The 57,671-nt window shown below is 66.8% G+C and carries 45 protein-coding genes, 1 tRNA gene and 6 pseudogenes (1 of these 52 running past the window's edge); 30 read left to right on the forward strand and 22 right to left on the reverse strand.

Annotated features, from left to right (window positions below; all coding sequences use genetic code 11):
* Positions 1–315, forward strand: a pseudogene (locus HW445_RS00005) (replicative DNA helicase); the annotation flags it as partial.
* 129 nt (positions 316–444) lie between these two features.
* Positions 445–1,776, forward strand: coding sequence for a DUF317 domain-containing protein (locus HW445_RS00010; protein ID WP_308797942.1), 1,332 nt, complete (start codon positions 445–447; stop codon positions 1,774–1,776).
* Between the two features lie 73 nt (positions 1,777–1,849).
* Here the strand turns inward: HW445_RS00010 and HW445_RS00015 are convergent, their stop codons facing one another.
* On the reverse strand, positions 1,850–2,746 hold the full coding sequence (locus tag HW445_RS00015) for a DUF5655 domain-containing protein (protein WP_180218936.1): 897 nt from the start codon (positions 2,744–2,746) through the stop codon (positions 1,850–1,852).
* A gap of 198 nt (positions 2,747–2,944) precedes the next feature.
* On the opposite strand from HW445_RS00015, the gene HW445_RS00020 reads away from it, so the two are divergent.
* A tRNA-Arg gene (locus HW445_RS00020) sits at positions 2,945–3,026 on the forward strand.
* Between the two features lie 189 nt (positions 3,027–3,215).
* Here HW445_RS00020 and HW445_RS33000 read toward each other — a convergent pair.
* The 4 genes from HW445_RS33000 to HW445_RS00035 all read right to left on the reverse strand — a co-directional run bounded on the left by HW445_RS33000 (position 3,216) and on the right by HW445_RS00035 (position 6,941).
* The gene (locus HW445_RS33000) at positions 3,216–3,392 is read right to left on the reverse strand and encodes a DUF317 domain-containing protein (protein WP_257230713.1); all 177 of its coding nucleotides are present in this window, start codon (positions 3,390–3,392) and stop codon (positions 3,216–3,218) included.
* Positions 3,393–3,428: 36 nt separating this feature from the next.
* Positions 3,429–3,830: a DUF317 domain-containing protein gene (locus HW445_RS33005; protein WP_308797945.1), complete on the reverse strand. Its 402-nt coding sequence runs from the start codon at positions 3,828–3,830 to the stop codon at positions 3,429–3,431.
* A 528-nt stretch (positions 3,831–4,358) separates the two neighbouring features.
* Positions 4,359–6,287: an ATP-dependent endonuclease gene (locus HW445_RS00030; RefSeq protein WP_180218937.1), complete on the reverse strand. Its 1,929-nt coding sequence runs from the start codon at positions 6,285–6,287 to the stop codon at positions 4,359–4,361.
* A gap of 420 nt (positions 6,288–6,707) precedes the next feature.
* On the reverse strand, positions 6,708–6,941 hold the full coding sequence (locus HW445_RS00035; RefSeq protein ID WP_257230707.1) for a hypothetical protein: 234 nt from the start codon (positions 6,939–6,941) through the stop codon (positions 6,708–6,710).
* A 103-nt stretch (positions 6,942–7,044) separates the two neighbouring features.
* Here HW445_RS00035 and HW445_RS00040 point away from each other — a divergent pair.
* Positions 7,045–7,874, forward strand: a protein-coding gene (locus tag HW445_RS00040; RefSeq protein ID WP_257230708.1) for an IS5 family transposase whose coding sequence is annotated in 2 segments (ribosomal slippage) — positions 7,045–7,366 and positions 7,366–7,874 — 831 coding nt in all. Because the reading frame shifts where the segments join, the coding sequence is not laid out codon by codon here.
* A gap of 33 nt (positions 7,875–7,907) precedes the next feature.
* On the forward strand, positions 7,908–8,165 hold the full coding sequence (locus HW445_RS00045) for a DUF6221 family protein (RefSeq protein WP_180218934.1): 258 nt from the start codon (positions 7,908–7,910) through the stop codon (positions 8,163–8,165).
* A 19-nt stretch (positions 8,166–8,184) separates the two neighbouring features.
* Here the strand turns inward: HW445_RS00045 and HW445_RS00050 are convergent.
* Together HW445_RS00050 and HW445_RS00055 are read right to left on the reverse strand one after the other, a co-directional pair.
* Positions 8,185–9,186: pseudogene (locus HW445_RS00050) on the reverse strand (IS481 family transposase).
* 5 nt (positions 9,187–9,191) lie between these two features.
* Positions 9,192–10,007: an NAD(P)H-binding protein gene (locus HW445_RS00055; RefSeq protein WP_180218938.1), complete on the reverse strand. Its 816-nt coding sequence runs from the start codon at positions 10,005–10,007 to the stop codon at positions 9,192–9,194.
* An 87-nt stretch (positions 10,008–10,094) separates the two neighbouring features.
* Here HW445_RS00055 and HW445_RS00060 point away from each other — a divergent pair, with 87 nt between their 5' ends.
* The gene (locus tag HW445_RS00060) at positions 10,095–10,517 is read left to right on the forward strand and encodes a helix-turn-helix domain-containing protein (RefSeq protein WP_180218939.1); all 423 of its coding nucleotides are present in this window, start codon (positions 10,095–10,097) and stop codon (positions 10,515–10,517) included.
* Positions 10,518–11,030: 513 nt separating this feature from the next.
* Complete coding sequence (locus tag HW445_RS34025; RefSeq protein ID WP_308797951.1) at positions 11,031–11,168, forward strand: DUF6233 domain-containing protein; 138 nt, start codon at positions 11,031–11,033, stop codon at positions 11,166–11,168.
* A 233-nt stretch (positions 11,169–11,401) separates the two neighbouring features.
* Here the strand turns inward: HW445_RS34025 and HW445_RS00065 are convergent, their stop codons facing one another.
* The 4 genes from HW445_RS00065 to HW445_RS00080 all read right to left on the reverse strand — a co-directional run bounded on the left by HW445_RS00065 (position 11,402) and on the right by HW445_RS00080 (position 14,187).
* On the reverse strand, positions 11,402–11,542 hold the full coding sequence (locus HW445_RS00065) for a hypothetical protein (protein WP_180218940.1): 141 nt from the start codon (positions 11,540–11,542) through the stop codon (positions 11,402–11,404).
* Positions 11,543–11,830: 288 nt separating this feature from the next.
* A complete protein-coding gene (locus tag HW445_RS00070; protein WP_180218941.1) occupies positions 11,831–12,454 on the reverse strand; it encodes a DUF6518 family protein in 624 nt (207 codons plus the stop codon).
* A 314-nt stretch (positions 12,455–12,768) separates the two neighbouring features.
* Complete coding sequence (locus HW445_RS00075) at positions 12,769–13,242, reverse strand: lactococcin 972 family bacteriocin (protein ID WP_180218942.1); 474 nt, start codon at positions 13,240–13,242, stop codon at positions 12,769–12,771.
* 195 nt (positions 13,243–13,437) lie between these two features.
* Positions 13,438–14,187 (reverse strand): transposase family protein, encoded by a 750-nt coding sequence (locus tag HW445_RS00080; protein ID WP_180218943.1) that lies wholly within the window; start codon positions 14,185–14,187, stop codon positions 13,438–13,440.
* Between the two features lie 117 nt (positions 14,188–14,304).
* On the opposite strand from HW445_RS00080, the pseudogene HW445_RS00085 reads away from it, so the two are divergent.
* From HW445_RS00085 to HW445_RS00110, 6 genes and pseudogenes are all read left to right on the forward strand, one after another.
* A pseudogene (locus tag HW445_RS00085) lies at positions 14,305–15,597 on the forward strand (IS30 family transposase); the annotation flags it as partial.
* An 11-nt stretch (positions 15,598–15,608) separates the two neighbouring features.
* A pseudogene (locus HW445_RS00090) lies at positions 15,609–15,914 on the forward strand (integrase core domain-containing protein); the annotation flags it as partial.
* A gap of 27 nt (positions 15,915–15,941) precedes the next feature.
* Positions 15,942–16,719: pseudogene (locus HW445_RS00095) on the forward strand (IS5 family transposase).
* 478 nt (positions 16,720–17,197) lie between these two features.
* Complete coding sequence (locus tag HW445_RS00100) at positions 17,198–19,669, forward strand: FAD-dependent oxidoreductase (RefSeq protein WP_180218945.1); 2,472 nt, start codon at positions 17,198–17,200, stop codon at positions 19,667–19,669.
* Between the two features lie 218 nt (positions 19,670–19,887).
* Positions 19,888–20,478, forward strand: a complete 591-nt coding sequence (locus HW445_RS00105) for a TetR/AcrR family transcriptional regulator (protein WP_180218946.1) — start codon at positions 19,888–19,890, stop codon at positions 20,476–20,478.
* Positions 20,479–20,663: 185 nt separating this feature from the next.
* The gene (locus HW445_RS00110) at positions 20,664–21,017 is read left to right on the forward strand and encodes a cupin domain-containing protein (protein WP_180218947.1); all 354 of its coding nucleotides are present in this window, start codon (positions 20,664–20,666) and stop codon (positions 21,015–21,017) included.
* A gap of 197 nt (positions 21,018–21,214) precedes the next feature.
* Here HW445_RS00110 and HW445_RS34215 read toward each other — a convergent pair whose 3' ends face one another.
* Positions 21,215–22,228: an Lrp/AsnC family transcriptional regulator gene (locus HW445_RS34215; protein ID WP_308797957.1), complete on the reverse strand. Its 1,014-nt coding sequence runs from the start codon at positions 22,226–22,228 to the stop codon at positions 21,215–21,217.
* A gap of 166 nt (positions 22,229–22,394) precedes the next feature.
* Here HW445_RS34215 and HW445_RS00120 point away from each other — a divergent pair, with 166 nt between their 5' ends.
* The 3 genes from HW445_RS00120 to HW445_RS00130 all read left to right on the forward strand — a co-directional run bounded on the left by HW445_RS00120 (position 22,395) and on the right by HW445_RS00130 (position 25,046).
* Positions 22,395–23,480, forward strand: coding sequence for an S-(hydroxymethyl)mycothiol dehydrogenase (locus HW445_RS00120; protein WP_180218948.1), 1,086 nt, complete (start codon positions 22,395–22,397; stop codon positions 23,478–23,480).
* Positions 23,480–24,112 (forward strand): MBL fold metallo-hydrolase, encoded by a 633-nt coding sequence (locus tag HW445_RS00125; protein ID WP_180218949.1) that lies wholly within the window; start codon positions 23,480–23,482, stop codon positions 24,110–24,112. Before HW445_RS00120 ends, HW445_RS00125 begins: the two co-directional genes overlap by 1 nt.
* A 463-nt stretch (positions 24,113–24,575) precedes the next feature.
* Positions 24,576–25,046, forward strand: coding sequence for a MaoC/PaaZ C-terminal domain-containing protein (locus HW445_RS00130; RefSeq protein ID WP_180218950.1), 471 nt, complete (start codon positions 24,576–24,578; stop codon positions 25,044–25,046).
* 143 nt (positions 25,047–25,189) lie between these two features.
* On the opposite strand, the pseudogene HW445_RS34325 reads toward HW445_RS00130, so the two are convergent.
* Positions 25,190–25,986: pseudogene (locus HW445_RS34325) on the reverse strand (IS5/IS1182 family transposase); the annotation flags it as partial.
* Between the two features lie 20 nt (positions 25,987–26,006).
* Here HW445_RS34325 and HW445_RS00135 point away from each other — a divergent pair.
* Positions 26,007–27,422 carry an FAD-binding oxidoreductase gene (locus tag HW445_RS00135; RefSeq protein WP_180218951.1) on the forward strand — a complete coding sequence of 472 codons (1,416 nt, stop codon included), beginning with the start codon at positions 26,007–26,009 and terminating at the stop codon, positions 27,420–27,422.
* 70 nt (positions 27,423–27,492) lie between these two features.
* On the opposite strand, the gene HW445_RS00140 is transcribed toward HW445_RS00135, so the two are convergent.
* On the reverse strand, positions 27,493–29,172 hold the full coding sequence (locus tag HW445_RS00140; protein WP_180218952.1) for a class I adenylate-forming enzyme family protein: 1,680 nt from the start codon (positions 29,170–29,172) through the stop codon (positions 27,493–27,495).
* Positions 29,173–29,285: 113 nt separating this feature from the next.
* On the opposite strand from HW445_RS00140, the gene HW445_RS00145 reads away from it, so the two are divergent.
* The 9 genes from HW445_RS00145 (at position 29,286) to HW445_RS34220 (ending at position 39,235) form a co-directional block, all read left to right on the forward strand.
* Complete coding sequence (locus HW445_RS00145) at positions 29,286–30,701, forward strand: amidase (protein ID WP_308797961.1); 1,416 nt, start codon at positions 29,286–29,288, stop codon at positions 30,699–30,701.
* 312 nt (positions 30,702–31,013) lie between these two features.
* Positions 31,014–32,537 carry an ABC transporter substrate-binding protein gene (locus tag HW445_RS00150; protein ID WP_257230709.1) on the forward strand — a complete coding sequence of 508 codons (1,524 nt, stop codon included), beginning with the start codon at positions 31,014–31,016 and terminating at the stop codon, positions 32,535–32,537.
* A complete protein-coding gene (locus HW445_RS00155; RefSeq protein WP_308797963.1) occupies positions 32,524–33,474 on the forward strand; it encodes an ABC transporter permease in 951 nt (316 codons plus the stop codon). Before HW445_RS00150 ends, HW445_RS00155 begins: the two co-directional genes overlap by 14 nt.
* Complete coding sequence (locus HW445_RS00160) at positions 33,471–34,328, forward strand: ABC transporter permease (protein WP_180218955.1); 858 nt, start codon at positions 33,471–33,473, stop codon at positions 34,326–34,328. The genes HW445_RS00155 and HW445_RS00160 overlap by 4 nt, the downstream gene beginning before the upstream one ends.
* Entirely contained in the window at positions 34,325–35,317 is a 993-nt protein-coding gene (locus HW445_RS00165; RefSeq protein ID WP_180218956.1) for an ABC transporter ATP-binding protein, read from the forward strand. The genes HW445_RS00160 and HW445_RS00165 overlap by 4 nt, the downstream gene beginning before the upstream one ends.
* A complete protein-coding gene (locus HW445_RS00170) occupies positions 35,314–36,105 on the forward strand; it encodes an ATP-binding cassette domain-containing protein (RefSeq protein WP_308797967.1) in 792 nt (263 codons plus the stop codon). The genes HW445_RS00165 and HW445_RS00170 overlap by 4 nt, the downstream gene beginning before the upstream one ends.
* An 82-nt stretch (positions 36,106–36,187) precedes the next feature.
* Complete coding sequence (locus HW445_RS00175) at positions 36,188–37,771, forward strand: class I adenylate-forming enzyme family protein (RefSeq protein ID WP_308797969.1); 1,584 nt, start codon at positions 36,188–36,190, stop codon at positions 37,769–37,771.
* Positions 37,772–37,936: 165 nt separating this feature from the next.
* Positions 37,937–38,524: a TetR/AcrR family transcriptional regulator gene (locus HW445_RS00180; protein ID WP_180218959.1), complete on the forward strand. Its 588-nt coding sequence runs from the start codon at positions 37,937–37,939 to the stop codon at positions 38,522–38,524.
* A gap of 90 nt (positions 38,525–38,614) precedes the next feature.
* The gene (locus HW445_RS34220) at positions 38,615–39,235 is read left to right on the forward strand and encodes an N-acetyltransferase (protein WP_218956412.1); all 621 of its coding nucleotides are present in this window, start codon (positions 38,615–38,617) and stop codon (positions 39,233–39,235) included.
* A gap of 254 nt (positions 39,236–39,489) precedes the next feature.
* On the opposite strand, the gene HW445_RS00190 is transcribed toward HW445_RS34220, so the two are convergent.
* The 3 genes from HW445_RS00190 to HW445_RS00200 are packed head-to-tail and all read right to left on the reverse strand — an operon-like array spanning position 39,490 to position 43,911.
* Complete coding sequence (locus HW445_RS00190) at positions 39,490–40,983, reverse strand: gamma-aminobutyraldehyde dehydrogenase (RefSeq protein ID WP_180218975.1); 1,494 nt, start codon at positions 40,981–40,983, stop codon at positions 39,490–39,492.
* Complete coding sequence (locus HW445_RS00195; protein WP_180218960.1) at positions 40,983–42,392, reverse strand: aspartate aminotransferase family protein; 1,410 nt, start codon at positions 42,390–42,392, stop codon at positions 40,983–40,985. Before HW445_RS00195 ends, HW445_RS00190 begins: the two co-directional genes overlap by 1 nt.
* A gap of 13 nt (positions 42,393–42,405) precedes the next feature.
* Positions 42,406–43,911 (reverse strand): CoA-acylating methylmalonate-semialdehyde dehydrogenase, encoded by a 1,506-nt coding sequence (locus HW445_RS00200; protein WP_180218961.1) that lies wholly within the window; start codon positions 43,909–43,911, stop codon positions 42,406–42,408.
* Between the two features lie 134 nt (positions 43,912–44,045).
* Here HW445_RS00200 and HW445_RS00205 point away from each other — a divergent pair, with 134 nt between their 5' ends.
* Positions 44,046–45,671 carry a PucR family transcriptional regulator ligand-binding domain-containing protein gene (locus HW445_RS00205; protein WP_180218962.1) on the forward strand — a complete coding sequence of 542 codons (1,626 nt, stop codon included), beginning with the start codon at positions 44,046–44,048 and terminating at the stop codon, positions 45,669–45,671.
* Positions 45,672–45,844: 173 nt separating this feature from the next.
* Here the strand turns inward: HW445_RS00205 and HW445_RS00210 are convergent, their stop codons facing one another.
* From HW445_RS00210 to HW445_RS00220, 3 genes are all read right to left on the reverse strand, one after another.
* A complete protein-coding gene (locus tag HW445_RS00210) occupies positions 45,845–47,260 on the reverse strand; it encodes an amidase (protein ID WP_180218963.1) in 1,416 nt (471 codons plus the stop codon).
* Positions 47,261–47,360: 100 nt separating this feature from the next.
* Positions 47,361–48,146 (reverse strand): MOSC domain-containing protein, encoded by a 786-nt coding sequence (locus HW445_RS00215; protein WP_180218964.1) that lies wholly within the window; start codon positions 48,144–48,146, stop codon positions 47,361–47,363.
* Between the two features lie 11 nt (positions 48,147–48,157).
* A complete protein-coding gene (locus tag HW445_RS00220; protein ID WP_180218965.1) occupies positions 48,158–49,432 on the reverse strand; it encodes an NAD(P)/FAD-dependent oxidoreductase in 1,275 nt (424 codons plus the stop codon).
* Positions 49,433–49,571: 139 nt separating this feature from the next.
* Here HW445_RS00220 and HW445_RS00225 point away from each other — a divergent pair, with 139 nt between their 5' ends.
* On the forward strand, positions 49,572–51,074 hold the full coding sequence (locus tag HW445_RS00225; RefSeq protein ID WP_180218966.1) for an FAD-dependent oxidoreductase: 1,503 nt from the start codon (positions 49,572–49,574) through the stop codon (positions 51,072–51,074).
* 357 nt (positions 51,075–51,431) lie between these two features.
* Here the strand turns inward: HW445_RS00225 and HW445_RS00230 are convergent, their stop codons facing one another.
* Positions 51,432–52,598 carry an NAD(P)/FAD-dependent oxidoreductase gene (locus tag HW445_RS00230; protein ID WP_308797984.1) on the reverse strand — a complete coding sequence of 389 codons (1,167 nt, stop codon included), beginning with the start codon at positions 52,596–52,598 and terminating at the stop codon, positions 51,432–51,434.
* Between the two features lie 190 nt (positions 52,599–52,788).
* Between HW445_RS00230 and HW445_RS00235 the strand changes: the two genes are divergently transcribed.
* Positions 52,789–53,364, forward strand: coding sequence for a TetR/AcrR family transcriptional regulator (locus tag HW445_RS00235; protein ID WP_180218968.1), 576 nt, complete (start codon positions 52,789–52,791; stop codon positions 53,362–53,364).
* Positions 53,361–54,911, forward strand: coding sequence for an MFS transporter (locus HW445_RS00240; RefSeq protein WP_180218969.1), 1,551 nt, complete (start codon positions 53,361–53,363; stop codon positions 54,909–54,911). Before HW445_RS00235 ends, HW445_RS00240 begins: the two co-directional genes overlap by 4 nt.
* A 900-nt stretch (positions 54,912–55,811) precedes the next feature.
* Here the strand turns inward: HW445_RS00240 and HW445_RS00245 are convergent.
* A protein-coding gene (locus tag HW445_RS00245; protein WP_257230711.1) for an ABC transporter substrate-binding protein crosses the window boundary here: on the reverse strand, positions 55,812–57,671 show its 3' portion. The gene runs 1,158 nt beyond the window's last position; 1,860 of the gene's 3,018 nt are visible here — the last part of the coding sequence; its start codon lies off the right edge, out of view; it ends in the stop codon at positions 55,812–55,814.

The raw sequence follows: 57,671 nt of genomic DNA on the forward strand, positions 1-57,671 counted from the left end.
GACGTGCTGCGCCTGCTCGCGGAACCAGCTGGCGCCATCGGCCACTGGAGCGAACGGGTCCTCGCCCGCTCCCTGCTCGCCGCCGCCGACCACGCGGGCCGCCGCGTCCAGGAGTACACCGACGACCCGACGAACACCCCCTCGCAACTCGCTGCCGGGGCACGCCGCGCACTGGCCGACCTCCGCGCCGTCCGTACGCGCTGGGAGCACGCCACCGAGCAGGCCCCGCCGCCTCAGCGGCCACGCCTCGCCCCCACCACCCGCGCCGGCCCGCCAACTACCGCGTCCCCGCGCCCCGCCCGGACCACCCGATAGCACCCCGCACACACCGGTGGCCGGACCTCACAGGTCCGGCCATCGGTGCAGGAGATGACAGCGCACATGACACCCCAGCCCATTGACGCCCGAGTCAGCCTCGACACACACCCCTCCCACCCCAGTGCCGTGACCGCCCTGCTCACCGGCTCACAGTCCGACGCGGCCCGGTCTGAACTGGAGAGCGCCGGCTGGGAGTACGTGACGGCGCGCACCTGGGTCCTGGCCCGCATCGATCACGAGGAGCCCTACTGGGCCGAGCAAACCGCTCAGAAGCTGACGGCCAGCGGGATCACCGTCGACATCACCCCCCGACTGCGGGAGGCCATCGACGAAGAATGGACCTGGGCCAACTACCCGATGCCCTGGTGCACCCGCACCGAGATCCGGGAAGTCTCCGACGAAGCCCAGAAGATCTACGACGACATCCGCCACGGCAGGCTCCTCATCCACGCCCACGCCCCCGACGGCCACACCACCGTCGCCGTCGGCACCTGCCCCGACACCGGCAAGAGCGTCTATCTGCACGGGGAGAACCACCTGCGGACGGTCGCCTCCAGCTACGAATCGCCCACCCAGGCCCTGGCCGACTTCCAGAAGTACCACGGCTCCGAGATGCGCCTGGGCCCCGCGCCCCAGACCAGCACCGAACGCGCCGCCGAAGAAGCCCGCACCCTGCTCTCCGTCACGAGAGTCGAGAGCGAACCGAACCACGGCGAGCCGGAGACCGTCCCGGCCTACGCAGCCGATGCCGGCGACGACGCCCTCCTCGACGCGTTCCTCGACACACACCGCGACTGGCAGAAGTGGAGGACCTGGTCGGACGACACGACCCACGCCATCCACGAGGACCAGACCCTCCGCATCGAACGCGTCCACGAAACCGCCGCCCACGAAACCGCGTGGACCGTGGCCGCCTACGCCACCCCCATCTCCGAGCGCGCCTGGGTACTCACCGCGACCGGCGGAACCCCCGCACCCGTGCTGCAGGAACTGCTGGACCACCTCGCCGACAACGCCAACCGGAACACCAACACCAGGATCGACGAGAAAACGGTTACCGCCGCCACCCAGCCCCTCATCGAAGCCGGGTGGAAGCACACCATGGACGGCCGAGGGATCTGCTGGACATCACCCCGCGGCGACGCTGCCGTCAAGTTCGACGCCTTCGCCGCCCAGCACCCCGACAAGGCCCTCACCACCTGGACCGCCTGGGCCAGCGCAGGCCCTACTCAGCTCCTCTGGACCCTCACCGCCTCCACGCACACGCCGACACCGCTCCTCGCCGCCCTCACCGAAACCCTCGCCACCGGCACCGGCACCCGCAGCCGCAGCACCCGTTACGCAAGCCTGAGCGCCTCCACTTCGGTCATCCCAGACGCGCACGCGGCTCCAGGCCCCAGCCTGAGCAAGGCAGCGCCCACTTGTCCGCCTACGGGGGCCGGGCGACGAGGTCGCTGATCCGTCAGCCTCAGCGGAAGGCCCCGCTCGCGCACCACCATGCACCTCGAGGCCGAGTGGCGGCGTCACACGATCAAGCTGCCGTGTAGCTCGCGCGGAAGAGGTCAAGGGCACGGTCCAGGTCCCGCTCGCTGCGCAACTGCACCTCCAGGTCTCCCCTGCCGTGGTGTCCGAGCCCTGTCACGTCCCGGGTGAACCCGGGTGAGAGGTCCACCGTCTTCGGGTCCGCCTTCAGGTAGACCAGCACCTTGGCCTGCTGGGGCGGCGGCAGGCAGGCGAAGTTCCGCAGCCGCTGGTAAGCCGTGTACGTCTTGCGCTGGACCCGGGTGACACCGTCCCCAAGGCCGCACAGGACCTCGTCGGCGGCCAGGGCCAGCTCAGCCATGGCACCGGTCTGCTTCCGCGCCGCCGGCAGCACGCCCGTACCCCGGCGAGCCCTCCTGCCCAAGTTCCGCTGCCCGGTGACCGAGGCCACGGTCTCAAGCCCGATGAGGTCATTGCCGAAGTACCGGTAGCGGACGAGGTCGATACTCCGCCGGTACTCGCGTATGGCGTGGGCGTCGTAGCGGCTGAAGTCCCCGGCAATGCAGATCAGCCGAGGCGCGCTCCACAGGATGTGAGCCGCGGCCTGTGCTCCGAGCCGATCGCGAACCAAGCTGTCGAAGACACGCCTGTGCGAGGTCAGCCACGCCATGTAGTACAGGCCCTGGTTGATCACTCCGGCATCCGTGCCGCGCTTGTACTCGACGATCACCGGCGCCCCGTTCTCGTCGATCCCCAACGAGTCGATCCGCCCTCCGTCGACGCAGTCGATGACGTACTCGCTCGCCAGGAACCTGACCCCCAGCAGCGCCTCCATGTGCGTCTCGACGAAGCGCTGCACATCTGCCTCGACCTCGGCAAGACGAGGCTGCACCTCAATCACGCGGCAATTCGTCATATCCGTGCGGAACAGCTTCAGGCCCGACACCTTCCCCTCCTCGGCTAAGGGATCACTCAACGCCCCACCGGCTCGGGATATTTCCGCGCACCGGGCTGGAGTGTAAGGATGGTGTGCGAAGGCGCTGCCGGGCCGCTGCACGGCGCCGGTGTCCCACGGCTCAACGAGATCGACAGATCCCACATACGTCCCACAGAACCAGTGACGGCTAGTCAGGACGCTACGTCTGCCCAGGTCAGCGACCCCTCATCGGAGATCGGCCAAGCGCCTTCTAAGCGCTTGGCCGCAGGTTCGAGTCCTGCCGGGGGCGCAACACCGGGACCCTCCTTCGGGAGGGTCCTTTTTGCTGGTCCGGGGCGGTTTTCGGTCCGGGGGGTGGGGGTGCTCGGGGGCAGCCCGTGGATGGCTTGATCTGTCCGGCTGAAACCGGCCAAGGGCGGCCTCCGGCGACCGTTCGACCCAAAAACGGCCCGAAGTTTTAGGCCGCCCACTGCCCGCTTCACTCCGCCCCACTCGCTCTTCCCTGTCGGTCAACCCCGGGCTGGACGACCGTCAGTCGTCCCTGGACTCCCGCGGGCAGGCAGGAACGCTGCACGGGGTACGGCGAGGCGAGCGAGGAGGCGAAGATCGCGACGAGGTCATGCGGCACGCTGCTGCTGAAGGTGGTGCACCACAGGTACGGATCCCCGACGACGGGCTCCGCCCACGCCTGTCAGCCGAACCTTCCGGGCCGCGGGTCGGCATCGCGGACGAGCAGGGGCACCTCCTCTAAGGAGATGCCGGCCGAGAGTCCGGGAGCGAGGGCAGCCGTGTGCGGACGGTCGATGTCGCGAGCCCACCCCTGGGCGCAGACCGCCGCTACGACGGTCTCGGGACTGTCGAAGGAGCCCGCCGATTCCGAGCGGGCGTCGAGGGCGAGAAGGAAGTCGGTCAGCGCCTCATGGGGGACGCCGGCGGTGAAGTACGCGTTCCATTCCGTCAGCGCGCTGGTCGGACGGGTCCGGGCCGAGACCTGCCAGGCAACCGGAAGGTCTCCCAGTTCGAAGGAGCAGGCGGCGCGCGTCCACTCGGCGCCGCACAGCCCGTCGGGGCTTGTTGTAGAGGAGGGTGTCACGGGCGGTCGGCCACATCCGCCAGCAAGCGGACGTGGGGACCACGCCCACCTGGTCGGCGAGAGCCTCATCGTCGCCTGCCAGGTGGCGAGGGGTGACCCAGTAGATCGGGTCGGGGAGGAAGGAGTCATCGTGGTGCTGCCGGTACAGGGCGCCTCCATGCCGCTGAGGTTCTGGGCGGTCGTCTACATTGACATGGCCGCAGGGACGTCTCCAATCCCTCGGGCTTCTTCCCTGTCTGCCTCCGGCGAACTGGCACGGCAGAAGGGCCCGGCCGTGGCCGAGCCCCTCTGATCCGGTATCGCGGCCCTCTCAGCGCCTGTCGGCTGTGGGCGTGATGATCCGCCGCATGACCACCTGGCTCGCCAGCACCGGCTTCGCCCGCTACGCGCTCATCCCAGAGGCGCTGCTTCCGACATGGGAAGGGACCGAGGCGGACGAGGTGATCGACGAGTACGTGGCGGCCCTGCGCCTGGCCGGTACGCAGCGACGCCCCGGCCAGGCCAGATCCTCTCCTACCCTCGGTTCATCTAGCGCTTGGGGAGCAGGGAGTTGAGTCGCGTGAACAGCTGGTCGGCGCGCGTGATCGTTGCCGCGTCGATGCGCGGGGCGAGCGCTGCCTGTTCGCGGAGGAGAACGGCAGCCGGCTTGTAGTGGTTGAACCGAGTGGCAATCTTGCGCTTCTTGAACACCGTCTCGATCTGCCGGACGACGCGGGGGTCCTTGGCGTTGAGTTCCGCGGTGTCGATCGGGGTGGTGAGCTGGTCCGCGTAGGCACGGTTGACGAGGTCGAGGTAGAAGTCGCGGTCGAACAGGTCCTCGACATCTGCATCACCCGTGCCGGTGAACTCGCTGATCTCGACGAGGCCGTTCTTGGCAAGCTGGTTGTTGTCCCGGAGGCGCTGGACGGCCCCGACGTCCTTGGTGCTGGAGTCGACAAGGACGGCGACGTTCAGCTTGTTCGCGCCCAGCAGGGTCACGAAGGTAGACAGCTTGCCGGAGCCACCGATGGGGGTCTTCACCCAGCGAGGATCGAGTCCGGTGGAGCCGTTTGCCTCGGCGACGTCGGTGAGGACATCGAGGTAGATCAGGTCGCTCGGGCCTTCGAGGAGCAGGGTGTGCTCGCCCACAAACAGCGTCTGGGTCATCTCGACACCCATCGCGGTCAGGAGCGGGAAGGCGGTGTCCTCGTCGGCCTTGAAGATCTCCGAGGAGACCTTCGCTCCGCCGCGCTCCAAGTCCATGACCGTCCTGACCCTCTGGAGGTTGTCGGGGTCAACCATGAACGGGGAGTGGGTGGTGTAGAGGACCTGGTGCTTGGGGGCAAGGCGCTCGTCGATGAGACGGAGCAGGTCCTCCTGGGCCCGGCCATGAAGGGACAAGCCGGGCTCGTCCAGGAGGAGAATCAGGTCAGTGCTGCCCGCCGCTTCCAGCTCGTTGAAGTAGGCGAGGAAGGAGAAGAACCACACGAAGCCGCGGGACCGCTCGTCGAACGGCACCGAGGCGCGGTGCCGGGTGTTGAAGACGCGGACCTGTAGGATCGGTCCCTCGTCGAAGGGCGGCAGGGCTCCGGTCTCAGGGGCCAGGACCTTCAGCTGCACTTCCAGCTCGGTGTTCTGCGACCAGTAGTCGAAGACCTCGTCCGAGATGACATTGCCGGAGTTCTCCAGTTCCCGGATGAGCCGTTCGTGCTGGTCGGAGTCCTGGAACTCCTCCGGCGAAACTCCCGCCATGTCCAGCAGGCTCAGCAGAGCCCGCTCACCGCGCGTAATATCTCCGGACGCTCGCCGCCGGATCAGATCGGGCAGGGCGACCTTGCCCGGCATCGTGTCGTAGTCCGCGAAGTAGACGAACTTCGGCATCGACGGGCTGGCGTACTGGTCGATGAGGTGACACCCGAGACTGCCGTTACGCCAGCCGCGGATGCGGTCGGCCAGCGCGGTGGCGTCGGACGGAAGCTCATCCAGTTCGTCGAAGGCATCGAGGAGGTCCGCGACGGTCTTCGCACTCCCGAGGGCCTTGGCGGCTGCAGCCGGAAGGTCCAGGGCGGAGCGCAGGTGGTTGACGACCTCGGACTCGTCGTGGGAGAAGGTGAAGGTCTTGGTGTTGTCGCGGTAGCCGATGACGACGTCGAACTCGGGGCTCTTCATGGCTTTGGGGCCGAGCTCCTCCGCGATGGCCTTCATCTCCGCGTCGTCGAAACGGAACGTGGCCCGGACCACGGGGATCTTCTGGCCGGCCGGGATCTGCTTCCGCTCGCGGGTCTTGCGGGCGGGGAAGTCGACCACCTCGTCGAAGGTGGCGGCCTCCACGGGGTTGAGCCGGAAGAGCGCCTGGAGGAGGGTCGTCTTGCCCGACTCGTTCTTCCCGACGAGGCAGGTGACGTCTTCCTCGATGTCGAATATGTCGGAGTCTTCGACGGACCGGTAGTTGGTGATGTGTGCCTTGATCAGGTGCATCTTGCCTGGTGGGTCCTTCCTCACGTGTGCGCGAGGCCCGGCGTGCCAGGTCGAGAGGCGGTGGTCACAACAGCGCGGCACTGGGTGCCTTCGGCGTTGCGTTCGAGGTATGTTCCAGATGCCAATCAGGAGAGACCCCGGTGCCCGTCGACCTCGACGCTGCCGGGGTCCTCTTTGAGCTAGATCTGAGGGTAGCGCCCGTCTCTGACAACTCCGCTCGACTTGTCTCCCTGTGGCCTCACCGTGCTGCAGGCCGCGGTTGGGTCGGGGAGGCCCCGGAGGTTGTCGGGCCTCTCGGCCAGCTGAAGGCGGAGCTGGCGGTTCTCCATCACGACCTAGTGCAGTGCGCCGACGAGTACCTCGTTGTCGGCCTTGAGCCGGTCGTTCTCCTTCAGTGCTTCGGCTCGGAGTTCCACGACCTCAGCCACCACGCCGCGCACTGGAGGCAGCCCTGGGAGCCGGGGAGCCGACGCCTGCGGGGAGTGTCTGGGGTCCTTCGATGCGTCGCTGGAGCTCGGCGATCTGGCCGGTGATGCAGCGGGCGTAGGTGGAGAGCAGGACAGGGACGCTGTTGCCCGCCCAGTCGGCGAGGGAGCGCTTGTCGACGGCGCCGGACGTCTTCGGGGCGGTGTTCTCGCCCTTCCCCTTGGGCATGGGGTTGGACTGGAGGACGTTCTGGCGGACGACTAGAGCGTGTCTCTTTGATCGGTTGGTCAGTTGATCGGATGTGTCCGTCCGATTAGTGATCACTGATGCGATGTGGGACCGGATCGAGCCGCTGATGCCGGCCGATCCGGTCCGTGGTCGGCGATGGGCCGACCACCGCCGGACCCTGGAGGCCATCGCGTGGAAGTACCGCACCGGCTCGCCCTGGCGGGACCTGCCGGACGAGTTCGGCTCGTTCCAGACTGCTCACAAACGGCTGATCAGGTGGGCCGTGGATGGAACCTGGGAACGCATCCTCGCCGCAGTTCTGGCAGCGGCCGACGCCGCTGACGACATCGGCTGGACCGTCTCGGTGGACTCCACCGTCTGCCGGGCCCACCAGCACGCCGCAGGAGCCAGGAAAAGGGGGCGCCGGGCCGGGTCGAACCTGACGACCACGCCCTCGGACGCTCCCGCGGCGGCCTGAGCACGAAAGTCCACCTTGCCAGCGACAGCCGTGCACGGCCCCTGGCCCTTCGCGTCACCGCAGGCCAGGCGGGCGACGCCCCTGCCTTCGAGACCGTCATGGCAGGCATCCGTGTTCCGCGAAACGGACTCGGAAGACCGAGGACTCGGCCGGAGGCCGTCCTGGCGGACCGCGCGTATTCGTCCCGCGCGATCCGGAAGCACCTCCGCCGACGCGGGATCCGCGCTGTCATCCCCCAGCCGTCCGACCAGGTCGGCCACCGCCTGCGGCGAGGCAGCGCTGGCGGTCGCCCACCAGCGTTCGACGCCGAGGCGTACAAGCAGCGCAATGCCGTCGAGCGGTGCATCAACCGACTCAAGCAGTGGCGCGGCCTGGCGATGCGAACGGACAAGCTCGCGATCGCCTACCAGGCCGCACTCCACCTCGCCGCCATCCTCATCTGGACAGCCGCTTGACCGCCGAAGCACCTTCCCCGCGAAGATGGCCACATGGACGATCTTGTCAAGTTCCTCGTCGCACGCATCATGGACGACAACCACGCCTACGCCTACGTGGCCGACACCCTGGGCGGCGAGGCTCTTCTCGACAGCCATCTCCCCATGCTCGACCTGACCGAGCAACTGGCGAACGACTACAAAGCCATGGGCCCCTCGGACTCCCGCTCGACCGGGCTGGCATACGCGCTGCGAGTCCTTGCCCAGTCATACGCCGAGCACCCCGCCTACCAGCAGGAATGGCGCCCATAACCTTTCAAGGAGACAGGCCCTAGTTGTATGAGGTCTGGACGTTCGTGACGCCGTCTCGCAGCCGAGTTACCGGCGGCCGTCCGGCTGCAGCGCCGTGTGGGCGGTGGTAGTTGTAGTGGATGTTCCAGACAGTGAGAGCGTCGCGGCGTTGTTCCTCGGACAACCAGGTGCGGGCGTAGAGGAACTCTTCGGAAAGGATCCGGTTGTACCTTTCCACCTTCCCGTTGTGGCGGGGCGTGTAGGGCGTGATCCGCTGGTGTCGCGACCCAAGCAGCGCCCGCGAGAACGCCTCGGCGCGGTAGCAGGCTCCGTTGTCGGTGACGATGCGCTCGATGCGGGTGATCCCGGGCGCGGTGAACCATGCGCGGGCCCGGTGCATGAACGCGATCGCGGTGGTGGCCTTCTCGTCGGCCAGTGCCTCGGTGTAGGCGAGGCGGGAGTAGCCGTCGACAGCGGAGTGGAGGTAAACGTAGCCCCCGCGTTTGGTCTTTCTCTTGCTGCGCTCGGCGCTCTTGGCCTGGTCGCTGCCACGACCGTGGACGCGCCATCCGCCGCCGTCGGGGATCCGTCCGACCTTCTTCACATCGAGGTGGATCATGTGGCCGGGCCTGCGGGCCGTGATCTTGCGAGGCTCACGGTTTGAGTTACCGTTCGGGTCGATGAACTTGCGGCGATTCAGCCCGAGTGCGAGCAGGTGGCGAGAGACCGTGCGACGGCTGATGTCGGTTCCCTCGGCTTGGAGTTCGAAGGCGATCCGCGAGGCGGACCACTTCATCGTGCGGCGTAGGTCCTCAATCCGTGCCACGACGTCAGGGACGGTGGCGGTCGGCTGGCGGCGAGGGGTTGAGGAACGATCCAGGAGGCCGAGATCTCCGTGCTGCCGGTGCCGGTTGACCCACTTCGATGCGCACGCGCGAGAGATGCTCATCTCGGCGGCAACGTGTGCGATAGGCCGGGTCTAGCAGCGTTCGACCAGACGCCGGCGACCTTCGAGTGACAGCGGTGCGTTGCGATGAACCATCCGGGTTAGCGTGCGGCGGGGCGCATCGCGGCTGCCGTGTCTGCTGCGACGGTGAGCGCGTCGGTGAGCGGTCGGTCGAGTAGTTGCACGAGGTCGGGGCTGGTGTTGCTGAGGAACCCGTGGCGGACGCTGCTCGCAATCGAGGCGAGCATCGGCGGCTGGAACGGCAACAGGCCGCTATCGGCGAGCAGTCGCTCGCGGTACTGGCCCAGCGCGATCGTTCGGTGAGCGACGTCGAGCCGTTGGACGATCCCGGCCACGGTGATCGGTTCGCCGACCAGGTCGTAGGTCTTCCCCGCGTGCACGGTCGGATTGCTGGCCACGATGGCTGCCGCGGCGGCCAGGTCGGCCCGCGCGACCGCAGAGAGCGCCCCCTCGCCGAACGCTGATTCGAGGCCCTCGGATGTCCAGGTCAGCAGCGCACCGAAGAGCTCGGCGTAGAGCCCGTTGCGCAGGATCGTCCACACGAGTCCGCTGGCCTTGACCAGCTGCTCAGTGGCCCGGTGGGCGAGCGCGAACCCAAGGTGGTCGCCGGCCCCGGTCAGGCTGGTGTAGACCACATAGGTGACACCGTCACGCACCGCAGCGTCGAGGACGGCCCGGTGACGAGCCACAACCTGGTCGTCCTCGGCGTACCCCGCCGACACCAGGACCAGCGTGGAAACGCCGGTGAGGTCGAGGGTTGCGGGGTCATCGAAGTCGAGGCGTCGTTGTCCGTAGCCGGGCGATCGACTCCCGCCTACTGCGGGGGCGTCGCGCTCGGCCAACTCCTGAAGTGTGAGGGAAGCGAGCTGTCCGTTAGCGCCGGTCACCAGGATCATTGTGGTTCTGTCTCCTACCGTGGTTCTCTTTAGTAACTACGGTGAGATCTTGAACCGGCCTCGGTCGGTTCACAAGGAGGCAGTTTCGTGTCAGTGACGCACACCGAGGTAACCGCTGGGCCCGCAGAGCTGGAGCCGTGCGGGCAGCCAGACCACCCCGATTGCGGGATCCGTGACGTCCTCGATCGGGTCGGGGACAAGTGGTCAGTCCTCGTGATCGTCGAACTCGCCAACGGGCCGCGCCGTTTCCGGCAACTCCAGCGGGCCATCGACGGGATCTCCCAGCGAATGCTGACCCTCACAGTGCGCCGCCTGGAGCGAGATGGTCTGGTGCTGCGGACCGTGTATCCGACCGTGCCAGCTCAGGTCGACTACCGACTCACGGAGACCGGAGCGAGCCTCACCCATCTCGTCAAGGCGCTGACCGACTGGTCGTTGGAGCACCGCGACGGCATCGCCCGTGCCCGCCAAGCCTACGACGACCAGCACCCCGAGAACGAGATCCGATGACTACGGGAGCGTCAACAACCTGCTGACCCGCAACAGTTAGTGGTGAGGATTCCGGCGTAGACGTGGCGCAGCTCGGTACCGACCGAGAGGGTGTCCCACCGCGGGTGCCGGTAGATGTTGACGAGGGCGAGGCTCGCGCGGTCCCGCAGTGCGACGGGGGCGGTGAAGTTCGGGCTGACGGTGGCGTGGCACAACAAGGGAGGTGCGTGGCTGTACGTGCTGCGTGCGGGCGACAAGCGGCACGAGGACTACGCGCCTCTGCCGAAGGTAGGCACGTGACCCGTGGCCTAAAATAGAACGTGCGAACGATGCCCCGTCTCGTCTGGAGCTGCTGCGGTTCACCCGCCGCGTCGTGGAGCAGCAGGCCGCGGTGGTCTGGCCCAGATCGACGGCTGGATCGCTGCGGAGGAGCGGCGCCAGGCGGCGAGGGAGCGGGCCGCGGCGGAGCGTGCACCGGCCGGTGACTGGCTGATCGAGCGGGAGCTGAACGGGCAGCACAACGGGGCTGTCTACGTGCACGTCGGTGGCTGCTGGGATGCAGGGAAGAGAGCCCGGTCGGCGAGTCGGGACGCGACGGTTCGCGCGCTGACCGAGGGCCTCGAGCCCTGCCCGCAGTGCCGGCCGGATACCGAGTTGGGCGTCCGGGACTGACGCGCGAGAGCCCCCCACCGTTTCAGGTCGGTAGAGGGCTCTCGCGTACGCTCTCCCCCCACTTGCCGTGCTGTCGGTGAGGGTTACCCATCCGGAGCCGCGACAGGGGGGTGCTGGCGCGGCGGGCGCAGTAGGCGACCCGGGAGACCTTCCGCAGTTCACAGGCTCGCTTGACGTTGCGATCTGCACGTTTCTCCGCCTGAATGAACGGGTGGACGTTCACCGGGTCTTCTTCACAAGGGAGCCGTGGCGCCTTTGAGGACCTCGACGTCCTTGCGCAGGCGCCAGTCCTCCCGCCTCAGTCGGGCCAGCTCGTCCCGCTCGGCGCTGGTCAGACCGTCCTTCTCGCCGCCGTCACCCTGGGCCTGGTTCACCCCATAGCCTCAACCTCGGTCACCGTCAGGTCGCGATCCCGTGCGACTTGACCAATCGTGCGGTCACCACGACGGCACAACTCGACGATCTCGCCCTTGAACTCCGGCGTGAACGATCGGCGGGGCGGGCGTGGCTTCTTTTCCCCACGCTCTCCATGGTGGACATCCTTCCGGGGGCTTAACCCCTAATCTCGGATGTCCGTCAAACCGAAGCAGGCCCAACATCAAACCACGCTCATCATCCCTCTCGCGAGATGATGGAGCATTAGGTCGCGGTGAGCTTCAGATTCACGATGAATGAATACGCCTTTTGGACAGCGTCCGCCAATATTCATAAATGGAATATCCTGCAATCGCGAACAAAATGATCATAGCCGCGATGCGCGTTGCGCACCAAGTTGTTCCAACAACCGGCTGCTGCAGCGAAGCTTCCGTACTAAGCCGCACCGAGGTCTCCGCGATTACAACCAAGGGAACAGCTGCTCGAAAAGCGTGACGCTTGTAGCCGTTTCGCGACAGGTTGCCGAGCAATCCCAAAATCGGCCCGAAGAGACAGGCGGTGAAACACCAGAGGGCGATAAAGGAAATGAACTGACCCCACGCGAAATATGTCGTCTGTCCGGTGTGGTCGCCTAGGTCCACTTTGAGGAAATCACCTTGCACTGCTTTGGTGACATAATAGGCAAGCGTTGCACAGACTAGAGACACCACCCCCATCACGCAAGATCGCCGTTTTCTCTTTTCCGCCATGCCGGCGAAATACGAAAGGGCCGCCCAACTCCACCCGCTACTCAGCGTGATGTGTGCGACATGTGCCGCCTGTCCGTCTACAGACAAGAGCAGGGGGCCGCAGACTCCTACGATCCCGCCGAGCACTGCGACAGATGCGGGTGAGGTGACTCGATATTGCATTCTATTACCTGGCTGACGGTGCGACGTGGGCAGGGAATTAAGATGGCTGGTGAGGTATGGGTGAAGCCCTGGCCTGTGTAAATACTTCAGCCAGGGCTTCCGTGGAGCTGGTGGTGCGCTGCGCTCTACCGAGCGACACGTGAGGGCACAATTCAACGTAGAGGCGGTGACGATGAAACGGCTGGCGCATTCGGAGACCAGTATGCAGGCGATCACTGTAAAGTGCAGATGCGTTTTCGTCAAGACGGCTTACAGCATCCGATCATATCGGCCATCCAGTCACCAACTGCAAGCATCACGCCTACACGAAGATTTTAATAGACGCCCCAGTAGGTGTAGCAAGTGTAGCCATATCCGGTGTTGACCCGAGCGTTAGCCCAAATGTCTGCCGCCTGGATATCCTTGTCAGTTTGGCTTGCCATGGAAACGGAGGCCGAATGCTTCTTGGTCCGGTGCATGTAATTCGAGTAGCATCCCTTGATCTGCGTGGAGGCCACCAGTTCGGTTCCGTAAGTCCAGGTGCCGCCGCCAGCACTCTCGTCTGCTCCAGTAGCAGAAAACGCCTTTGCTGCTGGGTCGACGGAGAACACGGCGACGCCCCATTCGACGGGCTTCTCTCCATGCGGCCCTCTAAGGCTTGCCGGCGGGGCAACGGGGCTCGACGCCGTATAGTGCGCGGTGTGCAGCTTCGGGGTAGCCGCGGTGGCGCTCCCCGACGTGGCTACAGATCCAGCAGCTGCCATGATGAGCACGGCGGCGAACGTCGCTATCTTCCCGGATATCTTCACGAGTCGGTTCCTCCGATTACGTTTGAGAAAATCCTGTGTACATATCCTCAGCTATCAAGAAGTACTTGTAAAGACGCGATGCCGATCTTGCTCATCTTGGCCGATTGCGAGGTGGCCAAGATGACCAAATAGGGCGTTCGTTGTTTTTCTTGGCGGAGGGGTGGCTGATTTTCGTCACCGGAGCAATGAGCTCTTTCAGCGTTGCCTCTCCAGGGTGAGGACGGCGGCGGCGATGGCGGTCATGCGGTTGGGACTGCAGCGGGCTCGGCGGAAGATACGCCAGGACTTGAGTCGGGCGACGCTTCTTTCGACGGGTGCTCGTGCCGCGGACAGGGCCTGGTTGATTGTCCGCTGGGTCGGGTTGAGGTCCTGGTGCGGGAGCCGTCTGATCGGCGTGGTCACCCAGGGGCCGGCGCCGATGTAGGCGCGGTCGGCGAGGACGGGCACTCCTTGGCGTTCGCAGATCCGGATGATGCGGTGGGTGCGGGCCGCGGTCAGGTCGTGGGTGCGGCCGGGCAGGGCTGGCGAGATCCACAGCAGGTTGCCCGCGGGGTCGGCGATGACCTCCAGGTTCACGCCGTGGCGGCGGTGCTTCTGGGAGAAGTCGGCCCGGCTGTCGCCGACCCGGTCGCACTCGGCGAGCGTGCCGTCGAGCAGGACGTGCTCGGGATCGGCTTCCCGCAGGACTCGCAGCAGGCCGGGTGCTCGGCGGGCGAGGTGACCGACGACGGCGGTGACGTAGGCGTGGGCGGTGCCGACGGATATGCCGAAGCCGGCGGCGATCTGGGGGAGCGGGTCGTGCCGGCGGAGGTAGGTCAGGGCGACGAGAGCACGCTGGTGCGGTGGGAGCTTGCAGCGGCGGTCACCCTCACGGGTGACGATGAGCATGGTTACCCACTCGACCAAGGCGTGCGGCAGGTCGAGTGAGGCAGGATGGGGAACCAACGAGGCTCCTGCGCTGATGAGTTGAGACGTCGAACACCTCTCTCAACGGCACAGGAGCCTCGTGCGTTGCGGGCCGCCTGCCGGTCACCCGATCAGTGGCCACTCTGAAAGAGCTCACTGATCGCCACAGGGATCACGACGGTGGAGGCGGCGTTGACGGTCGGCGTGTCGTGGCCGGTGGGGGCGAGGTGGTTTCGTCACGCTGGCGGCATGCCTCCGATCTCGTTGGCCGAGCCCACGGGCCGGTACCTCACGTTCGAGGAGCGTGAGGAAATCGCGATCCTCAGGGCGATGAGCAAGGGCGTGCGCGAGATCGCCCGCGCCCTGGGGCGTGATACCGGGACGATCTCTCGCGAACTGCGCCGCAACGCCGCCACGCGCAGCGGCAAGCAGGAATACCGCGCGACGGTCGCCCAGTGGAAAGCTCAGCAGGCCGCCAAGCGCCCGAAGAGCGCGAAGCTCCTGGAAGACGACCGGTTGCGCCAGTACGTGCAGGAGCGGCTCGCCGGGAACGTCCACCGACCTGACGGGACGGTCGTCGCGGGACCGCCGACGCCTGCGTGGAAGGGGCTGAACAAGCCACACAGGCAAGACAGACGGTGGGCGACAGCATGGAGCCCGGAACAGATCTCGCACCGGTTGAAGGTCGACTTCCCCGAGGATGAGTCCATGCGGATCAGCCATGAGGCGATCTACCAGTCGCTGTTCATCGAGGGCCGTGGAGCGCTCAAGCGGGAGCTGGTCACCTGCCTGCGCACCGGACGGGCACTGCGAGAGCCTCGGGCAAGGTCACGGAACAAACCGCAAGGGCACGTCACCGCGGACGTCGTCTTGAGCGAACGCCCTGCTGAGGCCGCAGACCGTGCGATGCCGGGACACTGGGAAGGCGATCTGATCATCGGGACCGGACGGTCCGCGATCGGCACACTCGTCGAGCGCAGCAGCCGGTCCACGATCCTCGTCCACCTGCCCCGGCTCGAGGGCTGGGGCCGGAAGCCCCCGGAGAGGAACAGCCCGTCCCTGGGCGGCTACGGGGCCACCGCGATGAACGCCGCGCTGACGGCCTCGGTGACGCGGCTGCCCGAGCAACTGCGCAGGACCCTGACCTGGGACCGCGGGAAAAAGCTCTCCGGCCATGCTCAGTTCACGCTCGACACCGGAACGAAGGTGTTCTTCGCCGACCCACACTCGCCCTGGCAGCGCCCAACCAACGAGAACACGAACGGGCTGCTGCGGCAGTACTTCCCCAAGGGGACCGACCTGGCCAGGTGGTCCGCCGAGGACCTCGAGGCCGTCGCCCTGGCGATCAACAACCGGCCCCGCAAGATCCTCGGCTGGAAGACTCCCGTCGAGGTATTCGGCGAGCAGCTACGCTCGCTACAACAACCCGGTGTTGCAACGACCGGTTGAACTCGCCCTAGTACACGTCGTTCGCCTTCACCGCCCACCTCCTCGAGGCCGGCATCGACGCCTCGATCGGCACCGTCGGCGACGCCCTGGACAACGCACTCATGGAGTCCCAGATCGGCCTCTGCAAGACCGAGCTGATCAAGCCCCGCAAGCCATGGCACGGCCTGCCCGGCGTTGAGCTAGCGACTGCCGAATGGGTCGACTGGTTCAACAACCAGCGTCTCCACACCGCGATCGGGAGCATCCCGCCCCGCGAACACGAGACCAACTACTACGCTCAACACCAGCCCCAACCGGCGGCTGGAGCCAACGCATAGAGCCTCCACCGATCCCGGAGCGGTTCACTGTCGTCGCTGATCGAGCCGTTGTTTCCCGAGCCGGGCCCGAAGCTGGTCGCCGGGCGGCCGGGGGTTCCTGACCGGCAGGCTCTGTGCGGGATCCTGTTCGTCCTGCACACCGGCATCCAGTGGGAGTACCTGCCCCAGAAGCTCGGCTTCGGCTCCGGCATGACGTGCTGGCGGCGGCTCGCCGCCTGGAACGAGGCCGGCGTGTGGGACCGCCTCCACGTCGTCCTGCTGCAGAAGCTGCGAGCGGCGAAGCAGCTCGACTGGTCCCGGGCGGTGATCGGCTCCAGCCATGTGCGGGCCGCTCGGCGAGGCCCAAAAGCGACCCCAACCCGGTCGACCGCGCATGGCCGGGCAGCAAGCACCACGTCCTCGGCGACGGACAGGGCGCGTCCCGCTCGCGGTGTCGCTGACCGGCGGAAACCGCAACGACGTCACGCAGCTGCTGCCTCTTCTCGCCAAGGTGCCGTCCGTCGCGGGCCTGGTCGGGCGACAACGGCGGCGGCCCGACGTGGTACTCGGCGCCCGCGGCTACGACCACGACAAGTACCGCCGGCTCGTATGGGCCCTGGGCGTCAAACCGGTGATCGCCCGCCGCGGTGTCCCGCACGGCTCCGGGCTCGGAGTGCACCGGTGGGTCGTCGAGCGCACCATCGCCTGGCTCCACGGCTTCCGGCGCCTGCGCGTCCGCTGGGAACGACGCGACGACATCCACGAAGCCTTCCTCGGCCTTGCGACGTGCTTGATCACCCACCGACACGTCCAACGCCTTTGTTAGGACCTCTAAGCCTGCAGTGGACAGGCAAGCAGAACCCCTTGGCAGTTGGCAATAAGTTCGTATTATTGCGACATGCTGGCAGACATGGCCTCTGGCCTCCCTGCGGACATCATCGTTGCCCTGAGCTGCCCTGACCGCAGCGGCACCATCCACGCGAACTTGGACTCCGTCCTCGATCACGACGTTTTGATTCCGGCCAGCCAGCACCACAGCGCCGCGACGAGTGGCCGCTCCTCTGTGCGGATCCGAGCAAGTCTCGGTGGACAGCACACCCCGGCCCCCTCCGCACCCGCCATACCCAGCCCACGACCACGGCGTGAAGCTCATCGGTGCCACGGCCCACTACGTAACCACCGACGTCGATGAGAACTGCCGCGTCCTGCTTAACGATCACCGCTCAGTGGTCCTCCATTGAGGTCGCACGAAGCAGCCATACCTGAGCATTCCCGTAACTAGTGCCACGATCTGAAAGGTCACCATGGAACGCCTCGTCGACAAAGCCCTCACCGCCCGGTCCTTCTCGGCCGAGGTTGCCAGCCCTCTGCCGCCGCGGTCCCGAACCGTGATCATCGGCGGCGGTATTGTGGGCTGCAGCACCGCCTACCATCTCGCGGCCAACGGTGACACCGATGTGCTCCTAGTCGAGCACAATGCCATCACGAGCGGAACCACATGGCACGCTGCGGGCCTGACGTCGAGCATCCGCAGCACGCCAGCACTGACCGAACTTGCCTACTACGGCATCGAAACGTACCAACGGCTCGAGGCTGCCTCCGGCGTCGACGTCTCCTTCAACCAGTGCGGCTCCATCAGCCTCGCCCGCACCCGAGGGCGTTCCGACGAGCTGCGTTACTCCGCGGCGTTGGCCCGCCAGATGGGGCGCACGGCAGAACTCATCTCTCCCGCGCAGGTCACCGAGCTCTTCCCCCTGGCCGCGGCGGACGGCATTCTCAGCGCTCTGCATCAGCCGGAGGACGCCCACGTCAATCCGGGGCACGCTGCCGCAGCCCTCGCTAAACTTGCACACGAGCGCGGCGTCCAGATCCGCGAAGGGGTCGAAGTGACCCGCATCACCCACGACCAAGGCGTGGTCACAGGCGTCGACACCTCTTTGGGTCATGTGGAATGCGAGCGCATCGTTCTCGCGGCCGGCCTGTGGAGCCGTGATCTCGCGGCACGCAGTGGCGTGGCGTTGCCTGTCTATGCCGCGGAACACATGCACGTGCGTACCTCTCCCCTCCCCGGTGCGCATCCTGGGCTGCCTGTCCTGCGCGATCTCGACGGGTACCTGTACGTCCGGCACGAGCAAGGGCGACTCCTTATCGGTGCCTTCGAGCCTGACGGTATTCCCCGCACCGTCAGCGGCATCGGCACTGCGGGCTTCATCGAGTTCCCGCCCAACTGGGAGCACTTCGCACCCGTGCGACGACTCGCGGAGGAACGCGTACCACTGCTGCGCACAGCAGCCTACGACCGGTTTCTGAACGCACCAGAGTCCTTCACACCGGACGGCAACTTCTGCCTCGGAGAGTCCGCCGAGCTACGCAATTTCTATGTGGCCGCAGGCTTCAACTCTCAAGGGATCATCTACGGCCCCGGCGCGGGACGCGCGCTGGCCGAGTGGATCGTGGGTGGCGGCCCTTCGTTCGACTCGTCAGCCGTCGACGTTCAGCGCTTCGCGCGGGTGCAGCACAACCGCCGCTACCTGCACGCCCGGACCAAGGAGGCACTGGGCCGGCTCTACGCCATGCATTGGCCGCACCTCCAGCCAGCCACCGCCCGGAACGTGCGCAGGTCACCGCTGCATGAGCGGCTGGTGGCTGCCGGCGCCTGCATGGGGGAACGTGCCGGCTGGGAACGTGCGGACTGGTACGCGCTGTCCGGGAGCCCCGCCCGGTACGAATACAGCTACGGCAAGCAAAACTGGTTCGAGAGCGTCCGTGAAGAACACCGCGCGGCCCGGGAGGGTGTCGCGTTGTTCGATCTGAGCTCCTTCACCAAGGCGGAGGTGGCGGGCTCGGATGCTCTCGACGTCCTGCAGCGTTTGTGCACCGCCAATGCTGACCTGCCCTTCGGTCGGCTGCGCTACACACTCATGCTCAACGATTCCGGCGGCATCGAGCTCGACGGCACCGTTGTCCGCCTGGACACTGACAGGTTCTGGGTCATCACCCCTGCGGCCTCGCAGACCAAAACAATGGCGCTGCTCCAGCGCCTCACCAGGGGACGTGCAGCTGCGGCATTCGACGCCACCTCCGCCTATGCCACCATCGCGGTCATGGGCCCGTATAGCCGCGAGTTGATGGGCCGCGTCTCACCCGCCGGCTGGACGGACGAGGACCACCCGTTCGCCCAGGCGCGCGAGGTGGAGGTGGCCGACGGACTCGCTCTCGCCCTGCGCGTCAGCTTCGTCGGTGAACTGGGTTTCGAGCTCTACGTGCCCAGCGACCAAGCGGTCAACGTCTACGACGCGCTCATCGATGCTGGACAAGACCTCGGTCTGCGGCATGCCGGCTATCTCGCGCTCGACTCCCTGCGCTCCGAGAAGGGCTATCGGCACCTCGGCCACGACATAGGCCCGCACGGCGACCCTTACGAGGCCGGCTTGGGATTCGCCGTCTCTATGCGCAAGGAGACGGAGTTCGTCGGTAAGGCCGCCTTGCAACGACGGGGCGATGCCAGGCGCCGGCAGGCGGTTCATCTCGCATTGCGGGACCCCGACACCGTCTTCGTCCACAACGAAACCATCTTCCGCAATGGCGTACAGGTCGGGCGTGTGACGAGCGGCAGTTACGGCTACACCCTTGGTCGCGCGTGCGGTATCGGCCTCATCGACGCCGACGTGCCCGTCGAGGGGGACTTCTCCGTCGATTGTGGCGGCGTCCGGGTGGCTGCGGACATCTCTCTGCGCCCGTTCTTCGACCCGGACAGCACCCGTATGAAAGGCTGACGGGCGCCAACCACGCCGTGCGGGTGCCGGCCGTTCAGACCGAAACCTTGCGGTCGGCACCGGCTCCCGCACGGTTGCCTCAGCACCCGCGCGACCTGGCACATCAGAGATGCCAGTCCGCTCGATAGCATGGCTTTCCGAAGTGACGAGGAACCGCAGAATCGGACTGTTGCCAGGAGTGGAGAGTGTCCCGAGCTACGGCGCGTACAGCGCGTGACGTGCTGGCCGGACAACGGCGTGCCGAAATCCTGAACGCTGCGGAAAAGCTCCTGGCCATCCATGGTTTTGATGCATTGCGACTGCGCGACGTGTCCGAGGCCGCCGGCGTGTCCATCGGACTGATCCAGCACCACTTCGCAACGCGCGACGATCTGCTGCTGGAAACCATGCGTGTGGCCAGTCGCTGCAGGGCACAGCAATGGAGCGACCTCGCCCGCTCTGCTCCCTCCCCCGGCGCCCGGGTACGCGCGCTGATCGAAGGCGCGATCGGGGACCATCACCGCTGCATCATCTGGATCGAGACGTGCGCTGCGGCAACACGGCACCCCGAACTGCTCGAGGATGTGCGCCAGACGCAACAGGCATGGCACAGCACGATCACCGCGGCGCTGACAGATGCGCTGCGGGATGACAGTGTGCCCGCGCACGGATCGCCAAGTGACACGGCCGAACTCCTGATCAGGCTCATCGACGGCTTCATACTCGACGCGGCAGTCGGAACACCCGACCCGGCCGACATCGAGCGCCGCCTTGCTCAACTCAAGGAAGCTGCCAACCGGATCCTGGGCGGACGCTGGCTCACTGCGTAGTGAGCCAGCGCTCTGTGCGTTGCCGACCTCCTGCGACTGACGAACAGTGTCGGAGGACGACGACATCGCTGGACACTCCCATCATGGCCGCCCGGCCGCTGACAGGCCCGGACACTCCGTCGTGCACCCTTCGAAGGGTGACTTGACAGCCGCAGGGACGGGCAGCGGTGTCGTAGCATCCGCTCATGACTGAAAGCAGCAGCTTCGCCGTGCACGTTCCCGAAGTGGCACTGCATCCCGAGCCACTTGATCCCGCAAGTGTCGTGCAAGGCACGCCCGAGGTGTCCTCCGCGGTGCTGTGGGAGTCAGCGGACGGTGATCAAATACGCGGCATCTGGCAGATGACGCCCGGAGTCGTCACGGACACCGAGGCGGACGAACTATTCATCGTGGTAAGTGGTGAAGCCACGATCGAGGTCGAGGGTGGACCCACCTTTTCCGTTCGGCCAGGGGACGCCTGCGTGCTGAGGGCTGGAGACCGGACAACGTGGACGGTACACAAGACACTGCGCAAGGTGTTCCACGTCTCGATGCCGTAGGGCTGGCCTCGATTCTGCCAGAGACCGACGTCGCCGGCGGAGTGTGGGCCCTGGTGTTCGCCGCGCTAAACAAAATTGCGGACAGCGCCTGGTGGCGGTCCCTCTTGCGGCATGCGAGGACAGGTGGAAGCGGCGACACGGTGCGCCAGTAACACGAGGGGGATCCATCTGACCAACAAACAGGATGCGGGTCGGCCTCAGGCAGGACCGCGCGGTATGAGGCGCTTGACCTCCCGGATGACCGGGGCGGTCTCCACCGACTGGATGTCCGGCAGAGCACCGACGTGGTGCGTGAGATAGAGGTAAAGCTCAGTGGCGTTGCGGCAGATGACCGTGGCGATCAAGTTCGAGGGGCCCGTGGTGGCGGCCACCAGGTCCGTCTGCGGATGGGCGCTGAGGGTTTCCCCAACTCTCTGCAGTGCGCCCGGAGCCACCCTCAACCACAGCATCGCGCGCTTCCTGTAGCCGAGGCGGTTCGGAGGAAAGTCGACGTTCACACGGACCGCACCGGTCTGCCGCAGACGTTCAAGGCGGCGTCGTACGCTCGAAGGGGACAGGTCGGTACCGGCAGCCAGCTCGGGTAGGCCAGCACGGCCGTCCCTGGCAAGTACGTCGACCAGCGCATGATCGGCCTCGTCAAGTTCGACGGTCTGCTGGACGGTGCCGAGTGCGGCCAGTGGCGGAACAGGAGGGGCCGGCGCAGGGGCATACGGCGGCTGGAGCGCGCTGTGCTGTTCCGCGCTGAGAGCGCCGAGCTTGGTGTACCAGTGGGGTGGGTTGCCGCAAAAGGTGCGCAGGAAACAGTGGGCGTCGAAGGAGATGATGCGCGGGGTGCGGGGCAACGCTCGCAGCAGGACCTCTTCGTCCTCCTCCGCGCTGCCCGTGTGGATGGTGCAGTGCAGTTCGGTCCCGCCGGAGGCGAGGCTTATATAGCCGGTGTCTGGGCGGCGGGCGAGAGCCTCGGCGATGGGCAGAACGGCGTCCGGGGCACAGCGCAGACGCAGCAGCCAACGGGTGCGGCCGAGGCGCTCCGCGTCGGGTTCTCCGATGATGTGCAGGCCCTTTTCTCGTAGCCGCCTGTAGCGGCGGGCCACCGTGTGTTCGGAGACGTCGAGGACCGTGGCCATGCGACGGAACTGCGCCCGCCCGTCCAGTTGGAGTGCGTGCAGCAGCTGGCGGTCGAGCCGGTCGGGGGTGCTGTTATCGGTCACGGAGCCCCTACCTTTTGATGGTGTCCGCCGCCTTCTTCGCGTCGGCTGTGAGCGGCTGGCGTGTCACGCGATCGTAAGTCCCGCAGACGGCGGGCGTCATACCGGTTCGCCGCTGGGAGCGCCCGTCTGTCGGTACTCCCCTTCGTTGCATATGTGAGGACGTGACATGTCACAGCATGTTCGTGGAGTCGTGGTAACCGCCAAGGACGCCCCGGCGGTGGTCACCACTATCGTCGTTCCGGACCCGGGCCCGGGCGAGGCCGTGGTGAAGATCGCGGCGTGCGGCGTATGCCACACGGATCTGCACTACAAGCAAGGCGGCATCGGCAACGAATTTCCCTACCTCCTGGGCCACGAAGCGGCGGGCGTCGTGGAGAGCGTCGGCGAGGGCGTCAGCGAGGTCGCCGTCGGTGACTTCGTCGTACTGAACTGGCGCGCCGTCTGCGGACAGTGCCGTGCCTGCCGCCGCGGTCGCCCGCAGTACTGTTTCGACACGCACAACGCGAAGCAGAAGATGACCCTGGAGGATGGCACCGAGCTCTCCCCCGCCCTGGGCATTGGGGCGTTCGCCGAGAAGACTCTTGTGGCCGCCGGGCAGTGCACCAAGGTGGATTCTTCCGTCTCGCCGGCCGTTGCCGGGCTGCTTGGCTGCGGCGTTATGGCGGGCATCGGCGCCGCGATCAACACCGGCCAGGTCGGCCGCGGCGACAGCGTCGCCGTGATCGGCTGCGGGGGCGTCGGTGGCGCGGCGATCATCGGTTCCCGGCTCGCGGGCGCCGCACGGATCATCGCGGTGGACATCGACGACAAGAAGCTGGAGACGGCCCACACGTTGGGCGCCACCCACACCGTCAACTCCCGTACTCAAGATGCTGTCGAGGTCATCCGAGAGTTGACCGGGGGCAACGGTGCCGATGTCGTTGTCGAGGCGGTCGGTCGCCCGGAGACGTACGAACAGGCGTTTTACGCGCGGGATCTGGCCGGCACCGTCGTACTCGTCGGCGTACCGACTCCGGACATGCGCATTGAACTGCCGCTGCTTGACGTGTTCGGTCGCGGCGGCGCGCTGAAGTCCAGCTGGTACGGCGACTGTCTGCCCTCACGGGACTTTCCGATGCTCGTCGACCTCCACCTGCAAGGACGTCTGGACCTGGAAGCCTTCGTGACGGAGACCGTCGGCCTGGGCGACGTCGAGAAGGCATTCGCGCGGATGCACGACGGTGACGTCCTGCGCTCGGTTGTGGTGCTGTGATGGGTGCCCGTATCGAGCGCCTCACCACCTCCGGCACGTTCAGCCTGGATGGCGGGACCTGGGAGGTCGACAACAACGTATGGGTCGTCGGCGATGACACCGAGGTCGTCGTCATCGACGCCCCGCACGACGCGGACGTCATCGCCACAGCCGTTGGCGATCGCATGCTCAAGGCCATCGTATGCACGCACGCACATGACGACCACGTGCGCGAGGCGCCGAAGCTGTCCGGCATGACCGGCGCCCCGATCCTGCTGCACCCCGACGACCTACCGGTATGGAAACTGACCCATCCGGAGCATGAGCCGGACGGTGAACTGGCCGACGGGCAGGTCGTGGAGGTCGCAGGCATCGAACTGCAGGTGCTGCACACACCGGGGCACGCACCGGGCGCGGTATGTCTGTACGCGCCTGCTCTCGCGGTGGTGTTCACCGGCGACACTCTTTTCTCGGGCGGCCCCGGCGCCACCGGCCGTTCTTTCTCGGACCACCCTACGATTGTGGACTCGATCCGCCGCCGGCTGCTCACTCTGCCGCTCGCGACAGTCGTGCACACCGGCCACGGTCCGAGCACCACCATCGCCGCCGAGGCGCCCGGTTTCGATCGAGAGTTCCCCCGCGACGAGAGCTGAGTGCGCATCCAGCTACCCGACTCCGGCTGGCTCTCACGGGCCGCTCGATCGCGACCGCGCTGCGGCCCACTGCAGGGCGTTCGCCCCCACCGATGTGCTCCGGCCCAGCAGTCGCTGGGCCGGAGCACATCGGTGACTTCGTCTCTTACTCTTTCCGCCGACCCTCTGACAGGTACCACAGGGTCGGCAAGGGCTGGCACATCAGCTGCCCGAACCGCAGGGGGCCGTTCGCGGACAGCTGGTGAACTCGTTAGTCACCTGGTCGATCTTTTCGGATCTTCTCCCAAAGTTCCCGCAATGCAGGAGCGGTGCCTTGCGGATACACAACGCACCCCGCCGTATCGCCAACTCCGTCGTCGACGAGCACCACACACCCTTGTGATGTGCGACGAGCGTTATATATGCTGCGTTACACGAAATCGCCACACGGCGTTCGCCGAGCATCGGACGGAAGGGCTGCCGCATGACCGACACACCGAGCAGTGAAGGAACGCCAGCTACGGTCGGCCAGGTGATCACCGGCGAACCCTTCGTGGTGACCCGCGAAGACTCGGACCAGTTCGAGAGCAGCACCTGGATCGATCGCGCCTACCCGGACGACGCGATCCCCGAGTTCCCCGAGGACATCGTTGAGGGGTTTCACCTCCTGGCGCTGGTCGACCCCGTACTGCAGTTCGCTCTCGGCAAGGACCGCGGCAGTATGTGGGGGCTGAACTACGGGCTTGACAAGGTCCGCTTCATCTCGCAGGTGCGCCTCGGTGACCGCGTGATTCCGACCTTCGAGACCCTCGCAGTCGAGCCCAAGGACGGAGGCTTCAAGGTGCTGCGGCGCTGCACCTTCACCGTTGAGGGCGCCGAGCGCCCGGCGATGGTCGCCGACTGGTGGGGGTACCAGCTGCCGCGCGGTGTCGTGGAAAAGGCGCGCCGGTCCTGAGCCGATCAGCAAGGGTGGCGAGCGACGCTCGAGACCGTCAGCGCTGCCCCTCTGCCTGAGCAGACGCTGCCGGTTTGCCTGAGGGCGCTGGACGGCGAGGGCATCCAGGGGCCAGAACTTCCACACCGTGATTGCTGAGTCCGGGGGAGCCCGAGTCGTAGGCGGGCGAGAGTGGCCATGGCCTTTTTGTGCTTGAGTTTGTTGAAGCAGTCTTGAGGACGTTGCAGCGTCGGTAGACGGCCCTGCAAGTCGGCAGCCTCTGACACCTGGGCGGATGCGGCCGCTACTCTCGTCGATCCGCTTTGGGCTAGCACCTTGATGCCCCGGCGGCGTTAGCGTTCCGGGCTCCTGGTGGACGGGGCGCCCATGCCCACGAAGGCACGCTTGGACCGTGTGCGGGGTCGGGCAGGCCACACCGGCTGCCGACGGGACGTCACTTGCTCGAACTGGGTGCCGTCTGCCATTCCCGGCGGTCCGTGTGAGGGCGAGTGGCCTGATCCCCGCGGACTCAGCGCCGCGGGGCCAATGTATTGCCACCCCGCGCCACCATTCCGGGGCCGACCGCGCGCTGGTGGGTCGGCACCGTCATGACGAAGACGCTTAAGGCCATCCAGTCGACCCTGCCGACCACGCCTCAGCGTAGTTGGCCAGGGGTGAGGAGCCGGCCGCTGCTCCCGTTGGTCGACCAGCGCCGGAAGCGCTCATCGACCGCAGCCCAGGTCTTTGTACCTCCCGAGCAGGTCTTTCGGCCGGCGCCCTCGGACAGGTGTCCGTTGACGGCCTGACGGCGGTCCCACACCGGCCTTTCCTTCCGCGGCGGAGCCAGCAACGGCCCGATCTCCGCCCACGACTCGTCAGCCAGCTCATGACGACGCGCCACGAACAGACACACGGAGCCCTGATTTTGCGCACCCGGCCTAGCCACTTCACAAACTGACATCTCGAGACTCAGGAACCCGCGTGAAACAGCACCAGACTGCATACGAACGCAACGCCCCGGATCAGCGCGTTGTCGAGCGAGCCCTCGCCTCCAGCCAGAGCGAGGTGTACTGGCTGGAAGAAGCGGGCACGCAAACGCGCTACCCCAAGCTCACCTCATCCATGACGTCGGACCTGACCATCGTGGGCGGCGGCTATCTGGGGCTGTGGACGGCGGTGAATGCCAAGCGCCGCAATCCGGGTCAGCGCGTCGTGCTCCTGGAGGCGCAAAACATCGGCTGGGCGGCCTCGGGTCGCAACGGAGGGTTCTGCGAAGCCTCCATCACTCACGGGGACGAGAACGGTCGGGCGCGGTGGCCCGACGAGTTTGACACGCTGCACAGGCTCGGCGAGGAAAACCTGGACGGCTTCGATCGCGACGTACACGACCTCGGGCTCAATTGCCAGTGGGAACGCACGGGCACGCTCGCGGTCGCCGTGGAGGAGCATCAAGTTCCGTGGCTGCGGGGCGCCCGGCACGAACTGGACGTCGAAGCTGTCCGGTCTGAGATCAACAGCCCTCTCTTTCTCCACGGTGCACTCGACCCGAAGGGCGCCGCACTGGTCCATCCCGCTCGTCTCGCACTGGAACTCGCTCGTGCCGCCGTCGAACTTGGTGTCGACATCTACGAGCATTCGGCGGCCATCGGTATCCATACCAACAAGGTCGCACAGAAGGTCGAGGTCCGGACTGCGCACGCCACGGTGTCGTCGGGCCGCGCGGTACTGGCGACCAACGTGTTCCGGTCCCTACTGCGCCGTAACCGTCTGATGACCGTCCCGGTCTACGATTACGTGCTCATGACCGAGCCCTTGACTACCCAGCAACTGGCCTCCATCGGGTGGAGCCGTCGTCAAGGGCTCACGGACTTGGCGAACCAGTTCCACTACGCCCGCCTGACGCAGGACAACCGCATCCTGTACGGCGGGTACGACGCCATTTACCACTTCGGCCGCAAGGTCAGGCGAGAGTACGAGAACCGTCCCGAGAGTTTCGCACGGCTGGCGTCACACTTCTTCGCTACCTTCCCCCAGTTGGAGGATGTCCGCTTCAGCCACCGCTGGGCCGGCGCGATCGACACCTGCACTCAGTTCACAGCCTTCTACGGGCTGACACATGGTGGGCGTGTGGCGCACGCCGCGGGATTCACCGGACTCGGTGTGGGAGCGACCCGGTTTGCCGCCGACGTCCTGCTCGACCTGCTCTCGGGTGGGACGACGCCCCTGACGGAGTTGAAGATGGTTCGCCAGCGGCCCTTGCCGTTCCCTCCGGAGCCGGTCGCCAGTGTGGGCATCAACATGACCCGCTGGGCACTCGACCGTGCTGACCACCGGCAGGGCCGACGCAACCTGTTCCTACGTGCGCTCGACGCCGTGGGGTTCGGCTTCGACTCCTGATGAGCGGTCGACCGCTGTACGTCAGAGGGGCTGCCGCTGAGTCGAAGCGACAGCCCCTATGACATTCGCTTCAACGAGCGTGTGTCTGACCGCCCAGCCGGTCCCAGGCCGCGTCGGTCGTGTGTCGTCCGTTCACCATCAACTCCTTCTTGGGGATGCGCTGGGACGCGGTTCGTGGGAACGGCTCGACTCGGTGCTCGATGTAGCGAGGGATCTTCTGTCGCGTCAGCCGCTGCGCACAGAAGTCGGAGAGACGGGCGGGGTCGAACGTCGCGCCCGGCACCAGTTCGACGTACGCCTTGATCTCTTCACCCATGACAGGGTCGTCGACCGGGACCACGGCCGTGTCCAGCACGGCGGGGTGCCTGCGCAGGACCGCCTCGACTTCGGCAGGAGCGATGTTGATCCCACTGCGCCGGATGACTTCCTTACGCCGTCCCTCGAAGTAGTAGACGCCGCGGGCGTCTCGGTGCATGAGGTCTCCGGTTCGAAGCCAGCCGTCGTGGAGGACTTCGGCCGTGGCCGCCGGGTTACCGAGGTACCCCTCGAACACGATCTCTCCGGACAGCTCCAACTCTCCTGAGCCTGGGCCCTCGACCACGTGCCCGTCCAAGTCGACGAGCCGTGCCTCCACGTCGGGAAGCGGTATCCCGAGCGCCCCGCTGCCGACGAACTCCGCCGCGACATGCGCCGGCATGCTGATGGCCGGGCCGGACTCCGAGGACCCGTAACTCTCGCTCCACGGGAAGCCGAAACGGCGCTCCAGTTCGGCATGCCGGTCGGGCGGGATTGCCAGGGCCGTCGCGTGACGGATCTTGTGGTCTCTATCGGTGGGGCCTTCGGGCCGCCCCAGCAAGAGGTTCGGCACGGCGCCGATGCTCAGAATGTCGGTGGCGCCAGACGCGCGCGCGACGTCCCAGAAGCGGCTGGCGCTGAACTTCCGCATCAGGACGAGTGAGTCGCCGGAGCACATGGCCGCGAACAGGTACGTCAGCGGATCTCCGTAGTGGAGCTGCAGTGGCATCAGCATGCGCATCGATTCGGTGGTGGCCCGGCGACGACGCAGGTGCACGTCCATGTAGCGGAGCGTCTCATCGTGACGGCCACCCAGGGCCTTGGGCAGACCTGTGGTTCCCGAGGTGTAACCGATGTCGACCAGGTCGTCGAGGGATGCCTGGACATCGACCAGACGCAGGGGAGTGACGCCCTGGAGCAGGTGGTCGAACCCGGACGGCTCCGGGTCCCGCACCTTGATGACGGTCCGCAACGACGCAACGGTGCCGACAAGTCCGCGCATGACGGCGTCGGAGCTGTCCTCGGTGACAGCCAGCACACACCCGGCGTTATCAACGGCGTACTGGGCGTCGTGCGTACCGATGTCTGGCGGGACGGACACGACCACGCATCGGTTGGCCAGCACCGCAAGGAAGGCAATGACGTACTCGGCGCGGTTGCTCAGCGCGAGCACGACTCGGTCGCCGGTTGCGAGCAGTGTCGACAGATGGCCCGCGAAGCGTTCGGCATGCTCTCGGAGTTCGTGGGCGGTGAAGGCAGCTCCGTCGTCGAACAGCAGCACCTGTTGCCCGCCGAACCGGTCGATACCGCGGCTCAGGACCTGCAGCAGCGGCTCGCGCGGGCAGCCTTCCCAGGTGCCGGGGAACTCATCGGGCCAGGTGACGGGTGCCAAGTCATCGCCGAACTTGGTGCTTTGCAGTCGTGTGGCTGGGGTGGCAGGGCCGCTGTCGGACATCGTGTACCTCCGGAACACGGTGAGAGTGCGCTGCAGAGTACATGACTTATTGCTTGTGTTACATAACACAGACAATACATACTCGGCGCGTCGCCGCTTACATGGGAGATCGCGTGTCCGATGAACTGATCTGGAAGAGTGCCGCAGAACTCGGCGAACTCTACCGAAGCCGCAAGGTGTCGCCTGTCGAGGTGGTCGAAGCCGTCCTGGCACGCATGGAGCTGGTCCAGCCGGCTCTGAACATCATGGTCACCGCGACGGCCGAACAGGCACGCACCGAGGCGAAGTCGGCAGAGCGGCGGTTCGCCGCCGGCGAGGACCTGCCCCTGCTTCACGGCATCCCGGTGACCGTGAAGGACCTGGCCGAGACCGCCGGGGTACGCACCACGTACGGATGCACGGCGTTCGCCGAGTTCGTTCCGGACTTCGACAACATCGGCTGGGCGCGGCTCAAGGCGCAGGGGGCGATTCTCCTGGGGAAAACCACCACGCCGGAGTTCGGCCTGCTGGGCGTGACTGAGAGCAAACTGACCGGGTCGACCAGCACTCCGTGGCGTCCCGGCTACAACGCGGGTGGCTCCTCCGGCGGTGCCGCTGCGGCAGTGGTAGCGGGCGTCGGCCCGATCGCATGGGGGTCCGACGGCGGAGGATCCATTCGAGTTCCGGCCTCGCTCTGCGGCGCGGTAGGCATCAAGCCCTCGATCGGCCGGGTCCCGTACTTTGACTGCGACGACGGCGACTCCACGGACGGACCGATCGCCCGCACGGTACTCGACGCGGCTATCGCCCTCGAGGCAACCAAGGGGCATGACCCGCGTGACCGCTTCTCCGTGCCGAGGGACCCGCGCAACTACATCGAGGCGGCCAGGACGCCCGGCGACCTCACCGGGGTCCGCGTGGCAGCCTGCTACCACCTCGGGCAAAGCGTTCTCCACCCGGACGTACGCCGCCTGTTCGGTGCCGCACTAGAAGACATGCGCGCGGCAGGCGCGGTGGTCAAGGAAGTGGAGATCGCCCTTCCCGACACCGAGGAGTACTTCGCTCATATCAACGGCCATGCCTACCGGCAGTACACGGAGGAGCTGGAGGGTATGGGCGTAGAACTGTGGCCCATGATCAAACAGGTGGCGACGGTCGCCGACAAGGTAACGGCCCGCCAGGTGAACGACGCCAACCACGCCGGAAAGACTGCGATATACAACGCCTTCATGAGGGCGATGGCCGGTGCGGACGTCATGGTCACCCCGACCACGGCGGTGCCGGCTTTCCCCCATGGCGGCGCGCGCGGCCCTGCGGCGATCGTCGACGGCCACCACGTCGAGGCTTTGGGCCAGCTGTGTCATATGACGACCGAACCGCCGAGCCACGCGGGTTTGCCGGCGATCAGCGTGCCGGGCGGGTTCACCCCGGAGGGACTGCCGATCGGGCTTCAGTTCATCGGCCCCCTGTGGGCAGACGCCGATCTGATCTCCGTAGCCGCACGGTACCAGCGGGCGACCGACTGGCACACGCGTCGCCCCGCGGTCTGATTCTCGCCTCCCTCCGGGCCGCCACCCGGGGGCGGCATACAGCCGGGCCTGGCCAGCCAGGCCCGGCCTCCTTAACCAAAGTGAAACACGCCATGACCATTGCTGTTGTATCGGTCCTGTTATATCTTCCGCGTTACATGACTGAGACGTGAGTCACATCAGCCGGTGCAGCGCACGTCTTTGCACAAAGGAGATGGCATGAAGCGAGTCCGCAGATCGCGATGGCTGACAACGGCCGCCGCCGCCCTCGCCGGCGCAATGCTGGTCTCATGCAGTGGCAGTGACGACAAGAACGCTCAGGTCGATGCCACGATGCTGGTCTCGAAACTGCCGGCGGGCAACGGTGCCGTCGACACCGTCAAGTGGAACGTCTACGGCGAGCCCGACACGCTGGATCCTCGCAACGCCGTGAACTACGGCAACGGCCAGATCGTGCGCAACATGTGCGAGGGCCTGTTCAAGATGGACGAGAAGTTCAACGTGACCGGGAACCTTGCCTCGTCGCACGAGCAGGTATCTCCGACAGAGCTGAAGCTCACCATCAGGGATGGCGTGAAGTTCTGGGACGGCAAAGCACTCACCGCGGAGGATGTCGCCTACAGCCTGGAACGCTCGGCCGCCGAGGACTCCGTCGTCAGCTTCGGGTTCATCTTCGTCGAGGACATCAATGTCAGCGGCCCGATGGAGGTCACCGTCACCTTCTCCCGTCCCGACGCCAACTTCCTGAGCAGCCTGGCGTCGATCGCCGGCGTCATCATCGAGAAGGACTGGGCGCAGAAGACCGGGGACAAGGTCGGGACACCTACCGGCGGCCTCATGTGTAGCGGGCCCTATGAGTTCGGTTCCTGGCGTTCCGGGAGCGGTATCACCATCGAGCGCAACGACGCGTACTGGAACACCGCCCTGCAGCCGCAGACGAAGCGCATCGACTTCTCGTTCATCTCCGATGACACCGCTCTGGCGCAGGCTCTCGACGCCGGCGAGATCGACGGCGCGTACGAGCTTCCGCCCTCGACAATCGCCAAGCTCAGCAAGTCGAAGACCGGGCGGGTGGTGTTCGGGCCCTCAACCCAGAGCACCGCGATCTCCGTCGCCAACCCGGGCACCCCCCTCGCCGACGCCAAGCTGCGCGAAGCCTTCCACCGGGCCCTCGACCGCGAGTCCATCGCCAAGGTGATCTTCAGCGGCGCAGCGGAGCCGAACTACACCGAACTCACCCCGGCCACCTGGCCGAACGCGGAGCGCGAGCTGTACCAGCCGGCCTACGACAAATGGGTCAAGGCCCGCTCTTACGACCCGGAGGCGGCCAAGAAGCTAGTCGAGGAGTCGGACTACGACGGGCAAACGCTGGTTCTGGCGATCATGGCCGGTGACCAGACCGCCTCACGCGTCGCCCAGCTGGTGCAGCAGCAGGCCAAGGCCATCGGAGTCAAGGTCGAAATCCAGACCATGCAGGCTCTGGTCTTCGACCAGGCCGGCTACGACGCGAGCAAGCGCAAGGGCATCGACCTCATCTACTCCTCCAGCTTCAACACCCGCCAGGAGCCGTTGGAGCCGCTGGGTTACGACCTGCTCCCCGACCAGCCGTACAACTACACGAACTTCGACGTGCCGGAAGTGACCAAGCTCCTCCATGACGCCCGGTCGTCGTTCGACGCAAAGGAGCGCGCCGAGCTGATCGTCGAAGCACAGGAGATCTACGAGCCCAAGAACGGTCTGATCAGCCTGGTGTCCAACAACACGGCCACTTTCCTCAACAACCGGCTGTCCGGAGCGATCACGTCCTTCGCCTACTGGTCGATGCCGCAGATGGGGTACATAGGTGCTGCGAAGTAATCTGGTACGGCGGGTCACCGCGACGGTCTCGGGTGCCGTCGGGACCATCGTCGTCGCATCTTTCGTGATCTTCGCCAGCCTTTCCACGGCTCCAGGAGATCCGGTCGCCCAGATCCTGGGCGCCAAGGCCAGCGACGAGGCACGCGCCAACATGCGCGAAAGGCTCGGGCTGAACGACCCTCTGCTGGAGCGCTACTGGCACTGGCTGACCGGAGCGCTCCAGGGGGACCTTGGAACCTCATTCACTTCCCGCCAGAGCGTCTCCAGCCTCATCGAGCCCCGGCTGATGACCACCTTCCTCCTGGTCGCCATGGCTTCCGTCCTCATCATCACCATCGGCATCTCGCTCGGAGTCTTCGGCGGTGTGAGCGAGCGCGGCCGGAACCTCGTGGCGACCCTGGTGGGTCTGGGGGTAGCCGTTCCGGGCTTCGTCGCCGCCAATCTGCTCATCGGAGTGTTCGCAGTGAAGCTCGGATGGTTCCCCACCTTCGGCAGCGGAGAAGGGCTGGTGGATCGCATCTGGCACCTGACACTTCCCTCGATCGCCCTGTCCATCGGCTACGGCGCCTACGTCACCCAGCTGACCTCGGCAGCCGTTGCGGAGGAGGCCGAGAAGGAGTACGTCACCACCGCCCGCGGGCGGGGCGTTCCCTCCCGGGTGATCCTGCGGCATCACACACTGCGCAACGCCGCGCTGCCGGTCCTGACCGCATCGGGGCTTTCGGTCGCGGGGCTGGTCGCAGGCACGGTCGTCGTAGAGCAGATCTTCGGCGTGGACGGTGTCGGCGCGCTGCTGATCCGCAGCATCTCGAGCAAGGACTATGCCGTCGTCTCGGCCGTGAGCATGATCATCGTGGTGGCGTTCGTCGTCGCGACGACCGTGATCGACCTGGTCCAGGCCGCCCTGGACCCGCGTGAAAGGGCGAAGGCCGCATGACGATCACCTGGGGGGAAGCGGTTCAGACCTCCCGCCGCAAGTTCGGCTCACTCGGCCAGCCCGCGCTGGTGGCCTCGGGCGTAATGGCCGGCCTCCTGGCTCTGCTCGCCGTGATCGGCCCCTGGATCGCCCCCTACGACGCAGACGCCACCGACGTTCTGTCGGCAGGACAGGGGCCAAGCAGTGCCCACTGGTTCGGAACAGACTCGCTGGGGCGGGACATCCTGTCCCGCGCTCTGACCGCCGCGCGACTGAGCCTGGCAGCACCCGCGCTCATCGTGCTGATCAGCACGGTCCTCGGCACCGCAGTGGCGGTCTTCAGCGCATGGCACGGCGGCTGGATCGACCGGATGGTGAACCGGTTCCTCAACGTTATGTTCTCGGTGCCCGGCATCCTGGTCGCCGTTCTGGCCTCGGCCGTCTTCGGCGCCGGGTTCTGGGCCCCCGTGATCGCACTGGGAATCGTGTACATGCCCTACATGGCCCGAGTCGTGCGCAGTGTGGCGCTCCAAGAACGCCAACGGGCGTACGTGGAGAGTCTGCAACTGGCGGGAATGCCGTCCTGGCGGATCTGCGTCCGGCATCTGGGACCGAATGTCCTACCGATCGTCATCGCTCAGGCAACCTACGGACTCGGATCCGCCCTGGCCGACTTCGCAGCGGTGTCCTTCCTCGGTCTGGGAATCCAGCCTCCGACCTCGGAATGGGGCGTCATGGTCTCCGACGGCAGATCCGAGCTCCTCGACGGCCAGTTCCAACAGGTGCTCGTGGCCGGCACGTTCATCGTGGTCACCGTGGTCGTTTTCAACGTGCTGGGCGCCCAGCTTTCCAACCGATCCGGAGGACGCCGATGAGCCTGCACCAGTTGCTCGCGATCGAAAATCTGGACCTCGCGGTGAAGCACCGCGGCTCGATGCGCCCCCTCGTGCATGACGTGGATCTGGCCGTGGGCGCGGCGGAGTCGGTGGGACTGGTCGGCGAATCCGGGTCGGGTAAGTCGATGACGATCAAGGCCGCCATGAGGCTGCTCCCTCGCAACGCCTCGGTCGGTGGATCTGTCGAGTTCGACGGCCGGGATGTGAACCGGCTCGGACGGCGGGATCTCGCCCGGTTCCGGTCACGCGACGTCGCACTGATCCACCAGGATCCGCGGGCACACATCAACCCCAACCGCACCATCGCCCAGTTCGTCACCGAGGGCGTCGTGCACACAGGCATGATGAGCGAGGAAGCCGCGCTGGAGCGGGCATGCGCCCTTATGCGTGACGTGGGAATTCCCGACCCGGAAAAGCGACTGAAGCAGTTCCCGCACCAACTCTCCGGAGGACTGCTCCAGCGCGTCATGATCGTGACCACGATGCTGCCGTCGCCGCGCCTCATCTTCGCCGACGAACCGACCACCGCGTTGGACGTGACCGTCCAGTCCGACGTGATGGCTATCCTCATGGAACAAGTCCGTGATCACCACATGGCGATGCTCTTCGTGACGCACGACCTGGACCTCGCCGCCGCGGTCACCGACCGGCTCGCCGTCATGTACGCGGGCACCATCGTGGAGATGGGCACATCGGGCGCCATCTGTTCTCGGCCACTGCACCCCTACACCGCCGCACTTCTCAAGTCACGCCCCTCAACCACCGAGGTCCGGCGGCTGACCGCGATTCCCGGGAGGCCACTCGCGGCCTACGAGGTGACCAAAGGCTGCTCCTTCGCACCCCGGTGCCCTTTCGCAGGCGACCAATGCCGCAACGAGGCACCAAAGCGCCGGCTGGTGGAAGGCAGGGCGGTCGCGTGTCATCGCGTCGAGGAGATCGCACAGTCACTCCAGGAGGGAGCATCGTGACAGTCCGCACCCAACAGGATCTGGCTCTAGAGGTCTCAGGTCTGTGCAAGACCTTCTACAGCCGCACAGGCGGCGAGCGCGCTGCGCTGACCGACGTCAGCTTCTCCATCCCACGCGGCTCCTGTCTCGCGGTGGTGGGCGAATCGGGCTCGGGAAAAACGACTGCGGCCCGCATCGTCGCCGGCTTGGAGCACGCCACCGCGGGCAAGGTGCGGCTGACGGACCACCCTGCGACAGGCAGGACTCGGCGCAGCGTTCAGATGGTCTTCCAGGATCCCTACGGTTCCCTTGACCCACGCCAGGCCATCGGCGCCGGACTGCATGAACTGCTTCGCCTTCACGGCCTGCGTCGGAAATCCGAGCGTCAGGGCCGCGTCGCCGAACTCCTCGAAGCGGTCGGCCTCGACGAACGCCACGCACGGCAGTATCCGAGCTCGCTGTCCGGAGGACAGCGTCAGCGGGTCGCCATCGCCCGGGCGCTGGCACTTGACCCCTCGCTGCTGATACTCGACGAGGCCGTGTCCGCGCTCGACGTCAGTGTGCAGGCGCAGGTCTTGAACCTGCTCGCCGACATCCGCGCGATGACCCACATCAGCTACATGTTCGTGTCGCACGACCTTGGCGTGGTGCGACAGGTGAGCGACACCTGTGTCGTCCTTGAGCACGGACGCGTCGTCGAGACCGGCCGTACTGCGGACGTCCTGGATTCACCGCAGAAGACCTACACACAGGCGCTGGTCGAAGCGGTTCCGCGGCCTGGCTGGCAGCCCAAGCGCAGAACCGCCTGACCTCGCCGGGCCGTGGCAGCCAGCCACGGCCCACCACGACCCTTTTATGCATCATCCGTTATACAACAATGGAGGTACGAAAGTGAGCACGCCCCTTCCCGCCGAACTCACTCCGTTCCAGAAGTCACTACGCGGCAAGTCGATGCCCGACGCACTCGATGCAGCCGCCGCCGCGTGGCCCGACAGCCTGGCGTTCCACGAGATAGAGGGCAAGCAGAGGTCGCTCACCTGGGCCGAGTTCCGGGATGCCGTGACGCGCCTGCGGTCCGGCCTCGAGGCCGCGGGGGTGACAACGGGCGCAAAGGTGGGCCTGCTGATCACCAATCGCATCGAGTTCCCGATCGCCTGGTTCGCGGTGGTGGAGGCCGGCGCGGCGATCGTGCCTCTCAACCCGAAGTACACGAGCAAGGAGATCGACTTCGTCCTGAGGGACGCGGAGGCCACCTGGCTCCTCGGCGAGAGCGACCTGGTCGACAAGCACGTAGCGGACGGCAAGGTCGGTCCGGTCGACCTCGCGAGAATCGTCACCATTGACGGCAGCGCCCAGGGCGCTCTGAGCTACGACAAGCTCATGGTCACTCCGACCACCGACAGGCGACAGGGCATCGACCCCCTCGAGATCACCAACATCCAGTTCACCTCGGGCACCACCGGGCTGCCGAAGGGGTGCCTGCTCACCCACGAGTACTGGATGGAACTCGGTATCTTCGGATCATTGCTGGACGGCTCGTCGAGGCGGCTGCTCGCCGACCACCCCTTCTACTACATGCAGAATCAGGCATACCTGATGCTGGCCATCTTCCGCGGAGGCACGCTGTACATCACACCTGGCCTGAGCCGCCGCAAGTTCATGGACTGGCTCCACGACTACCGGATCGACTTCGCGTGGATCGATGAGGACATCCTCGAGTTCCCCGCGGATCCACGCGACACGGACCTGGCCATGAAGCGGGCGCCCGTCTCGGGATTGCCCGGCTGGGCCTACGAGCCCCTCCTGCAGCGCTTCGGCATCCGCGGCCGGGAGTGCTACGCCAGCACCGAGCTCGGCAACGGCACCGCAGTCCCCTACGACCGCGACGACCTGGCGGGCAACGGATCGATGGGCTTCTGCTTCCCCAACCGGGAGTCGAAGGTCGTCGACGAGCACTTCAACGAAGTGCCGTCCGGCACACCTGGCGAGCTGTGCATGCGCGGCCCGGGCATCATGCTCGGCTACCACAACCGGCCCGAGGCCAACGCCGAGCTGTTCCTGGACGGCGGGTGGTTCCGCACCGGCGACGTCGTAGTCAAGGAAGCCGACGGGCAGCACTACTACAAGGGCCGCACCCGGGACATGATCCGCCGGAGTGGCGAGAACATCTCCGCAGCCGAGGTGGAGAGCCAGATCGCAACTCTCGACGGCGTCTGGGACGTGGCCGCCGTACCGGTTCCGGACCCCATCCGCGAGGAGGAGGTCAAGGTCATCGTCGTGCGCGAGGCAGATTCCAGTCTCACCCCGCAGGACATCGTCGCGCACGCCCGCGAGGGCCTCGCCCCCTTCAAGGTGCCGCGTTACGTGGAGTTCCGTGATGAACTCCCCTACACCGCAAGCGGCAAGGTGCACAAGGCCGCGCTGAAGGAGGAGGCCGAGCCGCTGCACGCCGGCGTCGTCGACACCAAGGGCTGACAGGAACGGCACCGGGGGCACTTCGCGCGCGCTGTCGAAGTGCCCCGCCGCCGTTACCCACAGCACACGTGCAGCTATCAGACCGGCCAGACGATGCCACCTCGCCCGATGCGGCACCCCTATAATGTTTGGACTGTTGTATAACGAGCGGGTGCAGGAGGCGCAATGCCGATCTTCGTTGACCACGAGGAGCGTCGCGAACAGATCGTCACGGCCGCGACTCAGGTGTTGGGTGAGCTCGGCTTTGCCAAGTTCACGCTACGCGCGGTGGGGAAGCGCATGGGAGGATCGGTCACCTTGGTCACCCACTACTTTTCGAACCGTGACGCGCTGCTGGACGCGTTGCTGGAACGAACCCTGTCGGATGCGCGGAACCAGCAGGACGAGCTCATGTCGATCACCGACCCTCATGAGCGGCTACGCGCCACGATCGAGTATTTCCTGCCGCTCAACGAGGAGAACATGCGCATTGAGCGGGCCCGCGTTGCGCTCGCCAGCCAGCGCGGGGTCGAGCCCTCAGTCGCGGAACACATGGATCAGATCGATCCGGGGATGCGGGCACTGGTCCGAGTCGCCCTCGCGGAATTCATCCCCGCCGATCAGCTCGAGGAGACCGTGGACTTGATCCGCTTGTGGACGGCGGGCGTGGTCCTCTCCGCCATCGAGCATCCCGAGACCTGGACCCAGGAGCGCCAGCTGGTGGCCCTGGAGCAGTTCATGAGGAGGATGAATCTTCCGACGCTGACGGCCTGAGACACATCGCGGTGCCGGGCGCGGCTGCCCGGGCACAACGCTCTGGGCCGTCAGCCGACCGCATCAACTGCGCCGAAGGGGAGAACGCACGTGGATTTCTACATCGAACCAGTCACCACAGCAGAGGTCGACGACAGTGCCCGTCTCATAGCCCTCGCGCTGCAGGACGATCCAGTCTTTAACGCGTACGTGCCCGGAGAGAGGGACCGCCTCAACAGGCTGACAAGGTTCTTCGGCAGCGTCTTGCGCAGCGGACCACTGCGAAACGGTGTCGTTGATGTCGCCCGCAGCGCGCGTGGCAGCGATATTGTCGGGGTCGCCGCCTGGGAGGGTCCGGACCGGCACCACAGTTCCTGGTCCATTCTCAAGGACCTGTCGCACCTGGTCCGGGCTTCCGGAGTCCGGCACGTCCCGTCCTTCTTGACACAGCTTGCGGCCTACGACAAGGCCCGGCCCAGGTATCCACACTGGTACCTGGCCGACATCGCCGTCAACGACTCCGCACGTGGTCTCGGGGTCGGCTCGGCACTGCTTCGCTTTAGGCTCGCTTCCATCGACGAACAAGCCCTCCCCGTCTATCTGGAAGCCACCTCGCCGGCCAATCAGCGCCTGTACGAGCGCTTCGGCTTCTGCAGTACGGGGAGTATCGAGACGTCTGGCGTCGCGTCTGTTGGCATGATCAGGCCCGGACAGCGACACTCTGCGCTGTGAAACATGTCGTTCCGGCCTGGTACGGCGGACGCGTCCGCCCGTGCTGATCGACTACCGCACTCCGCCCGCGAGCCGTCGCGCCTTGGCCCTCGGTGCCAGCCAAGGCCGGCCGGTAAGCGGTATTACTCAAGCGCTCCCTGGCCGTCGCCCAGGATTCGGTGGCGGTCGCAAGTTGCGGGGTGGTGTCCCGCCCGCCCAGACTCTGCTTCGAGTCGGCGGACGGGAGGGACACACCAACGGCCTGCTCGACCGGGTCAGTGGCTGGTGAAGACCACGTCGTGCCACGCCTTGCGAGGCACCCCGGTGATGTCTGTCATGACGTGCTTGATGTTGGTGTACTCCTCAAAGGCGTAGGCAGACATGTCCTTGCCGAAGCCCGAAGCCTTGTAGCCACCGTGCGGCATCTCACTGGCCATCGGAATGTGGTCGTTGATCCAGACGCAGCCTGCCTGGATCTCACGGCTGGCGCGCCCGGCACGCAAAACACTGCGCGTCCAGGCGGAGGCGGCCAAGCCGTAGGGCGTGTCGTTGGCCAGGCGGAGGGCCTCGTCATCGCTGTCGAACGGGATGCAGACGAGAACGGGTCCGAAGATCTCCTGCTGAACGACGGGAGAATTCTGGGCGGCGCCGGTGATGAGGGTGGGTTCGTAGTAGGCACCTCGCTCCAACGTTCCGCCCGGGCTCCTGCCGCCACGAACGACGGTCGCTCCGGCCGCCCGTGCGGCTTCGACCATGGCGGCGACCCGGTCGCGCTGGTTGAAGGTGATCAGTGAGCCCATGTCGGTGGCGGGGTCGTCGACCGGGCCCAGCCGTACGTCGTCCATGAGGGCGGCCACTCGCTGCACAAACGCGTCGTAAAGAGGGCGCTGGACGTAAGCACGGGTGGCGGCGGTGCAGTCCTGGCCCGCGTTGATGAGAGCACCCGCTACGGCGCCTCGGGAAGCCGCGTCCAGATCGGCGTCGTCGAAAACCACAAAGGGCGCCTTGCCACCGAGTTCCAGATGGACCCGCTTAACCATGCCGGCCGCCTGCTCGGCGATGCGGCGACCGACCGCCGTGGATCCAGTGAACGACACCATGGCAATGTCCGGGTGGGTCACCAGGGCCTGCCCCGCGATGGTGCCACTGCCGGTGACAACGTTGATCACGCCGTCGGGAATACCAGCTTCCTGGGCGGCCTCGGCGAACATCACCGCGGTCAGCGGGGTCAGTTCGGACGGCTTCAGGACCACGGTATTGCCTGCTGCGATGGCGGGCAGTACCTTCCAGGCCGCCATCTGCAACGGGTAGTTCCACGGGGCGATGGAGCCTACGACGCCGACCGGCTCGCGACGGACATACGAAGTGTGGTCGCCGGAGTACTCCGCCGCGGCACGGCCTTCCGGATTGCGGGCGGCGCCGGCGAAGAACCGGACGTTGTCGATGGTGCCGGGCACATCGAATTCGCGGGTGAGCCGGATGGGTTTGCCGCCGCTGTCGCTTTCGGCCCGGGCGAATTCCTCGCTGCGGTCCTCGAGCAGGTCGGCCAGGCGGATCAGAGCAAGGGAGCGTTCGGAGGGAGTGGCCTTCGACCAGTCGTGGAAGGCAGCGCGGGCACTGGCCACGGCCTCGTGCACGTCTTCCGGGCCGGCCAGTATGTCGCTGTCCACGACCTCGCCAGTCGCCGGGTTGACCACCGAGTGGCGCGTACCAGAAGTACCCGGGCGCCGTTTGCCTGCGATGAATTGTTGTCCTGTGCTACTCACGATCACGAATCCGATCTGGTGGCGGCGAGCTCTGCGGGGGCGGCGATCAGACCGGACTGACGTACCGCGGTGTCCACACGGGTGAGCACCTGGTCGAGCAGAGCCAGTCCCTCGCGGGCTTCCTCCTCGGTGATGGTGCACGGAGGTACCACGTGGAGGCGGTTGGAGTTGACGAAGAGCAACAACCCGAGTTCCTTTGCGGCGCGTGCGGCCTCAGCCATCACCGGACTGCTGCCGCCGTTCGGTGCCGCCGGTTCCCGGCTCTCCCGATCGGTGACCAGTTCGACGGCCCAGAAGACACCACGGCCACGGACCTCACCCACGCTCGGGTGCTTCTCCTGAAGTTCAGCCAGCCCGGGACCGAGCACTTTGTCTCCGATGCGCCGCGCGTTGTCGACGATGCCTGCTCCCTCCATGACGGTGATGGCGGCGACGGCGGCGGCGCAAGCCAGGGGATGTCCGGAGTAGGTGAGGCCGCCGGGGTAGACGCGGTCCGCAAAATGCTGGGCGATGCGGTCACCAATGACGACACCGCCGAGCGGTACGTAGCCGGAATTGACGCCCTTGGCGAAGGTCAGCAGGTCGGGGACGACGCCTTCGTCGTCGCAGACGAACCACGCGCCGGTACGGCCGAATCCGGTCATCACCTCGTCGACGATGAAGACGATGCCGTACTTGTCGCACAGCTCGCGTACGCCGGCCAAGTAGCCGGGAGGCGGCAGCATGATGCCCGCGGTGCCGGGGACAGCCTCGAGCAGGACTGCCGCGACGGTGTCCGGGCCTTCCAGTTCGATGACTTGCCGAAGGTGGGTGAGCGCACGCTGGCACTCCTCCTCTTCGGTGGTGGCGTGGAAGTGGCTTCGGTAGAGGTACGGGCCGAAAAAGTGGACGACTCCGGAGCTGCCGTTGTCGTTGGGCCAGCGGCGCGGATCTCCAGTCAGGTTGATCGCGGTCTGCGTTCCGCCGTGGTAGGAGCGGTAACGAGAGAGCACCTTGGGGCGGCCGGTGACCAATCGGGCCATGCGCACGGCGTGCTCGTTTGCGTCGGCCCCGCCGTTGGTGAAGAAGACCCGGTTCAGGTCGCCAGGGGCGCGTTCGCTGATGAGCTGGGCGGCGCGGGAGCGCTGGTCGTTGGCGTGCTGCGGGGCGATGGTGGTCAGGGTGCGGGCCTGGGCGGCGATCGCCTCCACCACATAGGGGTGCTGATGACCGATGTTTGTGTTCACCAGCTGGGAGGAGAAGTCGAGCATGCGGCGCCCCCTCCCGTCCCAGACATAGCAGCCCTCGGCGTGAGTGACGACCATCGGATCAAGTGCGGACTGCGCCGACCAGGAATGGAAGACGTGGCGGCGGTCGAGTTCGTAGGTGCGGGCGACGGCGGCGGCGTCCGGCGCGGTGGGGTCGAAGGTCATGACGGCACCTCTCTCAGACGGTCTGCGGAAAGCCGAGGTTAAGGCCGCCGTCGCGGGGGGCCCGCCAGCGTGTGGTGACGACTTTGCCCCGGGTGAAGAAGTGCACTCCCTCGGTACCGTGCGCATGCGTGTCACCGAAGAGGGAGTTCTTCCAGCCTCCGAAGCTGTAATACGCCATGGGCACGGGTATCGGCACGTTGATGCCGATCATGCCCACTTCCACCTCGTTCTGAAAACGGCGGGCGGCTCCGCCGTCGTTGGTGAATATCGCCGTTCCGTTGCCGTAGGGATTGGCGTTGATCAGTTCCAGGGCCTCGTCGTAGGAGTCCACCCTCAACACGGACAAGACCGGTCCGAAGATCTCATCTGTGTAGCAGCTCATGTCCGGAGTGACGTGGTCGAGCAGCGTCGGGCCGAGCCAGAAGCCGTCACGACCGCCGTCGGCGGTCACCTGCCGGCCGTCCAGGACCAGCTGCGCGCCTTCCTGCTCAGCCCTGTCGACGTAGGAGGCGACCCGGTCCCGGTGCGCGGCAGTCACCAGCGGCCCCATGTCGGTGTTTCGGGTGCCGTCACCGGTCCTGATGGCCCGGGCTCGTGCAGCGATCTTCGTCACCAGTGAGTCAGCCAACGCGCCGACCGCCACAACGGCAGAAACGGCCATGCATCGCTCACCTGCCGAGCCGAAACCAGCATTGACCATCGCGTCGGCGGCCAGGTCGAGATCTGCGTCCGGCAGCACCACCGCGTGGTTCTTCGCTCCACCGAGCGCTTGGACACGCTTGCCGTGGGAAGTGCCCTTGGCGTACACGTACTGGGCAACGGGTGTGGAGCCGACGAAGCTGACCGCCTTGACGGCCCGGTGGGACAGCAGTTCGTCGACGGCGATCTTGTCACCTTGCAGCACATTGAAGACGCCCGCAGGCAGACCCGCCTCGGCCCACAGCTCTGCCATCCACAGCGCCGCCGACGGGGCCTTCTCGCTGGGCTTGAGCACGACGGTATTGCCCGCTGCGATGGCGATGGGGAAGAACCACATGGGGACCATGGCGGGGAAGTTGAAGGGCGCCACAATGCCGACGACTCCGAGCGGCTGCCGCGTGGAGTGCACGTCCACCGAGCTGGAGGCGTTCTCGCTGAAGCCACCCTTGATCAGGTGAGGGATGCCGCAAGCGAATTCCACCACCTCTTGCCCACGGGCGACCTCGCCCAGCGCGTCGGACAGCACCTTGCCGTGCTCCCCAGTGATGATTTCGGCGAGTTCCTCCTTGCGCTGATTGAGCAGCTCACGGAAGCGGAACACCGTCGCCACCCGCTTGGCCAGCGACGTGTCGCGCCAAGCCGGGAACGCGGCGGCGGCTGATTCGATCACCTCGCGGGAATCCGCCACGTGGGCCAGTGCCACTTCGCGGGTCACCGCACCGGTGGCCGGATTGGTCACCGCAGCGGCACGTCCGCTGTTGCCGGCAAATGCCTTGTTGTCGACCCAATGACCGACACGCCGCAGATCGCTGATCGCCACTGCTTCCACCCCTTTCGTCGCCCGCCGGTAGCCGGGACGGCATCCGGCGGTGGGTTCGCTGACTGCCCGTGAGGTTGCCAGGCCCTGCAGCGACAGTCTGTCCGCCTGCCATGGATAATGTTTACAATGTGTCAGTGCAGCCGACCGTGCGAGAAACGCTTCAGCTGTCAGCCCTGGCTAACGGGAGGCCCCGGGTCATCGGCGGCCACAACCACCTCGACCGCCCGGTGCAGTGGGTGCATTCCAGCGACCTCGCCGACCTCACGGACCTGCTGGCAGGCGGGGAACTCGTTCTCACCACGGGACTTCCCCTGGCTGGTGGTGCCCGACAGACCGCGGCCTACCTCGGCATGCTGGCCGAGCAGGACGTGGCAGGTCTTGTCATTGAGCTGGGCACCCACCTCAAGACGTTGCCTGAGTACCTGACGAGGTTGACCCGTTCCCTGCCGTTGCCCGTAGTCGCCTTGTCAGTGAGGGTTCGGTTCGTCGAAGTCACCCAGCAGGTGCACCGCCTGATCGTGGCCGATCAGTACTCCCAGGTGGAGTTCGCCCGCACTCTTCACGAGGTTTTCACCTCGCTGAACATCGCCCGGGCTTCGACCGCGGACATCGTCACCCGCGCGGCGCAGACCGTGGGCGCCCCCCTGGTTTTGGAGGACGTCGGTCGGCACGTGCTCGCCTTTTGCCCGCAGGACATGCCGACCGCCGAGCTGCTGCACCAGTGGAGCGAACGATCACGCCTCCACGACGCAGCGAACGGGTGCTCCCCCGAAGCCCTCTGGTCGGCGGTCCCGGTGGGCATCGGCTCCGAACAGTGGGGACGCCTGGTTCTGCCCGCGCCGGTACCCGACGCATCCCGCGCACGCATGGTCCTCGAACGCGCCGCACAGTCGCTCCAACTGCACCGGATGATTCAGCAGGAGCGCGACACCCTGGTCGTCCAAGCACTCGGCGGCCTCTTCGATGATTTGCTGAGCGGTCGGGTCAGCGACGAAGAGGAGGCCGTCGCCCGAGCAACGGCCCTGGGGCTGTCCGCCGGCGGTCGGTACGTCGCACTGTCCGTCCGCGTTCCGTCATCGGGGTCCGACGCACTGGCCCAGGGGGAGGTCGACCGGCGCGTTCTTGCTGCCGTCCGCCAGGCGGTGGCAGCCTCCGGCGAGAGCGCCATCGTGTCCATCCGCCGCCAGGGAACCGTGTCCGCGCTCCTCACCTGCCCGCCGCACGGCAGCGAACGCGCTCTCGCCGCCGTGAGCAGAGCGCTGCGCGAGAGACTGTCGGGACGAAGCGGCACCGCGGGTTGGGTGGCCGGCACCGCACCTACCGCCCCCAGGCTGACTGAAGCCGCGTTCCGGCTCGCCGAGGCGGAACACCTGGCGGAAGTCGGCCTGACCATGCCTGAGGCGAACCGGGTCTACCGCTCAGCGGATGTGCGGTTGAGGGGACTCGTCGCCCTGCTGCGAGACGACCACCGGCTGCAGAGATTCGCCGAGACCGAACTGGGCTCACTCCTCGACCACGACGCCCGCACAGGTGACGACCTCCTCGGGCTTCTGCGCATTCACCTTGACTGCGGCGGGTCCAAGACCGAGACCGCACGCCTGGCCGGTCTGAGTCGTCCTACCCTCTACAGTCGGCTGCGTACCATGGAGCGCATCCTGTCCGTCTCCTTGGACTCCGCCGAGTCGCGCACGTCCCTCCACACGGCACTCATGATCGCTGACGCGCACAGGTTCGGCCGGGAGAATTCAGGACGGCTATGACACGGGCGCGGAGCAGCAAGCGGCGCTCTGGGCGCCGCAGCACGAGCAAACCGGAGGACGAAACCCTGGCCAGCAGCAGACGGGAACGTGCCCCATGCGTTGCAGGGCCGCCGCCTCAGCAAAAAGGTACGGCCCGCCGGCAGAGCGGCGAGCCGTCACAATTGCGCTGCAGTTCAGAGCACGGGATGGCGTGTGTGCCAGTCGGTGGCGCGCTGGTAGCGGGCAGCGACGGACACCACGTCCGCGTCTGCCCACAGCGGGCCGATGAACTGCAGCCCCACCGGTAGTCCTTGAGACGTGAAGCCCCCCGGCACGCTCAACGCGGGCAGACCGGCATGAGCGGGCGGTTCCGTCATCGAGTGGAGCAGCAGGGCCAGCGGCGGCGCCTCCTGGCCATCGACCATGCCGCGGGGGCCGTAATCGCCCGCGTTGGGGAAGGCGGGCACCGGTGTAGTGGGCGTCACAAGCACGTCGGCCCCGTTCATGGCGGTGGAGAACGCGTTGTAGATCTCGGTCTTGCCCTGTGTGAAGGCCGTGTAGACCTGCCTGCCTGTGACGTTCTTGGCGCGTTCGGCCATCTCAAGGATCATGGGCCATACCTCCACGCCGCCCGCCTGCAGCTGCTCCACCAACTCCAGGTACGCATAACCGTTGAGGTGATCAAAGAACACCTGCGTGTCGGGCAGCTGGATGCCGACCTCCTCCACGCTCGCGCCTGCGGCGCGCATATCCTCCAGGGCCGCAGCGAAAACCCGGCGTATCTCGGGGTCGAGAACTTTCTGGCCCAGGTCGTAACAGGCAGCGACGCGCACTCCGGTCAAGTCTCCCGGCGTGAGCGCGGCCTCGGTGTAGCTACGGGCGTCGCGCGGCACGGAGAAGCGGTCGGAGGGATGGTGGCCTGCGGTGGCGTCGAAGACGATCGCCGCGTCCAAGACCGTGCGGGCGATGGGACCGTCGGTGGAGTCGCCGTCGACGCACTCGGCTGCGGGTATCCGGCCGATGGAAGGCTTGATACCCACCACGCCGCACAGTGCGGACGGCACCCGGATGGAACCTCCGCCGTCCGAGCCCCAAGCCACCGGCCCGACACCGGCGGCCACCGCGGCAGCCGCGCCGCCGCTGGAACCGCCGGGGGTGTAGCCCGGCCTCCAGGGATTGCTCGTCGTCCCGGTGAGCTTGCTCTCGGTGACGCCGAGCAGGCCGAACTCGGGCGTGGTGGTCTTTCCGAGCAGGATGGCCCCCTGCTCCTTCAGCCGCGCCCAGCCGATCGCGTCTTCGTCGGGGACGTACTCGCTGAAAGCAACAGATCCGTAGGTCGTCCGGACACCGGCGGTTTCGGCCAAGTCCTTCACAGTCATCGGCACACCGAACAGCGCAGGCAGCTCCTCCCCCGACCGCAGGCGGCTCTCCGCCTTCTTGGCGTCGGCACGCGCTTGGTCGGCGGTGGTGGTGACCATGATGTTGAGTGCCTGATCGACATGCTCCATCCGGTCGAGCACGGCATCGACCACCTCAACGGGCGATACCTCGCCGCTCCGGTACAGTTCCGCGAGCTCTGCTGCGCTCTTCCGGATGATCTCGTCTGACATGCCGTCTCCTTACCCTGCGTCATATTGCTGGTGGTACGTCGGTGTGTTGCGCTTTCCTTATTGCGTTGTGTTGTGTCTGGTGAGTGCGCGTCCGGTCCGGCTACGGAAGCAGGTGGACCGGGTCTGTCATGGTGATGCGCCCTGGGCGAACCACGTCCGCGTAGACGCCGAACAGGACGGCCGGTCCCCAGGCACTGGGGGTGGCGCCCCGCACGCTACGGATTCGGGCCTGCATCCGCAGCGCTCGGTCACCATCCCGCGGGCGGTGTTCGACCGCCAGGCAGCGCGGGATGCCCTCGCGCACGCGCAATTGGCACTCGCCGATCTGCAGGACCCTGTTGTTCCAGCCGTCCTCCTCGAAGGGCACGTCGCCGAGGTCGGCGGTGACGTTGAGCCGGAATCGGCGCGGATCCACAGGCTGGCCGTCCGTCTCCGTGCCCAGCGCGGCCAGTGATGCGGTGGACTGGAGAGTCACCGGGTACGCATCGTGTCCGCCGCCGGGATCGGTGCAGTGCACCAATCGCAGTGCCCGGCCGGCGATTTCGGACAGGTACTCATCCCAAGGGCCGGGTGCCCACCGCCCCTGGACTGTCCGGTCGTCGAGGTGGAAAGGGCGCGCACCGCCCGCGGGCTCGAGCGCCTGGGCGCACTCGGTCCTCTCGCCCCGGCCCACAGCGAAAGTTCCGGAGGCGGGGTCGTAGGAGGTCCAGTGGTCCAAGAAGATCGGGTCGCGCGGGACCGAGTACAGCCGTTCGTCGATGTCCACGAGGAAGAACTCTCGGTTTCCGACGATGCCGGTGCTCTCGACCTGGATCTCCGGCACTACCCGCAGCGCGAAGCCCTTGGTCGCAGTGACCTCCAGGCGAGCGAGCGATCCGATGCCCACTGACTGCGAGCTCATCCCAGGGCGTCCGGCACCTCTTGGCCACGGACGAAGGCGGTGGCGCGCACGGCCGCGTCGGCGCCGGAGGTGATCGCGCCGTCCATCCAGCCGAACCAGCGGCGGGAGATGTCACCCCCTGCGAAGAAGAACGGTCCCGGGTTTGCCGCGAGTTCGTGCCAACCTACGGCTTGGCCGGGCCTGGCGGTGTGCCAGGTGCCCCGCGCGAAATCATCGCTGATCCAGTCGTGCGACAGTGTCTCCGCCTGCTGGCCGATCGCGGGATGCCGAGCCTGCAACGCGGTCCAGCCCCGCTGCAGCGCCGCCTCGTGGCTCGGCTCGGCGACACCGAAGTACGCCACGGCACTGGTGTCGGCGCCGGCTACCGCGTACGCCTCGATGGCGTCGGGCCAGCCGACGGAGTGCAGCCCGTCCGCCTCGCCCGCAACCGTGGTCCACCCCTTGGCCGCCCGTCCCACGTGCCCTTGGGCCACGACCCGTCCCGCTTCTGGGGTGATGGGGACGTCGAGACGCAGCTGGGACAGTACGTTGACAGGCAACGCGATGATCGCCGCGGCGGCGGTCACCGAGAACCCGTCGCCGGACACGACGACGCCGTCGTCGTGCGGTCCGACACCTTCGACCCGGTGGCCGAGCCGTACACGCGATCCCAACTGCTCCGCGATGGCCCGCGCGATGCCGTCGGTGCCACCAGCGATCCGGGCGGACTCGCCCTCGAACGCGGCGCGGGCGCTTCCGAATCCGCTGACCTCGTGCAGCAGACTGATGACGGAGTAGTCGTTCTCGCTCGCGCCCATGAGCGCGAACGACTCGGCGAGCAGCCTCTGACGTACCTCCGTTCGCAGGCCAAGTTCCTCAAGGTAGTCGGCCATGGTCACATCCAAGTGCTCGACGGCCCGGTACCAGTCGGGACGGTCGAAAGCGACCAGGGCGGCGTCCTTGTCCAGACGCGCCAGGGCTCGCTCGTACTCGCTTCCCGCCATGGTGTCGAGCGGGTCGGCGTCGTCCCAGTCCTTGGTCTGGTCGAGCGCAAGATCGAGGCCGTACTTCGCCGCCTCCCGCACGACCGCCTCGTGGTGGTTGGGCGCGACCCATTCCGCGCCGAGGTCGACCGCGGTGCCGGCCGCCTCGAACGTCTTCGTCCAGGTGCGGCCACCGACCCGGTCGCGCGCTTCCAGCACCACGACGTCCATTCCGGCCGCGACGAGGTCCCGGGCGGCGACGAGACCCGCCAGACCTGCCCCGGCCACCACGACGTCTGCTTGCCTCATCGCACTCCTTCTGCTTCAAAGCCCGGGCACGACCGCGAGCCCCTGTCAGCTTGGCGGGAGTATGTATGATGCGCGTTGTGTAACGCAATAAATATTTCAATCCTGGAAGCTCGACCCGCAGGGAAGCCGGGTGCCGGCCATGGCCTACGTCATCACACAGAACTGCTGCAACGACAGCTCGTGCGTCGCTGTCTGCCCGGTCCAATGCATCCGACCCCGCCCCGGTGACCCCGATTTCACCGCCACCGACCAGCTCTACATCGACCCCTCCGCCTGCATAGACTGTGGCGCCTGTGCTGCGGAGTGCCCGGTCGAAGCGATCGTTCACGACGCCGAACTGCCGCCGCATCTAGAAGAGTTCCGTCGCATCAACGCCGACCACTTCGCCGACCACCCGCTCACCGAGGTGGCACCACCACCTATCACGCGTCGACGCCTTCCACGAGAACGGCCTCGCCTCCGGGTCGCCGTCGTGGGCTCCGGTCCGGCCGCCCTTTACGCGGCCAGCGGGCTCAGCGAGATCCGTGGAGTCGAGGTCACCGTCATCGAGAAGCTGGCAGTGCCTTACGGGCTCGCACGGTTCGGCGTAGCGCCGGACCACAAGCGGACCAGACGCATCATGGAGCGGTTCGCTCCGATCCTGCAGCGCCCCAACGTGACCAGCCGGTTCGGCGTCGAGGTCGGCCGGGACGTCAGCATCGAGGAGCTCCGTCGGCATCACCACGCGGTGATATGGGCCGTCGGGGCCTTCACCGATCGCGCGCTGGGCATTCCCGGCGAGGAGCTCGCAGGGTCGGTGTCCGCCCGGGACTTCGTCGCCTGGTACAACGACCACCCTGACTTCGCTGACCGCCGGTTCGACTTGTCCGGCCGGCGTGCCGTCATCATCGGCAATGGAAATGTTGCTCTCGATATCGCGCGGCTCCTTGCCCAACCCGTTGCGGCCCTGGAACACACATCGATCGCTCGTCATGCCCTGGAAGCCCTCCGACAGAGCGCGGTCGAGGAGGTGATGGTCGTCGCACGGCGAGGCCCAGCCTCCGCCGCCCACGGCACCGGCGAGCTTCTGGCGATGAGTCACCTCTCTGATGTCGACCTCTTGGCGCATCCGGAGGAAATCACTGTGGCCGAGCCCCAACTCGACACCATCGAGCACGCGTCACGTGATCTTCGACGCCGGCTTGCCGTAGTACGGGAAGCGGCTACTCGGGTTCCCAGTGCCCGGCGTCGGATCACACTGCGATACCGCCTCACCCCTGCCGAACTTACGGGCGACACCGCGGTGACAGGCATCCTGCTGCATCGGCCTGACGGTACAGCCGAGAGAATCGACACCACACTCGTCATCCGAGCCACTGGCTTCCGCGGTCGAGCAACGGCCGGTCTGCCGTTCGACTCGACGACCGGCACGATTCCCCACCGTGCTGGCCGCATCCTCGCTGCATCGGGCGAGCCGCTTCACGGTCTGTACTGCACGGGCTGGATCAAACGCGGACCCACCGGAAACATCGGCGCCAACCGTGTCGACGCCGAAGAGACGATCACCTCGCTTCTCAACGACTTCACCGAAGGGCTGTTGCCGGACCCGGTCACACCCGCAGGACCGGGTCCCCTGACCCGCCTGGACAGGACGGATGAGTGATCGTCAGCAGGTGCCGTCGGGCGGCTCTTGGCCGTTGAGCCACCGGAGAACCTGTGTGAAGTCGCCGTCGCCGGGGAGGCCGAAGGCGGGGCCGGTGGTGACGGCGCACCTCTGCCACCGCCTGAATCCCTCCCCGGATAACCCCACCACACTCGACGACCGGGGCCGGCGAACTGGTACCGCACGCAGCGCTGCTCACCCCCACCGCAGGCTGACGCGTTTGGGCACGAGCGACGCCCTGCTCACACTCGAGCCGGGCCTCCCTCGCCGTGCACGCTGAAATGCAACGGCGAGAAGTACCCGGAGCAGCGGCACGCGAGGTGCCCGGTGAGTCAAAGGTCGATCCGTCAACTGACCTTACGGCCGGACTCGCTGCACGGCTGCGAGGTCCGCAGCGCCGCCGAGGGCCCTTCGGCCAGACGCGGAGACTGCTCGCGGCAGGGACTGCGCCAGCTCACCGGCTCCCCCAAGGACGGTCATGAAGCGATCCCTCCACGTCGGTAGGGTGACGTACTCCGCAGCGCGAGCCGTCACGCGCTGGCTCGTCTGCACGAACGGGCGGACGTGACGCTCGTAGGCGGTGAAGGCCGCGGCCGTGTCCGCGCCGTGCTCCTGGAGCGACTTGGCCAACGTCACCGCCCCCAGAAGTGCGCCGTGTGCACCCAGCCCTGACAAGGGGTCGATGCAGTGGGCCGCGTCGCCGATGAGGACGACGCGACGGGCGGACCAGCGGGATGTGCGGACCTGGGTGAACCGCGTCATCAGTACGTCATCCGACGCCAGCACCCCTTCAGCGATGTCTTCGAGTTCGCGTCCTGTGCTGTACAGGGCTTTCGCCACTTGCTCGACCAGTGGCCGCAGTTCGGTGACGTTCTGGGGAGCCTGGACGGCGGCAACAATTTGCGTCTTGGCAGTTTGGGGATAGGGGTAGGCGAACACCACGGCGCGGTGACGGCCGACGACTACTGCGTCGGGGTCAGGCATGGCACGGTCAACGGTCATCCACAGGTGCGACAAGCCGTTGCGGTAAAGACTTGCGTCCGTGTTGCTCAGCACGAGGCCGCGTACCGTGGAGTGGACACCGTCGGCACCGACGACGATGTCGAAGGGCTCCCCTGGCCCCTCACCGTCCTCGGCGAACTTCGCGAGCACCTGTTCGGCTCGATGCTCCAGCGACACCAAACGTGTCCCCAGGCGCACGTCGACCTCCTCCGGTACGTGCTTCAGCAGCTCCTCGATCAGCCTGCCGCGATGGGCAAGGCGGTTTTCGCCGCCGGCGAAGGTGATCTGAAGGGGGCGGCGACCGCCCTTGAACCGCAAAGCCGTCGCCGGGGTGGCGAAGCTCGTCCGTTCCACGATGTGGTCGGCATCCATCTTGTGCAGGATGGCCTGAGCTGTGGCGCTGAGATCGAGCACGAAGCCCCCGCTGTGCGGGGCTGAGCTGGCATCGACGAGCACAACGTTCCATCCCGTGTGATGAAGCCACCATGCCGCAGCGCTGCCGGCGATACCGCCGCCGACCACCAAGGCTCGCCTCGCACCTGCCGGGGAACTTGCTGTGTGTGCCATGAGGTGTCTCCTCACCTGTTCGGCCTGGTCCCGCGCACGTCCTTGCAGCTCAGGCCAGATGTCCACGAACTTGTACGTCTGTACTTGTACGCTTGTACTTGTACGATGGTACATTAGCTGGGCTGGTCGAAAACAAGGAGTGCAGATGACCGAAACAGACAGCACGGGACCCAAGCGCAGCCGTCGTGATCCGGAGGCCCGTCGACGGGCGATCGTGCAAGCGGCCGCGGAGCTACTGATGGGTTCCGGAGACTTGACGCACCGCCAGGTGGCCGAGCGGGCAGGGGTGCCGTTGGGAGCGACCACCTACTACTTCGCCACACTCGGCGAGCTGCGAGAGGCCGCACTCGCCCAACTGGCCGACAGCCTCAACAACCACCTCGCCAGGATCGCGGACGAGGTCGCCGCCGCCAACGGTGACGCGACCGTGCTTGCCGGGCAGCTGCACGCCTACCTCAGCGACGTCGAGCAGGTGCGGGCCGACGCCGCCCTCTACAGCTCCGCGGCGCAGGATCCCGCACTGCGACATCTCGCACTGCGATGGTTCGATGGATTCATCCAGCTGACTGCGGCCCTGACCGACCCGACCACCGCACGCAACATCGCCGTCTACGTCGAAGGGGCCAGCCTGCACGCGACCCTCACCGGCAAGCCCCTCGACCTTCCCACTCTCACCAGCGCCCTCACGGCGCTGCTGCGCGCTGAAGGAGAGGGAGCATGATCACCAACCACGACGACAGGCAATCGCACGCGTCGGCGCTCAGCCCCGCTCAGCGATGGGCCGCCCTGGCCGTCCTGTCGGCCAGCCTGGTCGTCATCTCCATCGACATGACGATCCTCAATGTCGCGCTGCCGCACATCACCACGGACTTGACACCGACCGCCGCGCAACAGCTGTGGATCGTCGACATCTACGCGCTCGTCCTAGCGGGCCTGCTCGTCCCCATGAGCGCCGTCGCCGACCGCTTCGGCCGCAAGCGCATCCTGCTCACCGGCTTCGGCGTGTTCGCAGTCGCCTCCCTGCTCGTACTGACGGCAACCACGCCCAGCTTGGTGATCGCCATCCGCGCCCTGCTCGGAATCGGCGGCGCGATGATCATGCCGACGACCTTGTCGATGATTCGCGTAATCTTCACCGACCCCAAGGAACGCGCCACGGCGCTGGGCATCTGGGCTGCCGTCTCCTCGCTAGGCATGGCCGTCGGCCCCGTCGTGGGCGGCCTCCTGCTCGAGTACTACTCCTGGCAGTCCGCCTTCCTCATCAACGTTCCACTGATGGCCATCGCCCTGATCGCCGGCCTCTTTCTGCTGCCCGAGTTCCGCAGTGCAACGCCGCCGCAGTGGGACACCATCGGCGCACTGGCCTCCATCAGCGGCATGGCCGCGCTAGTGTGGTCGATCAAGCACTTCGCCCACGAAGGAGTCGGCGATCTGTCGGGGTGGGCCGTCTTCAGCGCGGCTGTACTGGCCCTGACCTGGTTCGTCCGGCGTTGCCTGAGCCGGAGCAACCCCATGCTCGACCTGCGCCTGTTCCGCAACGGCCCGTTCACCGCAGGCATCGTCGCGGCGCTGACGTTCATGTTCGCCATGTCGGCGCTGCTGCTCCTGGCGGCACAGTGGCTGCAACTCGTGCGGGGCTCCTCCCCTCTCGAAGCTGGCCTATCCATGCTGCCCGCCGTCCTCGCCGTCGGTGTGGCCTCCCCACTGGCGCCGGCACTGGCCGATCGCATCGGCGCCCGGGCCGTACTCGGCGGGGGTCTCGCCGTGGCAGGGCTCGGCTTCCTCGTCATCTTCCTGGCGCCGACCCCGCTGTCGTACGGCTGGATGGTCATCGCCCTGATCCTCCTCGGCTCGGGGGGCAGCTCCCTCGCCGTGGGCTCAGCGATCATCATGTCGGGCACCCCACAGGACAAGGCCGGAAACGCCGCAGCCCTCGAAGAAACCAGTTACGAACTCGGCAGCGTCCTCGGTGTTGCCATCCTCGGCAGTATCGCCGCGGCTGCGTACAGCGCGAAACTCACCGCGACGGCCCTCGCCGGACTCGGCCTCGACAGCTCCCAGACGGCAGCAGCTCGCGAGTCCCTCGGAGGAGCCGTAGGCGTGGCTGCGGAAACCGGTTCGCAGAAGCTGACGGTGCTGGCAAACCAGTCCTTTGTTGAGGCCCTCGCGCAGACCGGTCTCGCCGGCTTCATCATCATGACGGTCGCCGCAGCGGCGGTCGCCCTCCTGGTGCCGCGCTCGCTGGACCTCAGCAAGCAGTCACACTGACGTCCCCCTCTTCCACCAGCGCTGCGCCACGGATCACAGGCTCGTCGTACTGTCGCCTGACCGCCCTGGCAAAGCACGGAACGGATGACCCTTCCTGGCAGCCACGCGGCGGTGTTGGAACCGCCGGACCAGCCGATGCCCACGCTCTGCCTCTCCCAGTGCGCGTGCTGCCGCCAGCACACGGCGGCCGTTCAGAAGGGCTGAGCACCTGCTCCCCGCCAAGACCTCCTGACGGGGCGCAGTCACGTCCACCCACACGACCATTACGCGCCGGAATTCTGGTCCCCGATCGGAACACCCCCGCGTCGGCGGGGAGGACGTCAGGTGATGCGGGCGGGCGCTCGGTGACTGCGGAACACCCACGCGGACGCGGGGTGTTCCGACGACTGCTCAACGCACCCGCACGAGTTCGACGTCCTTTCCGCCGACGCGGGGGGGGTGGTCTGGATCCGTTCGCTTCAGACCGCAGAGGTCCGGAGTCCACCCTGCCTTAGATCTGTTTCTGCCCCAGGCGACCGAATCCCCGGCTGCTGGGCTCCACGGCGTCCTGCACCGGCCGCCTGACCTGGAAAGAACTACGGGCGTCCGTGGGAGTCCTCTGGGACTTTCCTGGGACTTTCGGCCGCATCAGGGGGCACGAGCGTGAAACAGCCGAAAGGCCATATCTGCAGGTCAGCAACTGATGGTCGATCGTTCTCGCAGGCCAGCTGAGTGACTGGTCTCTTCCGCGACATCTGACGGGAAGATGCCGTCGCACCCCGTGGAACCGCGAAGCATGTTCCGGGAGGGGTGCGGCGGCACTTCCGGGTCCGGCCTGGGACTTCTGGTCCTCGGCGCGCCCCTCACGGCCGTGCCGCCGCCCGAGGGAACTGCGTCCGGCTGCCCCGACCGCGTCGGGGCTCAGTCGCCGCCCCCGTTCCCGATCGCGCACTCCCTCTCCGTGAGGGGCCGCGTGTCCCCGGCCACCCGGCTGCACACCACCCGGGAGTGCGAGGAACCGTCCTCGCGGCGACGAACCTCCATGAGGGCGATGCTGTGCCCCTTGCGGCCCGCGTAGAGCGGCGCCTGCTGGAAGTCGATCGTGCCGGTGGCCATGCCGTGGAGCCGTACGGCCCGCAGATTGACCCAGGTGGAGCTCCTGCTCTGCGCGGTGTCCTCACGGGAGGCCGCGTCGAACAGGGCCCGGGTCGCGTCGTACGAGAGGGCGGTCTGCCCGCTGGCCAGCGCGGGCGAGTCGTGACGCACCGTGTCGCCGACGCCGGGCAGGTACTCCGCGGCGTGGTTGTAGAACTCGGTGTCCCGGGCGGCCTTGCGCAGCTCCGCCAGCGCCGCGTGGTACAGCGTGACCTTGGGAGCCACGCTCTCGTTGCCGGGCGCGAAGACGGCCTTGGACAGGTCGTCACCGGTGATGACGGACATCTCCCGGCCGGCGCATCCCGAGTGCGTGCCGAGCTGTTCCATGAAGGGACCGACGTCCTCCACCCGGCCCGCGAAATAGATCACCGACGGCACGGCGGCGCTCCCGCAGATCTTGCCGGCCGGCCCCCGGAACTCGGGGTCGCCACCCGGGCCGAGGGCGTACGACAACGGATCCTGCAGGGCGAAGTCCTCCCGGTCGAGCATCTCTCCGCCGTAGCGGGCCTGTTCCTCCGTGTAGCGGTCGTCGGAGGCCTTGGTGTCGCGGGCGACCACCAGGGCCGGCGGCCGCTGCCCTCCGGCCGCCCGGCGCAGCTGCCGTGCTATCAGGCCGAGTTGAGAGGTCTGCCAGTCGTCCGGGGCGGCGAGGCTGAACCAGTTCGCGAACTGCTTCGGCAGGTAGGTGGCGGAGTTGGTCCCGGACACGACGGGCAGCCCTGCCCGCTGGAGTATGCGCGTCGTCCGCTCGCTGGAGTCGAGGTCCCGCCCCGTGCCGACCACGCCCACCAGTGTCGGGTCCCGCTCGGCGTACGCGGCGATCAGCTCGGCCATCTCGACCTGGTCACCCAGGTCGACGCCGCCGTTGGCCACGAGCACCCGCAGCTTCACGCTGGACGCCTTGTTCACCACCGCCTGGGCGAGGTAGACACCGCCGAGTTCCTCCAGCCCTTTCACGGGGGAATAGCCGCGCCGTTCGTCGGCACTGAGCGGCCCCGCGTAGACCACCGTGACGTACGTGCCCGGGCCTGCCCCCAGGGCCCTCTCGTTCTGCTCCGCGATCTTCGTCTCCAGCTGTGACAGGGTCCACGGCGCACCGCCCGGGCGGGAGGCCTCCCCGTCGGCCGGTTCGCCGTCGCCGCCCGGCAGCCACCTGGAGAACCGGACCCCCTCCGTGGCGATCCCGATGCACTCCGTGGTGCGGTCGTCGGAAGCGGCCTTGCGGCGGGTGTCCCGGTTCGCGGTCAGCCAGGTGGTGGAGCAGTGCCGGTCGGACAGCACGTCGGCGTACGCGACGGTGCCCCCGGCCAGCAGGACCAGCGACAGGGCGAGCGTCTGCGCGGACCACGCCACCCGGGCGACGGTGCGCCTCGTGGACGCCTTCACACACCGCCCCGTGTCCAGTGCGGTCTGGCGCTCCTTCGCGGGCACCGGGATGCTCACCACCCAGGGCAGACCGCCCCAGTGGCTCGGGGACTGACCCACGCGCAGGTTGACGGCCCACGCCATGTGCCAGTCGGAGAGCTGTGTCCGGTCGGCCTCCTGCGCACGCCCGCCGCCCCCGGCCGTTCCCGTTTCCCCTCCCGCCGGGAGGGTGCGCCTCAGGAGCTCGACGCTGTCGCGGGG

Origin of the sequence: Streptomyces sp. UH6 (genome assembly GCF_013421635.1) — a bacterium.
GTDB classification, from domain to species: Bacteria; Actinomycetota; Actinomycetes; order Streptomycetales; family Streptomycetaceae; genus Streptomyces; species Streptomyces abyssomicinicus.

Coding starts and splice junctions, on each gene's coding strand:
- HW445_RS00030 (WP_180218937.1), bottom strand. CDS start 6,287: ATGCACCTGATCAAGGCACACATCACCAACTACCGGTCCGTCGAAGAC.
- HW445_RS00035 (WP_257230707.1), bottom strand. CDS start 6,941: ATGCCCAAGGGGAAGGGCGAGAACACCGCCCCGAAGACGTCCGGCGCC.
- HW445_RS00045 (WP_180218934.1), top strand. CDS start 7,908: ATGGACGATCTTGTCAAGTTCCTCGTCGCACGCATCATGGACGACAAC.
- HW445_RS00055 (WP_180218938.1), bottom strand. CDS start 10,007: ATGATCCTGGTGACCGGCGCTAACGGACAGCTCGCTTCCCTCACACTT.
- HW445_RS00070 (WP_180218941.1), bottom strand. CDS start 12,454: ATGCAATATCGAGTCACCTCACCCGCATCTGTCGCAGTGCTCGGCGGG.
- HW445_RS00100 (WP_180218945.1), top strand. CDS start 17,198: ATGGAACGCCTCGTCGACAAAGCCCTCACCGCCCGGTCCTTCTCGGCC.
- HW445_RS00110 (WP_180218947.1), top strand. CDS start 20,664: ATGACTGAAAGCAGCAGCTTCGCCGTGCACGTTCCCGAAGTGGCACTG.
- HW445_RS00120 (WP_180218948.1), top strand. CDS start 22,395: ATGTCACAGCATGTTCGTGGAGTCGTGGTAACCGCCAAGGACGCCCCG.
- HW445_RS00125 (WP_180218949.1), top strand. CDS start 23,480: ATGGGTGCCCGTATCGAGCGCCTCACCACCTCCGGCACGTTCAGCCTG.
- HW445_RS00130 (WP_180218950.1), top strand. CDS start 24,576: ATGACCGACACACCGAGCAGTGAAGGAACGCCAGCTACGGTCGGCCAG.
- HW445_RS00140 (WP_180218952.1), bottom strand. CDS start 29,172: ATGTCCGACAGCGGCCCTGCCACCCCAGCCACACGACTGCAAAGCACC.
- HW445_RS00150 (WP_257230709.1), top strand. CDS start 31,014: ATGCTGGTCTCGAAACTGCCGGCGGGCAACGGTGCCGTCGACACCGTC.
- HW445_RS00160 (WP_180218955.1), top strand. CDS start 33,471: ATGACGATCACCTGGGGGGAAGCGGTTCAGACCTCCCGCCGCAAGTTC.
- HW445_RS00165 (WP_180218956.1), top strand. CDS start 34,325: ATGAGCCTGCACCAGTTGCTCGCGATCGAAAATCTGGACCTCGCGGTG.
- HW445_RS00180 (WP_180218959.1), top strand. CDS start 37,937: ATGCCGATCTTCGTTGACCACGAGGAGCGTCGCGAACAGATCGTCACG.
- HW445_RS00195 (WP_180218960.1), bottom strand. CDS start 42,392: ATGACCTTCGACCCCACCGCGCCGGACGCCGCCGCCGTCGCCCGCACC.
- HW445_RS00210 (WP_180218963.1), bottom strand. CDS start 47,260: ATGTCAGACGAGATCATCCGGAAGAGCGCAGCAGAGCTCGCGGAACTG.
- HW445_RS00220 (WP_180218965.1), bottom strand. CDS start 49,432: ATGAGGCAAGCAGACGTCGTGGTGGCCGGGGCAGGTCTGGCGGGTCTC.
- HW445_RS00225 (WP_180218966.1), top strand. CDS start 49,572: ATGGCCTACGTCATCACACAGAACTGCTGCAACGACAGCTCGTGCGTC.
- HW445_RS00235 (WP_180218968.1), top strand. CDS start 52,789: ATGACCGAAACAGACAGCACGGGACCCAAGCGCAGCCGTCGTGATCCG.
- HW445_RS00240 (WP_180218969.1), top strand. CDS start 53,361: ATGATCACCAACCACGACGACAGGCAATCGCACGCGTCGGCGCTCAGC.